Source organism: Sphingobacterium sp. SG20118 (assembly GCF_044740685.1).
Classification (GTDB): domain Bacteria; phylum Bacteroidota; class Bacteroidia; order Sphingobacteriales; family Sphingobacteriaceae; genus Sphingobacterium.
Genome location: NZ_CP172826.1, coordinates 1,095,760 through 1,153,430, shown reverse-complemented (window position 1 = coordinate 1,153,430; position 57,671 = coordinate 1,095,760). Strand labels below are relative to the sequence as shown.

Annotated in this window: 55 protein-coding genes, 1 tRNA gene and 2 pseudogenes (2 of these 58 only partly in view); 23 read left to right on the top strand and 35 right to left on the bottom strand. The window is 37.4% G+C overall.

Annotated features, from left to right (window positions below; all coding sequences use genetic code 11):
• Positions 1–45 carry the 5' end (the start) of a hypothetical protein gene (locus ACFX5U_RS05370; protein ID WP_038696856.1) on the bottom strand. 804 nt of this gene lie to the left of the window's left edge, so the window shows 45 of its 849 coding nt (coding positions 1–45); the start codon lies at positions 43–45; its stop codon lies beyond the left edge, outside the window.
• 4 nt (positions 46–49) lie between these two features.
• Positions 50–865 carry a phytanoyl-CoA dioxygenase family protein gene (locus ACFX5U_RS05365; protein WP_400262706.1) on the bottom strand — a complete coding sequence of 272 codons (816 nt, stop codon included), beginning with the start codon at positions 863–865 and terminating at the stop codon, positions 50–52.
• A gap of 137 nt (positions 866–1,002) precedes the next feature.
• Between ACFX5U_RS05365 and ACFX5U_RS05360 the strand changes: the two genes are divergently transcribed.
• Complete coding sequence (locus ACFX5U_RS05360) at positions 1,003–1,878, top strand: AraC family transcriptional regulator (protein ID WP_038696852.1); 876 nt, start codon at positions 1,003–1,005, stop codon at positions 1,876–1,878.
• A gap of 48 nt (positions 1,879–1,926) precedes the next feature.
• A complete protein-coding gene (locus ACFX5U_RS05355; RefSeq protein WP_280569615.1) occupies positions 1,927–2,169 on the top strand; it encodes a hypothetical protein in 243 nt (80 codons plus the stop codon).
• A gap of 13 nt (positions 2,170–2,182) precedes the next feature.
• Here the strand turns inward: ACFX5U_RS05355 and ACFX5U_RS05350 are convergent, their stop codons facing one another.
• A complete protein-coding gene (locus tag ACFX5U_RS05350) occupies positions 2,183–2,458 on the bottom strand; it encodes a hypothetical protein (RefSeq protein ID WP_400262705.1) in 276 nt (91 codons plus the stop codon).
• Positions 2,418–2,873: a TetR/AcrR family transcriptional regulator gene (locus tag ACFX5U_RS05345; RefSeq protein WP_400262704.1), complete on the bottom strand. Its 456-nt coding sequence runs from the start codon at positions 2,871–2,873 to the stop codon at positions 2,418–2,420. Before ACFX5U_RS05345 ends, ACFX5U_RS05350 begins: the two co-directional genes overlap by 41 nt.
• A gap of 314 nt (positions 2,874–3,187) precedes the next feature.
• Between ACFX5U_RS05345 and ACFX5U_RS05340 the strand changes: the two genes are divergently transcribed.
• The gene (locus ACFX5U_RS05340) at positions 3,188–3,862 is read left to right on the top strand and encodes a hypothetical protein (RefSeq protein WP_280569619.1); all 675 of its coding nucleotides are present in this window, start codon (positions 3,188–3,190) and stop codon (positions 3,860–3,862) included.
• Between the two features lie 71 nt (positions 3,863–3,933).
• On the opposite strand, the gene ACFX5U_RS05335 is transcribed toward ACFX5U_RS05340, so the two are convergent.
• From ACFX5U_RS05335 to ACFX5U_RS05320, 4 genes are all read right to left on the bottom strand, one after another.
• Positions 3,934–4,857 carry a carbohydrate kinase gene (locus ACFX5U_RS05335; RefSeq protein WP_038696849.1) on the bottom strand — a complete coding sequence of 308 codons (924 nt, stop codon included), beginning with the start codon at positions 4,855–4,857 and terminating at the stop codon, positions 3,934–3,936.
• Positions 4,858–5,020: 163 nt separating this feature from the next.
• Complete coding sequence (locus ACFX5U_RS05330; protein ID WP_400262703.1) at positions 5,021–5,890, bottom strand: hypothetical protein; 870 nt, start codon at positions 5,888–5,890, stop codon at positions 5,021–5,023.
• On the bottom strand, positions 5,835–6,341 hold the full coding sequence (locus ACFX5U_RS05325; protein ID WP_400262702.1) for an MFS transporter: 507 nt from the start codon (positions 6,339–6,341) through the stop codon (positions 5,835–5,837). Before ACFX5U_RS05325 ends, ACFX5U_RS05330 begins: the two co-directional genes overlap by 56 nt.
• 33 nt (positions 6,342–6,374) lie before the next feature.
• The gene (locus ACFX5U_RS05320; protein WP_400262701.1) at positions 6,375–7,811 is read right to left on the bottom strand and encodes a mannitol dehydrogenase family protein; all 1,437 of its coding nucleotides are present in this window, start codon (positions 7,809–7,811) and stop codon (positions 6,375–6,377) included.
• A 60-nt stretch (positions 7,812–7,871) separates the two neighbouring features.
• Here ACFX5U_RS05320 and ACFX5U_RS05315 point away from each other — a divergent pair, with 60 nt between their 5' ends.
• Both ACFX5U_RS05315 and ACFX5U_RS05310 read left to right on the top strand, forming a co-directional pair.
• Complete coding sequence (locus tag ACFX5U_RS05315; RefSeq protein WP_400262700.1) at positions 7,872–8,279, top strand: LacI family DNA-binding transcriptional regulator; 408 nt, start codon at positions 7,872–7,874, stop codon at positions 8,277–8,279.
• The gene (locus ACFX5U_RS05310; RefSeq protein WP_400263567.1) at positions 8,179–8,979 is read left to right on the top strand and encodes a substrate-binding domain-containing protein; all 801 of its coding nucleotides are present in this window, start codon (positions 8,179–8,181) and stop codon (positions 8,977–8,979) included. The genes ACFX5U_RS05315 and ACFX5U_RS05310 overlap by 101 nt, the downstream gene beginning before the upstream one ends.
• A 185-nt stretch (positions 8,980–9,164) precedes the next feature.
• On the opposite strand, the gene ACFX5U_RS05305 is transcribed toward ACFX5U_RS05310, so the two are convergent.
• From ACFX5U_RS05305 to ACFX5U_RS05270, 8 genes are all read right to left on the bottom strand, one after another.
• The gene (locus ACFX5U_RS05305; protein ID WP_400262699.1) at positions 9,165–10,433 is read right to left on the bottom strand and encodes an efflux RND transporter permease subunit; all 1,269 of its coding nucleotides are present in this window, start codon (positions 10,431–10,433) and stop codon (positions 9,165–9,167) included.
• A complete protein-coding gene (locus ACFX5U_RS05300) occupies positions 10,420–12,258 on the bottom strand; it encodes an efflux RND transporter permease subunit (RefSeq protein WP_400262698.1) in 1,839 nt (612 codons plus the stop codon). Before ACFX5U_RS05300 ends, ACFX5U_RS05305 begins: the two co-directional genes overlap by 14 nt.
• Positions 12,259–12,261: 3 nt before the next feature.
• Positions 12,262–12,987, bottom strand: a complete 726-nt coding sequence (locus ACFX5U_RS05295; protein ID WP_400262697.1) for an efflux RND transporter periplasmic adaptor subunit — start codon at positions 12,985–12,987, stop codon at positions 12,262–12,264.
• Entirely contained in the window at positions 12,908–13,363 is a 456-nt protein-coding gene (locus ACFX5U_RS05290; RefSeq protein WP_400262696.1) for an efflux RND transporter periplasmic adaptor subunit, read from the bottom strand. Before ACFX5U_RS05290 ends, ACFX5U_RS05295 begins: the two co-directional genes overlap by 80 nt.
• Positions 13,364–13,412: 49 nt before the next feature.
• Positions 13,413–14,666, bottom strand: coding sequence for a TolC family protein (locus ACFX5U_RS05285; protein WP_400262695.1), 1,254 nt, complete (start codon positions 14,664–14,666; stop codon positions 13,413–13,415).
• A 68-nt stretch (positions 14,667–14,734) separates the two neighbouring features.
• Positions 14,735–16,069, bottom strand: coding sequence for a HAMP domain-containing sensor histidine kinase (locus ACFX5U_RS05280; RefSeq protein WP_038696842.1), 1,335 nt, complete (start codon positions 16,067–16,069; stop codon positions 14,735–14,737).
• On the bottom strand, positions 16,066–16,746 hold the full coding sequence (locus ACFX5U_RS05275; protein ID WP_280569645.1) for a response regulator transcription factor: 681 nt from the start codon (positions 16,744–16,746) through the stop codon (positions 16,066–16,068). The genes ACFX5U_RS05280 and ACFX5U_RS05275 overlap by 4 nt, the downstream gene beginning before the upstream one ends.
• A gap of 147 nt (positions 16,747–16,893) precedes the next feature.
• A tRNA-Leu gene (locus ACFX5U_RS05270) sits at positions 16,894–16,973 on the bottom strand.
• A 229-nt stretch (positions 16,974–17,202) separates the two neighbouring features.
• On the opposite strand from ACFX5U_RS05270, the gene ACFX5U_RS05265 reads away from it, so the two are divergent.
• A complete protein-coding gene (locus ACFX5U_RS05265) occupies positions 17,203–18,156 on the top strand; it encodes an aldo/keto reductase (protein ID WP_038696829.1) in 954 nt (317 codons plus the stop codon).
• A gap of 190 nt (positions 18,157–18,346) precedes the next feature.
• On the opposite strand, the gene ACFX5U_RS05260 is transcribed toward ACFX5U_RS05265, so the two are convergent.
• The 5 genes and pseudogenes from ACFX5U_RS05260 to ACFX5U_RS05240 form a co-directional block, all read right to left on the bottom strand.
• Entirely contained in the window at positions 18,347–18,571 is a 225-nt protein-coding gene (locus ACFX5U_RS05260; protein ID WP_400262694.1) for a c-type cytochrome, read from the bottom strand.
• Positions 18,534–18,776, bottom strand: coding sequence for a hypothetical protein (locus tag ACFX5U_RS05255; protein WP_400263636.1), 243 nt, complete (start codon positions 18,774–18,776; stop codon positions 18,534–18,536). The genes ACFX5U_RS05260 and ACFX5U_RS05255 overlap by 38 nt, the downstream gene beginning before the upstream one ends.
• Positions 18,777–18,935: 159 nt before the next feature.
• Positions 18,936–21,123 (bottom strand): annotated as a pseudogene (locus ACFX5U_RS05250) (glutamine synthetase III).
• A 186-nt stretch (positions 21,124–21,309) separates the two neighbouring features.
• The gene (locus ACFX5U_RS05245) at positions 21,310–23,403 is read right to left on the bottom strand and encodes a prolyl oligopeptidase family serine peptidase (RefSeq protein ID WP_400262693.1); all 2,094 of its coding nucleotides are present in this window, start codon (positions 23,401–23,403) and stop codon (positions 21,310–21,312) included.
• Positions 23,384–24,106, bottom strand: coding sequence for a hypothetical protein (locus ACFX5U_RS05240; protein WP_400262692.1), 723 nt, complete (start codon positions 24,104–24,106; stop codon positions 23,384–23,386). The genes ACFX5U_RS05245 and ACFX5U_RS05240 overlap by 20 nt, the downstream gene beginning before the upstream one ends.
• 141 nt (positions 24,107–24,247) lie before the next feature.
• Between ACFX5U_RS05240 and ACFX5U_RS05235 the strand changes: the two genes are divergently transcribed.
• Both ACFX5U_RS05235 and ACFX5U_RS05230 read left to right on the top strand, forming a co-directional pair.
• Entirely contained in the window at positions 24,248–24,982 is a 735-nt protein-coding gene (locus tag ACFX5U_RS05235) for an SIMPL domain-containing protein (RefSeq protein ID WP_038696823.1), read from the top strand.
• A 208-nt stretch (positions 24,983–25,190) separates the two neighbouring features.
• Positions 25,191–25,697, top strand: coding sequence for an ecotin family protein (locus tag ACFX5U_RS05230; RefSeq protein ID WP_038702224.1), 507 nt, complete (start codon positions 25,191–25,193; stop codon positions 25,695–25,697).
• A gap of 119 nt (positions 25,698–25,816) precedes the next feature.
• Here ACFX5U_RS05230 and ACFX5U_RS05225 read toward each other — a convergent pair whose 3' ends face one another.
• The 5 genes from ACFX5U_RS05225 to ACFX5U_RS05205 all read right to left on the bottom strand — a co-directional run bounded on the left by ACFX5U_RS05225 (position 25,817) and on the right by ACFX5U_RS05205 (position 30,191).
• Entirely contained in the window at positions 25,817–26,650 is an 834-nt protein-coding gene (locus tag ACFX5U_RS05225; RefSeq protein WP_400262691.1) for a hypothetical protein, read from the bottom strand.
• Positions 26,647–27,030 carry a GntR family transcriptional regulator gene (locus tag ACFX5U_RS05220; RefSeq protein WP_038696819.1) on the bottom strand — a complete coding sequence of 128 codons (384 nt, stop codon included), beginning with the start codon at positions 27,028–27,030 and terminating at the stop codon, positions 26,647–26,649. Before ACFX5U_RS05220 ends, ACFX5U_RS05225 begins: the two co-directional genes overlap by 4 nt.
• A 1-nt stretch (position 27,031) precedes the next feature.
• The gene (locus ACFX5U_RS05215) at positions 27,032–27,850 is read right to left on the bottom strand and encodes a hypothetical protein (protein WP_400262690.1); all 819 of its coding nucleotides are present in this window, start codon (positions 27,848–27,850) and stop codon (positions 27,032–27,034) included.
• Positions 27,834–28,625 carry an ABC transporter ATP-binding protein gene (locus ACFX5U_RS05210; protein WP_280569664.1) on the bottom strand — a complete coding sequence of 264 codons (792 nt, stop codon included), beginning with the start codon at positions 28,623–28,625 and terminating at the stop codon, positions 27,834–27,836. Before ACFX5U_RS05210 ends, ACFX5U_RS05215 begins: the two co-directional genes overlap by 17 nt.
• Before the next feature lie 384 nt (positions 28,626–29,009).
• Complete coding sequence (locus ACFX5U_RS05205) at positions 29,010–30,191, bottom strand: thiolase family protein (RefSeq protein WP_400262689.1); 1,182 nt, start codon at positions 30,189–30,191, stop codon at positions 29,010–29,012.
• 364 nt (positions 30,192–30,555) lie between these two features.
• Here ACFX5U_RS05205 and ACFX5U_RS05200 point away from each other — a divergent pair, with 364 nt between their 5' ends.
• Both ACFX5U_RS05200 and ACFX5U_RS05195 read left to right on the top strand, forming a co-directional pair.
• Positions 30,556–31,749, top strand: coding sequence for an acyl-CoA dehydrogenase family protein (locus ACFX5U_RS05200; protein ID WP_038696808.1), 1,194 nt, complete (start codon positions 30,556–30,558; stop codon positions 31,747–31,749).
• Between the two features lie 39 nt (positions 31,750–31,788).
• Entirely contained in the window at positions 31,789–33,903 is a 2,115-nt protein-coding gene (locus tag ACFX5U_RS05195) for a 3-hydroxyacyl-CoA dehydrogenase NAD-binding domain-containing protein (protein ID WP_400262688.1), read from the top strand.
• A gap of 70 nt (positions 33,904–33,973) precedes the next feature.
• On the opposite strand, the gene ACFX5U_RS05190 is transcribed toward ACFX5U_RS05195, so the two are convergent.
• From ACFX5U_RS05190 to prpB, 3 genes are read right to left on the bottom strand one after another with little or no spacing between them, the layout of a single operon-like run.
• Positions 33,974–35,425, bottom strand: a complete 1,452-nt coding sequence (locus ACFX5U_RS05190; RefSeq protein WP_400262687.1) for a bifunctional 2-methylcitrate dehydratase/aconitate hydratase — start codon at positions 35,423–35,425, stop codon at positions 33,974–33,976.
• A gap of 58 nt (positions 35,426–35,483) precedes the next feature.
• A complete protein-coding gene (prpC, locus tag ACFX5U_RS05185; protein WP_400263566.1) occupies positions 35,484–36,635 on the bottom strand; it encodes a 2-methylcitrate synthase in 1,152 nt (383 codons plus the stop codon).
• Positions 36,619–37,515 carry a methylisocitrate lyase gene (prpB, locus tag ACFX5U_RS05180; protein ID WP_400262686.1) on the bottom strand — a complete coding sequence of 299 codons (897 nt, stop codon included), beginning with the start codon at positions 37,513–37,515 and terminating at the stop codon, positions 36,619–36,621. Before prpB ends, prpC begins: the two co-directional genes overlap by 17 nt.
• A gap of 572 nt (positions 37,516–38,087) precedes the next feature.
• On the opposite strand from prpB, the gene ACFX5U_RS05175 reads away from it, so the two are divergent.
• Both ACFX5U_RS05175 and ACFX5U_RS05170 read left to right on the top strand, forming a co-directional pair.
• The gene (locus ACFX5U_RS05175) at positions 38,088–38,837 is read left to right on the top strand and encodes a DUF1080 domain-containing protein (RefSeq protein ID WP_081918313.1); all 750 of its coding nucleotides are present in this window, start codon (positions 38,088–38,090) and stop codon (positions 38,835–38,837) included.
• A gap of 250 nt (positions 38,838–39,087) precedes the next feature.
• On the top strand, positions 39,088–39,666 hold the full coding sequence (locus tag ACFX5U_RS05170; protein WP_280569685.1) for a hypothetical protein: 579 nt from the start codon (positions 39,088–39,090) through the stop codon (positions 39,664–39,666).
• A gap of 147 nt (positions 39,667–39,813) precedes the next feature.
• Here the strand turns inward: ACFX5U_RS05170 and ACFX5U_RS05165 are convergent, their stop codons facing one another.
• A complete protein-coding gene (locus tag ACFX5U_RS05165) occupies positions 39,814–40,392 on the bottom strand; it encodes a hypothetical protein (protein ID WP_038696796.1) in 579 nt (192 codons plus the stop codon).
• Positions 40,393–41,188: 796 nt separating this feature from the next.
• On the opposite strand from ACFX5U_RS05165, the gene ACFX5U_RS05160 reads away from it, so the two are divergent.
• Positions 41,189–41,443, top strand: coding sequence for a helix-turn-helix domain-containing protein (locus ACFX5U_RS05160; RefSeq protein ID WP_038696794.1), 255 nt, complete (start codon positions 41,189–41,191; stop codon positions 41,441–41,443).
• A gap of 133 nt (positions 41,444–41,576) precedes the next feature.
• Here the strand turns inward: ACFX5U_RS05160 and ACFX5U_RS05155 are convergent, their stop codons facing one another.
• Positions 41,577–43,268 carry a sodium/sugar symporter gene (locus tag ACFX5U_RS05155; protein WP_038696792.1) on the bottom strand — a complete coding sequence of 564 codons (1,692 nt, stop codon included), beginning with the start codon at positions 43,266–43,268 and terminating at the stop codon, positions 41,577–41,579.
• Between the two features lie 181 nt (positions 43,269–43,449).
• On the opposite strand from ACFX5U_RS05155, the gene ACFX5U_RS05150 reads away from it, so the two are divergent.
• Both ACFX5U_RS05150 and ACFX5U_RS05145 read left to right on the top strand, forming a co-directional pair.
• Positions 43,450–44,019: a hypothetical protein gene (locus ACFX5U_RS05150; protein WP_038696790.1), complete on the top strand. Its 570-nt coding sequence runs from the start codon at positions 43,450–43,452 to the stop codon at positions 44,017–44,019.
• A complete protein-coding gene (locus ACFX5U_RS05145) occupies positions 44,019–44,474 on the top strand; it encodes a hypothetical protein (protein WP_038696788.1) in 456 nt (151 codons plus the stop codon). The genes ACFX5U_RS05150 and ACFX5U_RS05145 overlap by 1 nt, the downstream gene beginning before the upstream one ends.
• 130 nt (positions 44,475–44,604) lie before the next feature.
• Here the strand turns inward: ACFX5U_RS05145 and ACFX5U_RS05140 are convergent, their stop codons facing one another.
• Together ACFX5U_RS05140 and ACFX5U_RS05135 are read right to left on the bottom strand one after the other, a co-directional pair.
• Positions 44,605–45,114, bottom strand: coding sequence for a hypothetical protein (locus tag ACFX5U_RS05140; RefSeq protein ID WP_400262685.1), 510 nt, complete (start codon positions 45,112–45,114; stop codon positions 44,605–44,607).
• Positions 45,092–46,477 carry a M1 family peptidase gene (locus ACFX5U_RS05135; RefSeq protein ID WP_400262684.1) on the bottom strand — a complete coding sequence of 462 codons (1,386 nt, stop codon included), beginning with the start codon at positions 46,475–46,477 and terminating at the stop codon, positions 45,092–45,094. The genes ACFX5U_RS05140 and ACFX5U_RS05135 overlap by 23 nt, the downstream gene beginning before the upstream one ends.
• Positions 46,478–46,659: 182 nt before the next feature.
• On the opposite strand from ACFX5U_RS05135, the gene ACFX5U_RS05130 reads away from it, so the two are divergent.
• The 8 genes and pseudogenes from ACFX5U_RS05130 to ACFX5U_RS05095 all read left to right on the top strand — a co-directional run bounded on the left by ACFX5U_RS05130 (position 46,660) and on the right by ACFX5U_RS05095 (position 56,807).
• Entirely contained in the window at positions 46,660–47,988 is a 1,329-nt protein-coding gene (locus ACFX5U_RS05130; RefSeq protein WP_400262683.1) for a BamA/TamA family outer membrane protein, read from the top strand.
• A gap of 279 nt (positions 47,989–48,267) precedes the next feature.
• A pseudogene (locus tag ACFX5U_RS05125) lies at positions 48,268–49,503 on the top strand (TonB-dependent receptor); the annotation flags it as partial.
• The gene (locus tag ACFX5U_RS05120) at positions 49,394–50,131 is read left to right on the top strand and encodes a TonB-dependent receptor domain-containing protein (protein ID WP_400262682.1); all 738 of its coding nucleotides are present in this window, start codon (positions 49,394–49,396) and stop codon (positions 50,129–50,131) included. The pseudogene ACFX5U_RS05125 and the gene ACFX5U_RS05120, both read left to right, overlap by 110 nt.
• 1 nt (position 50,132) lies before the next feature.
• The gene (locus tag ACFX5U_RS05115; RefSeq protein WP_400262681.1) at positions 50,133–50,696 is read left to right on the top strand and encodes a GNAT family N-acetyltransferase; all 564 of its coding nucleotides are present in this window, start codon (positions 50,133–50,135) and stop codon (positions 50,694–50,696) included.
• Between the two features lie 86 nt (positions 50,697–50,782).
• Positions 50,783–51,382 carry a hypothetical protein gene (locus ACFX5U_RS05110; protein WP_400262680.1) on the top strand — a complete coding sequence of 200 codons (600 nt, stop codon included), beginning with the start codon at positions 50,783–50,785 and terminating at the stop codon, positions 51,380–51,382.
• A 161-nt stretch (positions 51,383–51,543) separates the two neighbouring features.
• Positions 51,544–54,897: an SNF2-related protein gene (locus tag ACFX5U_RS05105; protein WP_400262679.1), complete on the top strand. Its 3,354-nt coding sequence runs from the start codon at positions 51,544–51,546 to the stop codon at positions 54,895–54,897.
• Between the two features lie 169 nt (positions 54,898–55,066).
• Entirely contained in the window at positions 55,067–55,930 is an 864-nt protein-coding gene (locus tag ACFX5U_RS05100; RefSeq protein WP_280569727.1) for an alpha/beta hydrolase, read from the top strand.
• A gap of 100 nt (positions 55,931–56,030) precedes the next feature.
• Complete coding sequence (locus ACFX5U_RS05095; protein WP_400262678.1) at positions 56,031–56,807, top strand: Cof-type HAD-IIB family hydrolase; 777 nt, start codon at positions 56,031–56,033, stop codon at positions 56,805–56,807.
• Here ACFX5U_RS05095 and ACFX5U_RS05090 read toward each other — a convergent pair.
• Entirely contained in the window at positions 56,804–57,427 is a 624-nt protein-coding gene (locus ACFX5U_RS05090; RefSeq protein ID WP_400262677.1) for a hypothetical protein, read from the bottom strand. The genes ACFX5U_RS05095 and ACFX5U_RS05090 overlap by 4 nt on opposite strands.
• Positions 57,428–57,432: 5 nt before the next feature.
• Positions 57,433–57,671 carry the 3' portion of a DUF1801 domain-containing protein gene (locus tag ACFX5U_RS05085; protein ID WP_280569746.1) on the bottom strand. The gene runs 124 nt beyond the window's last position, so the window shows 239 of its 363 coding nt (coding positions 125–363); the start codon falls outside the window, past its right edge; it ends in the stop codon at positions 57,433–57,435.

Sequence of the window (57,671 nt, the reverse complement as noted above, 5' to 3'; positions counted from 1 at the left end):
TACGGATTCCGATCCCCAACGAGGACAAAAAAAGTCAATCTCCATCGCATCAGAATTTATAAATCAGTGGGTTTTGATTATTGTTATCCAACAAATCTCCTATCTTCAATGTCTTTTCATATTCTTCTGGCAATATATTCGGTATTCCATTATAGGTATTGCCATCCGGCATATAAGCACAGGTCATTGCTCTCCTAAATCCGGGTGTCATATTCGCATGAGCACCATGTATCGTCAATCCATTATGAAAGGAGCAAGAGCCAGCTTTCATCATTGCTGGTACAGCTGGACTTAATTTAAATTGCGGGTAGTCTTCAAATATTCCGGCCATATTTTTGCCAATTCCCGTATTTTTGAATGTTGTTTGTTTATGCGATCCGGGAATGAAAAATAAACAGCCATTTTCTAGTGTCGCATCATCTAATGCTACCCAGATAGAGAGTGCACGTCGGTCAGAGAATGACCAAAAAGGAGTATCCAAATGCCAAGAAGTTGGGTTGGCCCATGGTTTTTTAATCAATGCCTGATCATGCCATATGCGAATGCCATCTACCTGTGCCAGCTCGGCAGCCATTTTACCTATTCGCTCATCTAACATAATTCGCTTGACCCGCTCGCTCGTCTGCCAAAGGTTAAGCAATTGATCAAATACGTTGTTAAAATAGGTCGCATCTTCATTGATACCATCATCATCTCCAATGCAAATATTCTTTCCAGGTATTTTCAGTCCTTTTCTATCCGCTATTGCTCGAGTTACTGCATTTCTCCATACCTCAAGCTCTTCGCTATTCAAAAAATCCTCAATAATAAGATACCCATTAACATCATAAAAGTCCAACTGGCTTTTGCTTAAGGTTGTGTTCATAAAGGTTTAAATTCAGTTTAATAATTAATAACTAAGGTATGCCTTACAGGTAAGGAAAGAAATAAAGGAATTGACATTATCCTTGCACTTTCTGACATTTTTTATATAGTTTTGAAATAGCCAAAATATAGACATCCATGCTAGACAACTACCACAAGTACTTGAACTTAAGTGACCAAGAAAAAGATTGGGGCTTTTACATTACAACAGTAGGATATAGTAGAACACCAAAAAACATGCACTATCCGGATTTGCAACAACATCCCGATGATCATGGTTTTTCTTGGAACAAGGGCCGAATTCTTAACGCATACTACATTGTATTCATTACTAGTGGAAGCGGTATATTCGACTCGGCCGAAACTCCTAATCAAGCTATTGAAGCGGGTACCTGTTTTATCTTATCCCCAGGGATGTGGCATCGTTATAAGCCCAATGACAATATTGGCTGGGAAGAGTATTGGGTAGGATTCAATGGAAGTTATCCCGCACAGATTATGAGTAAATTTTTTGATCCCGAAAAACCAGTAATTAAGACTGGGCTCAATAAAGATTTATTATCCTTATTTTCCCACTTATTGGGTGTGGTATCTCAAGCGCAGATTGGCTACCCTCAACAAATTATTGGTATCAACCTTCAGATTTTGGGATTACTCAATGTTATAAAAGACAAGCAGGCTATCGATAACAATTCAGAAGCAGTCTGGATTTCAAAAGTTATCTTTCATCTGCAGCATCAATTAAGTGACCCTGTAAATATTGAAGAGCTAGCTAAGCATTTCCCTTACAGTTATTCTAAGTTTCGAAAGGCTTTTAAAAAACATACAGGTACTTCCCCTAGTCAATATCATCTTAACTTGCGTCTGAATAAGGCTAGTGAATTGCTTAAGAACACCAACTTATCTGTCAAGGAAGTAAGCTACCATACAGGTTTTGATTCTCCTCATTATTTTTCAAGAATATTCAAGGCGAAATTCAAATTTCCACCACAAACTTATCGTAAAGAGCTGTGATAAAATAGCATTCATCACCTATCCAAATTGCGCTATAGATGCACCTTAATGGAATTTTGCGAACGTGACAAATCCAAAAGCTTAGAGCATGGATATAAAAATGGTATAACGCGCGATAAACTGAAGGATTTGACAGGATATACTAGGGAAGTATATGAAAGAAGATACCATCCCATGAATGACCTCTGCCTAGTATGCAACCTTAAGCTGGTACATGGAGGAGGTAAACGATACTCGGAAGAAGAACTATGGGATATTTTGAAAAAACCGAAATATATAAAAATACCTTAGTTTATTCTTTGCGCTATTTCTTTTTCTCATATAACATCGCGATTAAAGATTCCATAGCTTTACTTATCCGTTCTTTCCCCTCAGGCTTACTGGTATCGATTCCACAAAAAGTACTACCATTGATATTAGCGTGCAAGGATAGATAGTATAATCCTCCAATTTGTAAAGCTAGAACAGCTTTTAAATCGATACCATTTTTAGGAAAATTGGCTTCAACGCGATCTAAAATAAGTTGGCCACTTTCTTCCCTACTGTCCGCTAGTTTCGCGAAGCGTTTTATTATTTTCACCCAGCTCCCAGTGAATCAATTTTTGAAGTATTTCACTATTATTTACGGTATCAAATTGACCTTGTAGAAGCTTAGTAATAGCAGCCTGTCCTACATCATTATCTTGTTCCAACATGGCAGTTATGTCATCCTTACCGGCATTTTCCCAGTAATCATTTTTCTTCAGGTATATTGCAATCAAATTATCAACATTGCCAAAATAAAGCGAAACCAAACGTCTATCCACACCTGCAGCTTTTGTGATACTTGCAATATTGAGCCCATAATATCCCTCCTTTTGCAATACTTGACCAACAGCGGCTACCATTTTGTCCATTGTCCTTCCCTTTTCCCGAATAGGGCCAGAATTCACTTTACGTGCTTTCTTTGGCGATGTTTCATTCATTGGTGAGGTTTCTTTTTTTGATGTAGCCATTATAGTTATTTTATTGATTCCGGTATGCTTTCCAGATATAAACTTATAAACAATTTCATGAATATCCACAAAAACTTGTATAAACACAATATATATATTTCCTTTGCGCAGGAAATAAGACTAAAATGAGTTTAATGATGACCCAATGATGTATTTTATATTTAGATCGATTATTAGAATCTAGAATTAAAATATATTCTTAGTATTAATCACTGGTTTAACACAAGTCTGTGTTAAACAAAGTGCCCGAAATACATGAACGAATGAACGTTACTTTAAAAGTAGTTAGACTTTAACAATAAAAAATCATGTGGATGGTAGCTATAGCCCTATTAATTGTTATACTTTTCTGCTTATATAGCTACCGAATACTATTTAAAATAGATGCAAAGCTCCAAGAAAAGATAAATTATACTTCAGATAATTTTGCTTTACAAATAGCAGGCAGAGAAATTGAGATAAAAAAACAATTTATTCAGGAAAGTGAACATATCAACCCCATAGTTTTACAAATTGAGGAACATGATATAATTGCAATTATATCATGTAAAGAAAAACGAGGGGCATATGTTTTCAAAGAACAGGAAGATCGCACTGAAGTTGGTGAAACTGTAAAAAAAAGAATAGAAGATCATATAAATAAGATGCTTAACATCGCGCATTATTATTTAGTACTCACGAATGATAATCTTCATTATTTACAGTATTCAAAGAAAGGTGATTGCAAAGATCATCTGTGTTTTGAAAGAAAAAAAATAGAAAACTTCAACATATACCAGACAGCAGTAACAGATGAGCCTTATACAGGAGAAACTACATATTTAAACTTTGAATACGAAAATATACCCTATAAATTCTGTTATTATGATAAATTTCACGCACATCCATCAGTAGAAAAAACCAGTCTCGAAGAACTGATCAAGATAAATTGTCTCTTTGCGATACCATTTAAAATATTTACTGAAAAATATAATAACAATGAAAATTAATTTATCCGAATTGCAACAAGACTAAAAAGTCGAAGACCTTTTATATGGGTCTTCGACTTTTTCAGTCTTATTTAGCATGAATTTTTCTTCTCCTCCACTCCATCTCGAAAGGAGCTGAATGCTGCTAAAGTATACTCCGGACAGGCACCTTCTCGTGCCGTGATAAAGGCACCTAAAGAGACCGCTTGATGCATCATTTCATTTGCCGATGACTGTCCGTCAAATCTTTTTGATAAAAATCCAGCAAGGAATGAATCCCCACTTCCTACGGTGTCTTTTACTGCAACAGGTATGGTCGGCATTAAATAGAACTCATCTTGATATGCATAAAGTGCTCCCTTACTCCCTTTGGATACAATAACCTCCTGCATCCCAAAGGTATCTTGCAGATAACGTATGCTATCTTCTTCGGTGTGGTATTCCTTACCCATAAAATCAATCATCATGCGTAATTCTGCTTTATTGAATTTTGCCAGCTGCGTTTTGTGCAATAGATCTTTAATGATATGAACATCATAATGAGGCGGACGGAGGTTAATGTCAAAAACATTATACGCACTTGCATCTAGCAATTCAAAAAGGGTATTCTTGGATTTTTCATTGCGTATAGCCAAAGTTCCAAATACCAAAGCGTCGGATGCAGCTACCATTCCCTGATTGACCGGATTCACTTCAATATAATCCCACGCAACATTTTGAACAATATCATAATGCGCATCGTTATGCTCATCAATACTTGCAATGACTGTACTGGTTGGATAGGTACCGTTGAGCTGAATACCCGCAGTAGAGATGTTCCAATCCTGAATCTGCTGCAACAACTCGCGGCCCAGCTCATCCTGACCAACACTGCTGATCATATGGGCTTCTACCCCCATTTTGGAAAGGTGATACGCAACATTAAAAGGTGCTCCACCGGCTCTTCTTTGCCCTCCAGGGAATATATCCCATAATACTTCGCCAAAACAGGCAATGTTATTTTTCTTATCTTTCATGCTATTCTTCTATCTTAAAAAAGAATTTCAAGTACGACCCATGAGTATAGACTCATAATCAAATAGTTGAAACACCCTATACTTGCTGCTGTTCCCTAATGGGCTATCCAAATTTAATAAGAAATTATGTTTAATAAGGATACCGGAGTACTCGCAGTTGAAATTAATCTATCCTATCCTTTTCCCTTATTCGAGATCCAAATAAGGCATAAGTTAACATAAAGAGTTCACAAACTACCGTAAGGCACCATGTCCATCTCCACGATCCCAGAACATCCGCCAATCCACCTTGTACCAAGGTAAATACAGCACCTCCAAATACAGCCGAAATAAACAATCCCGATGCCTTGGAAGTATACTTATTCAATCCTTTTATGGAGAGTGAAAATATACAGCTCCACATCGTGGAATGCAAAAGACCGATGACGACCAAAAACCATAGATTTTGTGTCAACATCGCTAAAACCGCCAATATAGTCGCTAATATGGTCGTCGTCACTAATTGTGTTCTTGCCGATATATTGCCAAAGAAACTGGATATAGATCGTCCAACCAAAAAACCACCCCAATATAGCGTTGACAACAACGCATGGATGCCTAAGTCAACCCCACCAATAATAATATCTGTCCGACCAAAAAAGGTCACCGGATGACCGGAGTCTTCCAGTTCGAATGCATGGAGATTGATATTTGCTCCAATAGCAACTTCCGTTCCTACATAAAAAAAGATAGCCGCCACGCCCAAAGCGAAATGTCTAAAAGACCATATACTCCGTTCTAATTTTTCACCTACCGCCGCTCTGGTATGGGCGATATCGGGCAAATGAATTCGTTGGGTAACAAAAGTTACCAATACCAAACACACGATCAAGAGCATAAATGGCATTAGCAATTGCTTGATCTCGACATTGGCTATAGATATGCCACTGAACATGACGACAGTGACAAAAAATGGAGCCGTCGTTGTACCAATTGAATTAATAGCAGTCGTGATATTTAAGCGCTGTACAGGTTGTGTCTTGCCCAGTTTCATAAGATGCCACATAGGGATTGACTACAACTTGTATAATGGCAGCGGCTGTCCCCATTAAATAAGAACCTACTACAAAAATAAGGAAGCCATAAGGTATAGTCGCTTGCTCAAAATGAAAGGCCTGATCCGGGTAACGATAACCAAACCACGAAGAACATAAATACAGGACAAGTCCCGCTATCATGAACATCAAACCGCGCACGATCGTATTTTTATATCCAACAGCATTCACCCATTTACTTGCCAATGAGCCATTAACCAAATAGCCCAGAAAGAAAAAAAATGAGATTGAAGTCGTGAGCGTATTTTTTAAATTTCCAGCTTCGGCCAGAAACGTAAATTTTAAAGGCGCCTGCAACTGTTCATTTACTGTTGTCAAAAAACCAACAATAAAGTAAATGAACGTCACAATAGCAAATGGCATCACGCTATTACGATGTTTCATATCCATAAATGAAATATTAATATTCTAAAAATAATAGCCTTATCCCACAATCGTTTTTAACACGGCCTTCGTACCTTCTTCTTTTATTTCAACAACATATTGCTGATATAAAGAAACGAATTGTCTATTCGACTTTAAGTCAATACGCTTAAATACAGACAACTCTAAGAAGTCAAGGATATCCGAGCTGGCAATCTGTTTTTCATCTTCTGATGTCATCCAGGGCTCCGCAATCTCAAAAGCTTGCCCTTGATCATCCAACTTATATTTTAAATAATGTCTATAGGATGCGATCAGAAAAGCAACACGGGTGAGGTCTCCACCATCGTGAATCATTTTCGCCAAATTGGGCATGATATATACCGGAAATTTGGAAATTCCATCAAAACATAATCTACTGACTTGATCGCTGACCGAATGATTCGAAAAACGTGCTATCAAAGTTTTCTTGTATTCTTCTAGATCTACTCCTTCTGGAGCGGGTACATAAGGCGTGATATCAATATCCATGAAGTCTCGGATATACTGCACGATATCTGAATCGAGCATCGCGTCGTCAACTTTGCGATAACCAGCAAGAAAAGAAGGATATGATAATAAAACATGAGAAGCATTCAGAAGACTTAGTTTCATGTTTTCAAATGAGGAAACATCATCTGTAAACGTAACCCCTACGCGCTCCCAGGCTGGGCGGCCCGCAATAAAATTATCTTCAATAACCCATTGAACAAAATCTTCACAATATACAGGTGCTTTATCCTGTAATCCACTTCTTGTATTCAATCTTTCTACATCTTCAGCTGTGGTACTTGGCGTAATACGATCGACCATACTATTTGGAAACGTGACATTTTCAATTACCCATGCAGCGAGTTCTTTATCTTGCGCAGCTATAAATGTCATGAAAGATTTTTTAGAAGTATGGCCATTATGTTGCAGGTTATCACAAGAAAGGATCGTAATCGGACCGTTCCCCTTTGCTCTGCGTTGACGAAGTCCTTCGGCTATAAAACCAAAAACGGTATTTGGTGCACTTGGATTTTCAAGGTCATGTTTAATTTTTTCATTATCCAACATAAAGGAATTGGTCGTCTTATCTAAATTGTAGCCGCCTTCTGTAATGGTGAGTGTAATGATTTTAATGGCGGAATCCGCAATCTTATCCAATACGGCCTGTGGGTCTTCTACTGCCCAAAGCAATTCTTGTAAAGCACCTATCTCGTATACTTCATCTTGACCATCTCGACCACATATGGTTAAAGAATATTCTAAGTTTTGTGCGCTTAGATTTTTAACGATTTTCTCGTCTGAAGGCAGCAAACACACACCACAAATACCCCATCCTTGTTGATCGTCATCCTGAAGTAATTGATCTGTATAAAACGCTTGATGTGCGCGATGAAAATTGCCCACTCCTATATGTAAAATACCCGCTTGGATAATGTTACGGTTATAACTATACTTTTTAATTATCATAATAAAAGCTCTTTATCTACCCAAACTTATAAAAATAGCCCGTCAGCTACCAATGGTACAATGGAAAAACATCTTTGGGAACGTTACCAAAGTTTGGGCACGTTCCCAGGCCCATTTTTTTTGATTACTTTTGTCAACAACAAATCGGCAAGCCCAATGAAGCGTATCACCATCAAAGACCTGTCCAAATATTTACTGCTCTCGACCTCTACGATATCAAGGGCTTTATTGAATGATAAAAATATACACGAGGACACCAAAAAAAAGGTTTTGGATGCTGCAGAAAAATTAGGTTATAAGCCCAACCCTTCCGCATTAAATTTAAAATATGGACGTACAAAGAACATCGGCTTGTTGGTTTCCAGAGATGGTGACTCCTTTTTCTTCAACGGTGCTTCGTGGTATACAGCATATTTTATATCCGCTTGGATATCGCGTAATGATCTTGCAATCGGACGAAAACCCTGAAATAGAAAGAAAAAATCTCCAACTCTTGGAAGAATTCAATGTAGATGCCATCATCATCAATCCCTGTCACGAATCGGAGAACCTCGATATTTATAAACGGATCCTAGATTCAGGAACTCCACTGGTATTTTTTGATAGAATGCCCGACCAGTCCTTTGATGCTTCGAGCGTAACGGTCAATGATAACATTAAAGCAGCTTTAATGGTTGAACACCTGATCAGCAGTGGAAAAAAAAGAATTGCACATATCATGGGACCTTCCACGATTAGAAATGCCAAAGAAAGAGCTACAGGCTATGAGCGAATACTAAATAAGCATGGTATTTTTGACCCAGGCCTAATCATAAAAGCAGAAGGGCTTGGTTTTGAACATGGCAGAGCTGCTGCACAAAAGCTATGGAGCAAGAACATTGAATTTGATAGTATCTTTGCTTTTACAGATACCTTAGCCATTGGTGCCATGAACTATCTTCTTGAAATGGGAATCAAAATACCCATGCAGGTGGCCGTTGCTAGTTTTTCAGGAACAGAGTTGGCGACTATTGTGCATCCAAAATTGACCAGTGTGGAGCAACCCTTGATTCAGATGGGCGAAGCGGCAGCTGAGTTGGTATTGGAAAAAATAAAGGATAAAGCTGCTCCCAATAGAACGATTATGCTCGACGCCGAATTAATCTATCGCGCCTCTACTCAAGGGTAATCACCACCAGTAAGCACTCCCTATCTAGGATTTAAATGCTGGATAGTAAATCCATCCATTAGGCATTCAACACCTATCATACGGGTGAAAACACCCTATATGAGTACTGAATAAAATGCAATAAGCTTGGTTTTTATGCAAGCTCATCACATTTTATATTGTTAATTTTGAAATGATAAGCGCGCTTACGCTTTCTCTTTCCGATAAGCAAGGTAGAAAACGACAGGTAAAATGGTGAATGATAACACCAAACAAATCAAAAGTCCACCTACAATCATAATGGCAAGTGGTTTCTGGATTTCAGACCCCATACCCGTTGATAAAGCTGCTGGCAACAAGCCCATGGAACCCATTAAGGCAATCATCACCACAGGTCGAATCCTGCTTCTAACCCCCTGGATAATGGAATCTTTTAACTTCATCTTATGTTTCAGGTTATCCCTAATGACGCCTATCAAAACAATTCCATCGATAGTAGCAACACCAAATAATATGATAAAACCAATACCTGCTGATATTCCAAATATCGTTCCGGTCGCCCAAAGTGAAATAAACCCACCAATAAAGGCAAAAGGTAAAGTCAATGAAGCTATTGCAGTGTCTTTTACATTCCCAAAATTGGCATATAGCAATAATAAAATGAGTACCAAGGAAATAGGAACTACTAAAGCCAGTTGTTTTGCAGCACGCTCTTTACTTTCAAACTCTCCGGCCCACTCCATATGGTTTTCCTTTGGTAAACTCACTTCGGCAGCAACAACCTGCTTCGCTTCTACGATAGTACTACCCAAATCGCGACCTTCGATACTAAATCCAACACCTATGTAGCGACTATTGCCTTCACGATAGATGAATGCTGGCCCCGTTTGATAAGCGATACTCGCTATTTCTTGTAGTGGAATATTCTGTCCATTACTTGTGGGTATCAAGATATTGCCAATTTTAGTTGGTGAATCGCGATATGCTTCTTGAAAACGAAGAATGACATCAAATTGCCTGTCGCCCTCATAAAAGGTTGTCGCCGCCTGCCCACCGATAGTCATTTCGATAACAGCTTGTACATCGCGTGTCTGAATACCATATTTTGCCATCTTGGAGTCGTGCAATTGAATTTTCAATTCGGGCAATCCAATGTTCTTATACACATTGATATCCGCGATGCCCTTAACTTTTGAAATGGATTCTGCCACTTTATTGGCATATTTTTCTAAATCGTAAAGGTCATCACCAAAAATTTTGATAACCAGAGAACTCTTCACCCCAGCAACATACTCTTCGACATTATCTTGAATAGGCTGACTGAATCCAAAGGTTATACCGGGATAATGATGCAATTTGGTGCGCATCTCTTGGATAATATCTTCTTTAGAAACTTTCCTTTTCCATTCACTGGCATCTTTCAGCTGCACATTGAATTCGATATTGAAAAATCCGGTTGGATCAGTTTCCATCATTTGGTCTACCTGTCTGCGTGAGTACAAAATCAATCTCCTCACAATCTTTCTGCATCAATTCTTTCATCTCTTCCGTCAATCGAGTTGACTCTTTTAAATTGACACTATTGGGTAAAGTTGCCCGTATGTAGATCGCTCCCTCATTGAGCTTTGGAAGAAATTCGGAGCCATAGTGCATGAATTTGAAAAGACACAAAGCTAAAATCCCCAGAAATAGACCAATGGTTGTTTTTTTGTAACGGAATGCTGTCGCATACATGCCGAAAATTGTTTTTTGAAAAAATCGCGTAATCAGATTTTCTTTCTCATCGATATTTTTTGTAAACAATAATTTACACATAGCTGGAACGTAGGTCAAACTTAAGATCAAGGATCCTAATAAAGCGTAACCCAACGTAAATGCCAAAGGAGTAAACATCTTACCTTCTACTTTTTGAAAAGAAAAGATAGGCAATAGCGCAACGATCAAAATTAGCAATGCAAAGAAGATGTAGGAAGCTACACTACCAGCACTTTTTTTAATCACGCCCAACTTACTCATTTTGGCAAATCGTTCGGCCCCTACTTGATGTGATAATGTCGCCATGGCAACAAATACGGTCTCGACTATAACGAGTGTTCCTTCCAATAATAAACCGAAATCCAAGGATCCCATGGATATTAAATTAGCAGGTAATCCCTGTATCTTTAACATGATAATGGCAAAGAGGAAAGCGAGGGGGATAACCGAAGCAACAATAAAAGTGGATTTCCAATTATAAAGGAAAATAAAAACAATAAGTGAAACCAAAAGTATACCTTCAATCAAGTTTTTAGATACCGTTTTTACCGTATTATCAACCAATTTGGTACGGTCTATGACCGTTTCGATCTTGACATTATCGGGTAGTGTACGTTCGTTAAGTTCGGTTATTTTGGCCCTTAGACCCTCGATAACTGCAGACGGATTTTCTCCACGCAACATCACGACAATTCCTTCGACCATATCATGATGTTCATTATAGCCCACTTGTCCCAGACGGGGTTTATGCGATACGACGACATCAGCGACATTCTTAATCAAGATAGGTGTTGAGCCATTTAACTTGATCGTAATGTTACCAATATCCTCTATTTTATCTAACAAACCAACTCCTCTGACGACATAGGCTTGACTCCCCTGTTCGATGACATCTCCCCCCACATTAACGTTTGATTTGGATACAGCCTCATAGACATCTAAAGGCGATAGGTCAAAATTCTTTAATTCCGTTGGATTAATCTTAATTTCATAAGTTTTCTCTTCCCCGCCAAAACTCACCACATCGGCAACTCCAGGTACCGATAACAGTTCGCGTTCGATCACCCAATCCTGAATAGCGGTAATTTCTTTTATAGGAAGATCGCTTTTGATTACATATCGAAAGATCTCACCTGTAGCTCCTGATGGTGGCTCAATCTCCGCATTTGCTCCTTCAGGTAAACTGACTCCATTTAATTTATTGGATACATATTGTTGTGCATAAAAATCATCTACACCATCTTCAAATTGGACCGTTACTACAGAAAGACCAAATAAGGATATGGAACGAATATTGGATTTATGAGGTATACTGTTCATCACCTTAGAAATAGGTAAGGTGACCAGTTTTTCCATTTCCTCAGCACTTCTACCCGGCCACTGGGTAATGATACGGCCGCGGGTACTGGTCACATCTGGAAATGCTTCAATCGCAGTATGTTTTAAAGCATAAACGCCAGCAAACAATAATGCAAGTGTAGCAAATAGAATAAATGTGGTATTTCGCAACGAAAAAGTCACGATATTTTGAACTAACTTTTGCATGCCTTATGGATTTAATTGTTCAAATAATAACAAGGCATTCTTACTGATGACCTGCTCATCGGCAGCGAATTTTTCTTGGACGAAGGTATATTGTTCATTGGAGGTTAGCGTAGTGATTCGCTTGGTAGATATGGCGCAATCATCTTTATACACAACGATATATTCTTTATTATTATGGAATACGATAGCAGCGTTAGGTATAGCATAGGCTTCTGCCCCAGCATTGGATTTATCGATAATGATATCCGCTGCTAAACCTGGCATCAATTGTAAGTTTTGGTTTTCCAATATTACTCTGGCTTTTAACACATGTTCATTATCATCAAACACATGGTATATTTTATCAATTTTTCCAGGATAAAAAGTATCCGGCTGCGCAATAGTCTTGACTTTTACAGCATCACCTTCTTTGATATATTTTAAATTATTGGCGTAGATATTGACCATCACCCACACTTGCTTCAGATTGGATATCGAAAATAGGGGATCTTGATCGGCAGAAATACTTTGACCAATACTGACTGCTTTTTGAATGATGTAGCCATTCTTTGGTGCTACAATTTCAAAAGACCCTTGTCCCTTTGCACGATACATCTTTAAAATTTGCTGTACACGGTCCCGTTCTATTTTCAAACTTGCCAATTCATGTTCACTTGTCAACACTTCCGTACCAGCGACCATACCGTCCTGCAATAACTCCTTTTTCGTTTGCAATTGTTTGGTCGCCATCACAATCTGATTCTGGTAGTTTCCGGTGCTCTTGAAACAGCTCTTGCACATGTGTTGATTTGATCGTTGCTAATAGCTGTCCAGCCTTTACATAATCCCCCAATTCAAACCCTACACTTTCCACTGTACCTTCTAGTAAGCTTCTGAATGCGACCAGATCATTTTCATTGTAATCAATCTTACCCGATAAAGACAATTGTTCGGTAATTGGCAAAAGTTCTAACGTACTAATCGTAGTAGTTTTTTTCATCTGTTCACTAAGACAAAATTTCGTATCGGCTACTGTTTCATCAGTATTCGCAGTCGTGTCACCACTGCATCCCGATAGTAATCTTATCAAAACGACCATCGGTAAATATATTATCTTGTGTTTCATCGTCATCATATTACTGCTGAGCTAACAAGCTCGGTTTGGTTATTTATATTTAGAACTTTCCTCCTGTTAAATACTGAAGCTGAGCATAAGCCACCTGATAGGCTAAGGTCATTTCAACAACCCCACATTCGGTTTCTTGATAAGCCTCGATAAAATCTATAAATTCCAATAAAGTGATCTGCTTCTTTTGTAAATGCTTTTGATAATTGGCAATCATAGCGCTGCGTTCTTTCGAATCAAGTTTTTGGGACTTCAACAAAGTTGTTTCATAGAGTTGCACTTGGTATTTTAATTCATTTAGCTGCGTTTTCAACTGATTGACAACTGTATTTTGTTGTATTTCTGCATGCTTCACCATATTTTCTGCAGCTTTAATATTCCCCTTATTCCGATTCCAAATAGGTAGGTCCATGCTAACACCTATACCCACAAAATCACGCATGATATTTCCTCCCCGGTCGTAACTGAGTTGAAAAGCCAGATCTGGCTTTTTCTCCGCTTGCTCAATCAATAACTGTTGTTGCGCTTTATCCCGTTCATTGGCCTGTTTTTGATAGCCAATATTTTGGTCCAACAATTGTTTTTCTAAATCAACGGGTATGCTTTGACTTAGATTTAACGGAATATTTATGGTTTCGATCTGTGCTTCGGTGATGGCTTCATCTTGGGTCAAAACTTTAATTTTATTTAACCAAGTGTTTTTTTCTGTATACAATTCCACCCGATCCTTTTCAAAGTTGATCAAGGCTGATTGAATGCGGAGATGATCGGATTTAGGAATGTTATTAAGATCGGACTGACGTTTATATTGACTTTCCAAACTTTGGTACAAATTCACGATGGAATCCACTAATACTTCTTTTCTCGAAACAGCAACATAGCTCCAATAGGCTTCGTCGAGCTCAAATTGTAGTTCACGCAGTAATTCTTCATAATCCAATAAAGCATCTTTCTTTTCTAAGGATTTGAGATTGACTCTCTTTTTACGTTTACCGGCAGTTTCAATTACTTGTTCCAATTCTAGACCAATCTGTTGATGTTGACCATATTTACCAAAAAGATAAGGCAAGGTCTCTGTGGTACCGTTTTTCCAAAGATTGACTTCACTGATACTTAGCGTCGGATTAGACCATAATTTCTCTTGTACGATCAGCGCATCAGCGGCTTCAATCTGATATTTTTGAGCAATAAGTTGTCCATTGTTCTGCAAAAGCATATCTTTCAATGCCTGTCTCGAATACGTTTGTGCTTGCGATTGACCAACTGTCAATAGAAAAGCTCCTATAAACCAATATATCTTCACTATTTACTATTTTTAGCAAAGCTATGGTTGATAGATTAACAGGAATTTTGAAGTAGATTAGAATTTGATTAGAATTGAAGGGATACGATTGTTCCTTGTGAACCAGAACGGATATGCATGTGAATATGATGCAGTGTAAAAATCACATTAGCCAGTGATAAACCAATTCCTTTACCATTATATTCTTGCGCATTTTCACCTCTATAAAAATTATCTGTGACACGAATAAGCTCTGCTGGAAGGATACCTATACCTTGATCCACGATTTCAACAAGCAATTTACCTCCCTGCGACTTCAGACGGATTTCAACGGGTTGATTATCGGAATATTTAACCGCATTCAACACAATATTCTGAATAGCAAGCTGTAACAGTTTATCATTTGCCTCCACTTTCAACAGGTCGGTGTCTGCAACCTGAATATCAACATTGATTTGTGCGTGGTGCACCAAAGTCACTTGCTCTATGATTTCCCATAGCACCTCGTCGATACGGATCTTCTTGGTCTCAAAATTAGTCTTTGCCCCAGATAGGATCATCATATGATCAATCGTATCACGCAGATCTTCCGTGTAGCGTTTCAACTGCAAACTGATCAACTCATGCTCAGCAACAGTTCGAGGTTTCTGTTTACTTACCTCCAAAGTTCCTAAAATTGCAGCAAGAGGTGTCCGCAACTCATGAGACACATAATCGATGAAATTCTTTTGAATGGAAAAGGTTTGGCTTAGCTTTTCAACAAAATGATTGTACGTGTCGACCAATTCTTGTACTTCTTGGTAAGATTTATTTAAAACAATGGGTTCATTAAAGTTTTGATTATCTCTTTTCTTAATTTCACTGATCATTTTGAGTATAGGATCATAAGCGATATTTCCTAAAAATTGAGAGAAGATCAATATCAAAATCAATCCAATTAACGAGACTGCTAATAGAATATGGAGCAACAGTTGCATTTGATCGTGAAACTCAGCGGTTGATGCCCGAGTTACGATGACAAAATCGCCTTCATTATCATGGTAGAAAAGTCCATTGTAAAAAAATGAATCGGTCTTGAGCTGTGCGATATTTTGTTTACGAACTAAATCAAAAAAATCGGATGACATAGGTGCCTCGTCTTCCATTAATCCATCGTAGCGTCTGTTGAGCGAATCAACAACTAATATGTTACTTTTAGAAATGTTTTTTTGAAGTTGATTTTTAATTGATTCATGCTCGATAAAGGATACTTCGTCTTTCTCCAGATAAAATAAAGCGGATAATAAGGTTTTATTTTCCAAATTCCGAAACTCCTGGCTTTCCATTTTGGTATAAAAGGAGACATAAATAATCGTCGATGCAATCAAAATGATAACCCCAAAAATAAAGGCAGCATAAACAGAAAGGCGATTCTTTAAATTCATTTCGCTAGTTTAAATAGATACCCTACCCCTTTTACCGTGAAAATATATTTTTGATGCTTTTCGATTTTATTACGCACATAAGAAATATAAACATCTACTACATTCGTTTGGTTGTCAAAATTAATGCCCCAAACTGCATTTAAGATTTGGATTCTGCTAACGGCTTTATTTTGGTTCTCCACCAGATACATCAGCAGTTTGAATTCACGTGGTGATAATTCAATTTCTTGATCGGAATCAAATACTTTGTATTGATCTTTATCAATCTTTAATGCTCCTACTTGGATAAACTGATTTTTTGGAATTTCAAAACCCTGCTGACTCCGACGTGTGAGTGCCTTGATCCGTGATAACAATTCATCAAAATGAAAGGGTTTCGTTAAATAGTCATCCGCTCCAAGGTCCAATGAATCAACTTTATCTTGCACGGTATTCAATGCACTGAGCATCAAAACGGGAGCATGACACTTCTTATATCGCAATGTACTAACCAATTGTCGCCCATCCATACCGGGAAGCATAATGTCTACAATCAATAGATCCCAAGCGATATTCAAATAGTTAGCAAGCACCTCCTCTGCAGAACGGCACAAAGTAACCAAATAGCCGTTCTCTTCCAATCCCTTAATTAGAAAATCACTGATCCGTTTATCGTCCTCTATCACTAAAATCTGCATCGTAAATTGCTTTAATCACAAAATTAAAGAAATATAGGAGTAAAATGAATAGCTTCAGGAATATCTAATGAAATTCTAATGCGGGGGATATTTACATGCACTATAAATAAAAAAGGTCTGAAGAATAAACTTCAGACCTTTTTTCCGTACCCAGTGCCGGAATCGAACCGGCACGGTTTCCCACTAGTGTTTGAGACTAGCGCGTCTACCAATTCCGCCAACTGGGCATCCCGTTTCAACAAGTATTTCGTTGTTTGGAGTGATGCAAAGGTAGATATTTATTTTACATATGCAAAATAAAAATTCATCCACAGCATAAAACAACTGATAATGAAGGAGATTATTTTATATAAATATTATCCGGCTATAAAATGTAATCTCAATTTCACTATTTATATTTCATAACAGCACCTGTCTTATTATTCGCTAATTTTATATAAACTAAAACACGGTATTATGAGTAAAGTAAAATTGGGAAATACGGACTTAACATTTGAACCTATAGTTTTTGGAGGAAATGTATTTGGTTGGACAATCGATGAGAAACAATCCTTTGCCATATTAGATGGATTTGTAGATCGAGGTTTTAGTTTAATCGATACTGCTAATCAGTATTCGTACTGGGTACCGGGAAATAGCGGTGGTGAATCTGAGCAAATTATTGGTAACTGGTTAAAAAAATCAGGGAAGCGCGACCAGGTTTTAATTGCAACAAAAGTTGGAGGTACAAAGAAAGATACCCCTACCCCCAACACCGCAAAAGACTATATCATTAAAGAAGTTGAGTTTTCACTTAAAAGGTTACAGATTGATACCATTGATTTGTATCAAACACATTTCGATAATGAATCTATTCCTGTAGAAGAAACATTGGAAGCATATCAACAATTAATAAAAGAAGGAAAAGTAAAATGGATAGGCGCCTCTAATTTAAGTCCTACTCGTTTAGAGGAATCATTGGAAAAAAGCAAACTACTTCATCTCCCTAGGTACGAGTCTCTTCAACCCGAATACAACTTATATCACAGACAAAAATATGAACAGCAGTATGAAAAAATAGTCCAAGACAATAATTTAGGAGTCATTACTTATTATTCATTGGCAAGTGGATTTTTAACGGGTAAATACCGCAATTTAGACGATTTGTCGAAATCTGTACGTGGAGGTTCTGTCAAAGAGATGCTAGACGATCGTGGTTTACGTATCTTAAAAGCATTGGATGAAGTTTCTGACCAACACCAGACTTCGGTATCAAGTATAGCGCTTGCTTGGATTATTGCACGTCCTAGTATCACTGCTCCGATTGTAAGCGTTACTAAATTACAGCAGTTGGAAGATTTTACAGCTGCGACACATATTCAATTGACCGTACAAGATATCGAAAAATTAAATGTTGCCAGCACTTTATGATGAGCATGGAATAATGTACCTCAAAGATTTGGTCCACAATTAAGTTGGATGTATTAAAAACACAATTTGAGTTTGGCAATCCGAGTTTAATTAAAGAGAGACCAGATTTTAAAAAAAAATCTGGTCTCTCTCATGCTTACTTTCCTTTATTGGAAAACCAAGAAAGACTTTTAATCCATCTTCTCGTGACTTACAAACCTGCTATTTTCATTTCCGGATGTTCATTTCCATTATGGCAAGTTTTACATGAAATTGCCTTAATCTGTCCTTCCTTATTTGTTCGATGAAAATATTTTTTATTGATCTTAGCCGTCATCTTAATCATATCTCTGGCTATATTTTTATGCTTGTTGCCATCACTTGCAAAATCCAATTCTTTAGGATTCTCTTGCGATGGCGCATGGCAGAAACCCACACTTCACTCCCAAAGAGGCATTAAACTCGCGCATAATTACCTTTAACTCATCTGGAGTGGTATTTTTTGGTAATACTTTCAGATTCGTGAATTTTTCCTCTTTTTGCTTCTCCTGATGCGGAATAAAAGCACTCATAGTCATCACCGTCGCAATAACTGCTGTGACTATAGATAGTTTCCTGTATTTAATTGCAAACATCTTCATTTCTTCTTCCTTTTAAGTACTAAATTTAAGGATTGAGGAAATAAGAAACAACGACAATATGAAATTAATATGACAATACAACATATTGTTACAATAAGCCTGTAAATACTAGAAGCTACTCAAGTTGAGTAGCTTCTAGTATGTATGCTCATGTGTCGTCTAACCCATGAATAATAATTCACGCAATTTAGGCAATGGCCATTTTTGGTCATCTACAATTTTCTCTAATTTATTAACATGGTAGCGAATATCATCAAAATATGGCTTGACTAGCTCATCATAAGCAATAGATTTTTCACGCATATCCTCAATCTGATTTGCTTTTTTACGTTCTTTACGCATCTCCTCAGCCTTTTCAAGAACGGTATTTACATGTAGTGATATACGTTCTAAGAAATTCAACTGCGAGCTATAAGCTTCTTTTCCTAAACCAAGATCCTTCAAGCCTTGTACATTTTTGATCAACTCATTTTGATAGACCAAACATGCTGGAGCAATTTGATTATTAACGATTTCTTCAATAACACGTGCTTCAATCTGAAGTTTTTTGTAAAAGTTCTCTAACAATATTTCATGACGAGCTTCACTTTCGCGTCTGGTATAGATTCCTAATTTTTCAAATAAAGCTAATGCTTCTTCTTTCACATAAACATCTAAAGCTTTAGGTGTAGATTTGATATTGGATAAGCCTCTTGCTTCCGCTTCTTTCTCCCACTCTTCACTATAGCCATTTCCTTCAAAACGGATTGCTTTAGAATCTTTGATATACTTGCGGATTACATTAAGTATTGCTAAGTCTTTCTTAATACCTTTTTTGATTTGTTTGTCAACCTCTATCTTAAATTCATTCAATTGATTGGCAACAATAACATTTAACACGGTCATTGGCAATGCAGAGTTAGCAGAAGAGCCTACTGCTCTGAACTCAAATTTATTACCTGTGAATGCAAATGGAGAGGTACGGTTACGATCTGTATTATCCAATCTCAACTCGGGAACTTTAGGTATTCCATGCCATAAATTAGCTTCAGATTTCACCTTTTTAGCAACACGAGCCGACTCTACTTCTTCTAAAAGATCATCCAGTTGCGACCCTAAGAATATCGAAATAATTGCCGGAGGAGCCTCATTAGCGCCTAAGCGATGGTCATTACTTGCACTCGCAATAGATGCACGCAAAAGGTCAGCATATTCATGAACCGCTTTAATGGTATTGACAAAGAAAGTCAAGAACATCAGGTTGTTTTTTGGAGTCTTTCCTGGAGACAATAAATTTACACCTGTGTTGGTAATCAAAGACCAGTTATTGTGCTTACCCGAACCATTTACTCCACTATAAGGTTTTTCATGTAATAATATCTTAAAGTGGTGACGCAATGCAACTTGGTCCATTAGGTTTTGCAACAATTGGTTATGATCAATCGCTAAGTTCATTTCTTCGTACATAGGTGCACATTCAAATTGAGAAGGTGCTACCTCATTGTGACGTGTCTTTAATGGAATACCTAATTTTAAAGCCTCATTTTCCAAATCAACCATAAACGCTAAAACACGCTCTGGGATAGCTCCGAAATAATGATCGTCCAACTGTTGTCCTTTTGCAGACATATGGCCAAATAACGTACGTCCTGTCAATTGTAAATCGGGACGTGCATTATATAAAGAAATGTCAACTAAGAAATATTCTTGTTCAATACCTAAAGAGACATTTACTTTCGTAATCTGTTTATCAAAATATTGTGCTACTTCTGTTGAAGCCTTATCAATAGCACTGATTGCTTTTAGCAACGGTGCTTTATAATCCAATGCTTCCCCTGTATACGATACAAAAACAGTAGGAATACATAAAGTCTTGCCTGAACCTGTTTCGTAAAGGAAAGCAGGGGATGAAGTATCCCAAGCAGTGTAACCACGAGCTTCGAATGTATTACGTATACCGCCGTTAGGAAAACTGGACGCATCCGGTTTCTTGTTGGACCAATGCATCTGCTGTAAACTTTTCAATTGCATCACCATTATCATCAGGTTCAAAGAATGCATCATGTTTCTCAGCAGTAGAACCTGTCAAAGGTTGAAACCAATGTGTATAATGCGAAGCACCGTTTGATAGTGCCCAACTTTTCATTGCCTGCGAAATATGCTCTGCCAGATCACGAGAGATAGCCGAACCTTCTTCTATAGCCTGAGCCAACTCTTTATATGAGTTTTTAGGAAGGTAATCTTTCATCTTCGCAATTGAAAAAACGTTTTTTCCGTAAATTTCGGTTGCTTTTTTAGTTTCTACTTTTAGAGAAGCATTTTGGCGAGATATCGCCGCTTCAACAGATTGAAATCTTAAGTTAGACATTATATGATTGAAATTTTAAGTTTTAAACACCCCGCTATTTGACTTTCCATCAAATTACTTTGTAAAAGTATATTGTTTTCAATAAAAATTGAAATTTTTTTTCACTTTTTATTGAAAAAGTTTAAATAATTAGAATCAACAGCATAAAAAAGAGCTTATTTGTAACAAATAAGCTCTTTTTTATAACTAATCTATGGAAAAACCCCAATCTATTCCTTTTTCTTTTGCTAAAACTCCAGATTTTAACCATTTGGGAGCAGGTGCTCCTTTTAGATAATGGTCGAAAAATTGCTGTTCCCGTATTTGGATATCTTTTCTATTCTGTCTTAATAACAAATTGTGTGCATCGCCATTATAGTTTAACATCCAAACAGGTTTCTGTAGACGACGCAATGCCGTAAACATTTCTATACCTTGATACCATGGCACTGCACCATCATTATCATTGGCCATAATGACCACTGGAGTGGTAACTTTATCTAAATGGAATAAAGGTGAGTTTGCAAGATAAGCCTCTTGCCCCTCCCACAAAGTCTTTCCAATTCTACTTTGCGTATTTTCATATTGGAACTGTCGTGACATACCTGTCTGCCAGCGAATACCTCCATAAGCTGAAGTCATATTCACAACAGGCGCACCTGCCCATGCTGCTGCATACATATCTGTTGCTGTTATCAAGTGCGCCACTTGATATCCACCCCAACTTTGACCTTGGATTCCCAACTTAGCTGCATCTACCCAAGGGTACTCTGTTAATTTTTTCATACCCGAATTGATATACTCCTCAGCAGATTTACCCGGCTCACCAGTTACATAAGATATATCCGGAGCGAAAACAATATAGCCATTACTAACAAAGTATGGAATGTTCAACCGAGATGGCGTAGGTGCTGGTGCTTGATAACTATATAAGCCCTCCGTCAATTTCTCATAGAAATAAGCAATAACCGGATATTTCTTATTAGCATCAAAATCTTCAGGTTTATACAAGATCCCTTCCGCTTGATGTCCCCCAGGGGTTGTCCATTGCATCAACTCGGCCGTGCCCCAATTATAATCTGCCTGTTGCGGATTCAATGCAGTCAGCTGCTCTTCCTTTTTAAACGTATTATTATTGAGGTATAAGTCAGGACTATTGCCATAATCTTCCTTTGTATAGATTACATTTTTCTGATCTCCCGAAGCTTGCAGATTTTTAAAAACATGAGGAGCCATTATAATTACCTTAGGATCTTTTCGCTTTCCTCTTAATTCATAAAACCCATTTTCTTTTGTCGCCTCATTAAATGCCGTCAAAATATTCTGCAAACGATTATCTAGTGTATTTGATTTTCTATAGCTGTTGTGTACATGAAGCAGATTTTTATAGCGTAACACTGTGCTTGATGCGCGACCATAACCGTTCGTAGCAATATATTTATCAGATCCGTCTAAAGCAAAATACCAAATATCGTACTTGTCATATACATATACCCCCTTATTATCGGATCCCCAAGCTGCCATACCATAGCCACTCGGCTTAGCTGGCATATCGTTATCTTCATCGACAAAGGATACTGGTAACCCTTCATTCAATAAGGTTACTTTTTTCGAAGCGATACGATACGAGTACCAATTGCCATTTTCTTGATTAAAATAAAGAACAAATTGACCATCTGGCGATAACACCGCTTGCCCAGCTAAATTCTCAACCACCATTTGACGAGCCCCTGTTACCGTGGATACCACATAGACATCTTGTTTACTTTGATAGTCCCATTGTGTCGCTATTCTTCTACCAAAGTCGGTCGTCGCCAATACATACTCTTGATCGGCTTCAATAGTTGTTCGCACCGGATTGAATTTTTCATCAACCAAAGGGATCACGCGATTCACTTGTTGTGGGTAATAAACACTTAAATAGCTTTGAGCAAGATCCTTTTTCAAATTCACCAATTGCTGTGGTTGCAAATAATCATCTTGCCAATGCCATACATCTACTTTTGCATGTTCAAAATCCACCAAGGTAGTATCCCTAACACGTGGTATTGGTGCCAATCCTAAAAATAGCTTTTGACCATTTTTACTGAATTTCAAATCTCCATCACCGCTTACAGCCCAATTAGCAGGCATGCCTGCCGTATTTTTTTGAACCACAAGCTGTGCAGAATCAAGCTGGGAGGTATAATAGTAAAGATTAAAATCCTTTAACAAAGACTTTTCCGCACTCTTATCTGCTAAATAAACCAACTGATTTCCCTGATCATCAAATGTAAAGTTCTTATAAGTTTCCTCGACCATTCGTAATCTTCTTAAGGGCTTTATTTGTTAAATCATACAAATAAACACCCGCAATAGTCGAAGTCGAATCTTTTGCTTCTGCTTTTTTAGTAAACACCAATTTGCTACCCAATCTATTGAAGGCATATTGATCCACATGTTGGAAGTTAACCGTATCCCCTGTTACGAAGTCAAAAAGATGTAATGTACTGATTTTGCTTATTTTCTTACTTTTACCAGCTGTGGTATCGGATGGGGTAGTTTTGCTATCCGTCAAAAAACTAAAATGAGCTGATCCTTCTTCTGCCATTTTATATGACTTGACATCCGCAAACTTCAAAAGATGCCCTGTAGCAATGGTATAGATGGCAAGAGAATCCTTCGGCATATCATCTGCTTTCTTCTTCTTGATCTTGGCTTGACGCGTATCGTCAAATTTTGGTTTTATTAAAGAAACAACATGTGTTTCATCATTTGTCATGCTTGCATTATACCCTCTAGGCAGTGACAATAGCGCTTTATTTATATTATCCTTTAAATAAAATACACCATCACCCTCTTGAGGCAAGATCTGATAAGAGATGTATTTTCCACTCGCACTTATTTCACTTGCATTTAAACTTTGCCAACCATCATAAACAGTGTGGTTAAGCGGTTGTTTTTGAGCAAACAACACCGTTCCCTGCAATGCAAATAATCCTATAAAAATGATCCTTTTATTCATTATTTATCAATATATCAACAATCTGATTCAAAAAAAATGCAAATTATCCATTTATATCCAAAAAAGGATTGTTTTTTGGTATCATGATTGCTACATTGTAGACTGTATTATACATTTAGATAACCTTTTTATAAAATAATCATGAAATATAATCCAATCATAATAGCCCTAATTGCTGGTTTAGTTATTATTATTTCTACAAGTCTTTTTAGTAATGCATATCGGTATAAATTTAAATCATCGCAAACGATTACTGTTAATGGAAATGCTAAAAAAGATTTTGAATCTGATTTAGTGAAGTGGAATGCGACCTACAGTCGTAAGAATTTCGATTTAAAAGGCGCCTCCGACCAGTTAGCTGAAGATCGTGAACTGGTTCGTAAGTTTTTAATTTCACAAGGTTTGAAATCGGAAGAAATTAGATTTGAAGCCGTGAATATCAACAAAGATTTTGAATACCATACCGATGAAAAAGGAAGTAGCTACAATACATTTTCAGGTTATACACTGTCACAAAGTGTAGGAGTAGAATCTCGAGACCTCAATAAAGTGGACGATGCATCTCGCGAAATCTCCACATTGATATCTCAAGGATTAGAATTAAGCTCGAGTACACCAAATTACTATTACTCCAAATTAGAAGATTTAAAGCTGGAACTCATTTCACAAGCTTCTAAAAATGCACACCAAAGAGCAGAAAACATTGCTAATGAATCAAGCTCCTCTTTGGGCCCACTGGTCAAAGCTGATTTAGGAGTTTTCCAGATTACTGGTCAAAATGATAATGAGGAATATTCTTATGGCGGCGCTTTTAATACCACTTCTAGAAAAAAAACAGCGAACATTACTGTAAAAGCGAGCTTTTTACCTAAATAATCTAAACAAATGATTGATTAAAGCTATAAAAAATAGAAACTAGAGCTTCATAATTCAACAAAAAACAAAATGCAACAGCTTATTTACCAAACCAATAACACTATTTCTAACATCAGAACCAATTTTTTAGGACAAAAAAATAGATTATTGACTAAACCTATCGCTTGAATATCGCTCTAATCATATATACATGATAAAAACAAAATATATGAAAAAGTTGATGTTACAAACAGGAATGATCGTTGCTACTTTATTATTCTCCATATCTGCCATGGCACAAACTTTACTTAAACAAGATGTAAATGTATTTCCAGCGCCAGAAAAAGGCATGGTAAAATATGTCATTGAAGTTCCTCATGCTGGAATAGCAGCTGACAACAACAAGAAAATTGAATTCTTTGCAGGTAAATATATGGAAACAGATGCCTGTAATACGTATTTCCTTTCTGGGGAATTTGAAGAGAAAAATTTAGAAGGTTGGGGCTATAATTATTATGTTTTCAAAACAAATGGAAATGTTGGAATGACCCAAATGCTATGTGAAGGTGAAAAGAAGAACACATTTGTACAAGCTAAATCTATTGTATCGGACTACAATGGCAGAATGCCTATTGTAATTTATGCTCCAGAGGGCTATGAAGTAAAATTTAAAATCTATAAAGCCGAACCAGAAACTTATCAAGCTGCGCAGGTTACAGTAAAAAAGGCTAAATAACGCGACGCTATATAAACTAAAAATCGCTCTTCAATTAAATTTGAAGAGCGATTTTTTTTAGGAATACTGTAAACCTATGTTTACAAGCATAATATATTACATATAGACTGAGTAGTCCATTATTTTATTATCTTACGTAATAGTGAAACAGGGAGATCTGTTTTCGTTTCTTGAGACAGTTGCCCTTCTATATTTTCCACTTGAAGATTACCCAAACCTATCGAAGTATTTCCGACAGTTTTCAAATTCAAAAACTTCAATTTGGCATCTGGATTTTCCCCTGAAAAATTTACCTTAGAGTCTTTGGCTTGAATGAATACGTCTTCATAATTTTGCTTGGCTATATTCACATCGCTACTATCTAGATCCAATGTCAACTGATCAAGATTAAATGATTGTTGCCGATCGCCACTGATAAGCGAATTTTTCAATCGTAAGGAAAGAGCATTTATCTGCACATTTGAATCAAAAGTAAAATCTTCAATCTTATTCCCGAATATTTCCAATTGGTCGCACTGTCCTGAAAAATTATTGACACGAACTTCAGATAGTTCTATTTGTTTAATATCTGGGGTAAATATATATATCCGTTTATAATAGGATTTCGCATTATCCGTCAGTTCAATGTTCAACTGACCGTTGCCATCAACAGCGACAAGTACTTCACGCTCACTATTTTTATCCACTTTAACCGCATATTGATCACTTTTCACAATAAACAAAGCGATTGCTCCTTTTTGGTTTCCATTAATTTTCAAATTGCGAAAGCTATTGGTATGATACGTTTTCAGATAAGTATCCTCACTTTTGGGGTCATTTCCCTCTTTGCGAAGAATCTCCTCATACACTTTTGAATCGACCCTATTATCACCTGCGATATATGAAGTCATGACTATTGGAATAACAAAGAATGTTATTCCCAAGCCTATCAGTATTTTACTACTCAATTTCATGATTCGTTATTTTTAAAATTTTGTTCGATAAAAGCTTGATAACGTTGTTTTAGTTCGTCCAAACTAATTTCTAATAAATAAATATTTCTAAAAAATGGAAAAAGATCCTCTTCAAGGAAGACGGCTTTCCGATATTCCTTTACGTTTTTCACAGAGGCTTCGGTCACAAAAAAACCTACCCCACGTTTATTGACGACAATTTCCTTCTGTTGCAGTAGGTCATAAGTTCGCATCACCGTATTTGGATTAACTTCCAATTGTACTGCAAGTTCACGTACTGAGGGAATCTTATCATCTACCTTCCATTTTCCCAATAATATATGATCACATACATATGCTGCAATCTGTAGATAAATGGCTTTATTTGCGCTAAAATCCATTTTAAACCTCCTTTTCCTTCAATCTCAAGAATGCTAATCCCCAAAAAATCAATGTTAACACTATTCCAATCACAAGGAGAATTTCCAAAACATTGTTCTTGTCATGAAAATAACCAGTGCTATTACCCAAGCCAATAGTATTATCTGTTCTTAATTTCATTACATAAGCAAATGTAAGTCCCCAAATGGCTATATATACAATCATAGTAATGGCTGTTTTAATGTATTGATAATTTTGATAAGCAATTGAACCCAATAAAAATAGGGCATTTAATAAAAACGGTAGAAAATAAAAATAAGGCAAGAATTCCGATTTCTCCAATTGAAAGAAGTAAATCCAATTGTCGTTCATCAACTTACCTCCAGAATCGTCCATAATGGTGGTAATAGAAGATCCCGTACTTCTTAGATGGGAAACGAAAGCAAGATCAACTAAGAAGAATAACAAGAAATAAGCCGACAAGCTAACAATGACGGTATAAAAAATAGAGGTAAGGAATTTTTCCAAACGGGAGGCAGGAATCATCAATTCAAAAATAGCCTTTGTTTTTTGTCCTAGATTAGAAAAATAACTACCCGAAATAACCGTAATGAAAAACAAGCCTAGAATACAAAATAAGGGTGTACGAAAACTAAAGAGATTTTCCCCTATATTGTTACCAACTTTTAATTCTACAAAATATTTATAGCAATTAAATCCATAAAATGCGATAAAAATACCAGCTAAAATAACCAAAGACATCAGGTAGATACGTCCCACAGAGACCCATTGTCGGCGAATCAATGCGCATAAGCGATTAAAATTAAATACGTTCGACATCTTCTGTAACATTTAAAAGGTTTGTAATCAATTCTTTCTTCTGCAAAACTGCATTAAACAAGATTTCTAAATCTAATTTAGAGTCTTCGCCCAATGTATTCAACTGTATCGTATTAAAGCCACCTAATGCTGGTTCAGCATAGAGTACTTGATCATCAAGTGCATGCATTTTTTTAAAGCATATGCGATCCGTTATGGTATTGACATCGGCATTTAATACCACTCTGTGCTCATCCAGTAGAATGACAGCATCGATCAGGTTATCTAAATCACGCACCTGATGTGTCGATATAACCACACAACGTTCGTCTGAAATAGCGGAAGCCATAATCTTACGGAACTGAACCTTGGAAGGGATATCGAGACCATTAGTGGGCTCATCCATAATCATGATTTTCGTATTTGAAGCCAAACCGAATGAGATGATATACTTCTTCTTTTGTCCGTAGCTCATATCCGCCAGCTTCTGTTCAATTGGAATCTCAAACTCATGAATCAATTCGCTGAAATACTGATGATCAAACTTTGGATAAAAGCTCGCATTCGATTTGACAAAAGATGCGGATTTCACCGCTGGTAAATGAAATTCCTCAGGAATAAAACTTATTTCCTGAAGCAAAGCAGGTTCGCGATTGCAAGGATCGAAATGCAACACTTCAATCGTACCACTTACAGGATAGACCAAGCCGGCCATATTCTTCAGTAAGGTTGATTTGCCTGCACCATTTTTCCCCAGTAAACCATAAATATGTCCCTCCTTTAATTCAAGGTTCATATTTTTAAATAATGGTCGCTTCTTACTGTAGCTGAAATTTAGGTTTTTAATAGTTATCATACTACTGTATTATTTAATTAACACACTAATATAGAAAGGAAAACTGAGAAAGCAAATTATTTTATATTTTTTTATTTTGAGCTTTACCTAAACAAAAGAAATTCAGGAATAGGAATGATCGCTCATACCTAAAAGAAACGACCGTATCTCAAAATATGAGTACGGCCGTTTTATCCTTATTTACAAGTAGATATTTATGCTAAAACTTCGATTAATCAATCATAAAATCCATTCGAGATACACGATTATATGTTTTATAGTTTGTCATTTGCGGTTTCCTAATAAAAAAAAACCTGACACGATATCGAAAGAAAGGATGGTTTATTAACTACATTTTTTTATAATCATCGCTGAGGCACCTCCCCCGCCATTACATATCGCTGCTAATCCATACTGCCCTGCTTCTTGTTCCAGCACACTGGTTAAAGTAACAAGAATACGAGCCCCTGAACACCCAAGTGGATGTCCTAAAGAAACGGCTCCACCATATACATTTAATTTTTCTAAGGGAATATCCAATATACGTGCATTGGCCAGGGCTACGACAGAGAATGCTTCATTAAATTCAAAAAAATCAATATCTGAAATAGAAAGGTTAGCTTTCTTCAATACTTTTTCCACCGCAATACTAGGTGTTGTTGTGAACCATTTGGGTTCCTGCTCCGCATCTGCATAAGCTACAATTTCGGCTAAAGGCTTTAGACCTAATGCTTCCATTTTTTCACCAGACATCAACAATAATGCAGCAGCCCCATCACTTAATGTAGAAGCGTTTGCGGCTGTAATGGTACCTCCTACTTGGAAGGCTGGTTTTAAACCGTATATCTTATCAAAATTTACCTGCGCAAATTCTTCATCTTGCTTGACAATTTGTTCACCTTTACGGGTCGAAATGGTTACAGCAGTCACCTCTTTATCAAACTTCCCTTGCTCCCAAGCATCACGACTTCGTGTATATGAAGACACAGCATATGCATCTTGCTCTTCGCGACTTACGCCGTACTTCGTAGCACAGAGCTCCGCAAAAACTCCCATAGCTTCCTGTGAATAGGCATCAGAGAGTCCATCTTTTTGTACACCATCCACCAAGGTCTGATGGCCATACTTCGTCCCCCAGCGTGCAGCAGGTACATAATAAGGTACATTGCTCATACTCTCCATACCGCCAGCAATGACGACCTCAGCATCGCCCAATAAGATAGCCTGAGCTGCCCATGCTACCGCTTTCATACCACTGGCACAGACCTTATTAATAGTTGTTGCCACTACATGGTCCGGTAAACCTGCAAATTTACATACCTGACGAGCAGGGGCCTGCCCAAGGTCTGCCTGCAAAACACAACCCATCAACACTTCGTCCACTTCTGCTGCATCAAAACTAACTTCTTTCAAAAGAGCAGAAACAACTTCAACGCCCAATTTCGTTGCGCTCAATGTGGACAATCCCCCACCAAAGCTTCCTATGGCGGTTCGTTGCGCCGCGACAATAAATACTTGTTTATTCATCGTTTATAATTTGGTTATTTATGCTACTAGTCCCCTTTCAACTTAAAATTAGTTACGGTATACAGAATTTAAATCTCTTTAGACTCCTGTATCCAGCATGAAGGTAATAGCGTTATCATGAATTCAGATTAAAGGTACAAAAATTAGCAAACAGTAAATCAATTGCATATGTACTTATTTTAGATTAAGTAAAAAAAAGTAGTTTTAAACGCTAAATACAGCAAACTACTTGATTTAAAAACACTTTCACATAATTTTAACCTTTAAATAGGTGAAAAAATCAGCTTTTTAATTTAATTTCGTCTCAATCCTATCCTTTCACCAAAAGCGAATAGGAAATTATAACCAATATAAATGATAGCATATGCAAGCAACACAACTTACAGTTGAGCATCACGTATTTCGCGAAAGTTTAAGAGCATTCATCCGTAGAGAAATTCTACCGAATATCGACCGTTGGGAGGAAGAAGGACAAATCGATCGTTCTATTTGGAAAAAGATGGGTGATATGGGCTTTATGGGGCTCAACTACCCTGAAACTTACGGTGGACTAGATCTGGACTTTTATTACTCCATGATCTTTTGTGAAGAACTCTCCCACTGTTTCTCTGGAGGATTTACCATTACAGCCTTGGTCATTCAGTACATGTCTGCTCCGTATCTATTGAAACATGCATCTGAAGAATTGAAACGGCATTACTTAAGCGGCGTTATTGCTGGTGATTTAATCAGTGCCGTTGCCATCACTGAACCTGGTGCCGGTTCGGATATTCAGCATATCAAAACTTCAGCGATCCGCGAAGGTGATCATTACATCGTCAATGGTTCTAAAACCTTCATTACAAATGGATATTATGGTGATTTCTTTATTACCGCAGTTAAAACTGACCCCACCAAGGGTAGTAAAGGAATCAGTCTTCTTCTGATTGACCGACATGCCATAGGCGTGAGTGCAACAAAAATCAATAAAATGGGTTGGCATGCCTCAGACACCGCAGAATTAGGCTTTGATCAGGTGAAAGTGCCCGTTTCTCATTTAATTGGTAAAGAAGGGGCTGGTTTTGCTTATTTAATGGGCGGCTTGCAGTTGGAACGATTGACCGCAGCTATACAAGGTATAGCAACGGCAGATTCGGCGCTACAATATACCATGGAGTATATCAATAAACGAGAAGCTTTTAAGCAAAAGATTCAAGATTTTCAAGTAATCCGGCATCGCGTAGCCCAAATGGTCGCTAATATCGCCACCACAAAAGCCTTTGTCTATTCCTGTTGTGATCTACAACAATGGGGGCAATATGCTGTGCAGGAATGTTCCATTGCCAAATTACAAGCAAGTGAGCTGGCCATAAGCGTGGTCCATCAATGTTTCCAACTCTTTGGCGGTTATGGTTTTACAGAGGACTTTAAAATTGCGCGTTTATACCGTGATGTTCGAGTAGGCACCATAATTGGAGGTACATCAGAAATTATGTTGGAAATAATTGCCAAAATGACCATTGATAAGGTCAATTATCAACCAAAATCCGACACCACTATTCCTTCAAAGGAAATATGATAAATATTTAATGCTCAACTTTTTTATAAAATAGTTACAATGGATATAGCAAAAAATGCAAATTTAACTCATTTCCTACACGAGCAGGATGAAAGAGGCATTGTATTGATTAGCCCTAAGCCCGATAACGAAAACAGCGATTGTCTTGACCATTTAGAGGAATTTGTGGCGCTAGTTAAAGAACAAATTGCACAGTCCGAGGTCATAGGAATAATATTCAAAAGCCCTTTTACTAAACAAACAATTGAATACAAAACATTTCTTTATCAAGCAAAGCAGGAAAAGAGATTCAAACAACGTCTTACAGCCATACTCCGTCAATTCCAGTCATTACAACAACAACAAAAGCAAATCGTAGGCCTTATAGACGACGATTGTTTCAGTATATCACTTTCTATGATGCTCTGGGCACATTATCGTGTTGGGTTAAATCAAGTGAAATTGGGATTCCCAGAGTCCAAATACGGAATTTTCCCAGGATTTGGAGCAACGACACAAATAGCAACATCACTTAAATTAGAAGACGCCCTTCCCTTACTCATACAGGGGAAACTAATTTCCGCTGAAAAGGCAAAAGCCCTAGGTCTTATTCATCAGCTCGCTCCGAATACAAACGACGCCATCTTTCTAGCGAAAGAATGGATCGTAAAAAACCGCAATAATACAGCATCCAGACAAGCTGTTACTTGGGATGAAAACACGTGGAAAAAGGAATCTGAAACAGTTAGAAAGCGATACGGTGGACTCACACCAGGAATCAACGCATGTCTTGATTTAATTTATGAAAGTGCGAGACATTCAAAAATGGAAATCTTGGAAAGGGAGGTGGAATACTATGTGGAGATTCTTAATAACCCAAAAACTTGGAGTATGGTACGTACACAGTTTTATGGTATACAAGAAGCAAGTAACCCATCGCAAGTTCAAGATGAAAACACATACCAACTAAATCGATTAGCGGTATTAGGGGCCGGCATGATGGGTGCTGGAATTGCTTTTGAAGCAGCGCGGTCGGGAGTAGATGTTATCTTAAAAGATGTGACGATACAACAAGCAGAACAAGGAAAAGCATATGCAGAAAAGGTCAGCTCAAAATTGGTGGAACAGGGAAAAATGAACGAAAAAAAAAGACAAATACTCCTTTCCCATATTCACCCGACAGATCAACTGAACGATATTGGCGCAGTAGACCTCATTATTGAGGCGGTTTTTGAAGATAAGAAGCTAAAAGAAATAGTCAGTACCGAAACGTTACCTTTTCTTACAAAGGAAGGCTTTTTCGCTTCCAATACTACTTCCCTACCTATAAGCGAACTTGCAGAAGTAAGTGCTAAACCCGAGAACTTCATCGGTATGCATTTTTTTTCACCAGTAGATAGGATGGCATTGGTAGAAATAATCAGAGGGAAGCAAACCAGCGAACTAACCTTATCCAAAGCGCTACAAGTCACCAGACAACTGGGTAAAATTCCTATTGTTGTTCACGATGGTCCCGCATTTTTCACTTCCCGCATATTCTTTAATTATTTATTGGAAGCAGTAACGATGTTATTGGAAGGTATTCCTGCTTCAGTAATAGATGAACAGGCACGACATATTGGATTTGCTGTGGGACCATTGACTGTACTTGATGAAATTTCTCTTCCTCTTATGCTACATGTCTACGACCAATTGCCCAGTCAGCACAGTAGTCAACAACGTTGTTACAGATATATAAAGAAGCTGGTAGATGCGGGTCGCCAGGGACGAAAGTCGGGTCGAGGTTTTTATGATTACGACACCTTATCTAGGAATAAAACGGTTTGGCAAGATGGAAGTTTAGGAACTTTATCGACCATACCCGATAAAGAACATATTCAAAACAGACTATTACATGTGATGGCATTGGACAGCTACCGCTGTCTAGCTGAGGGCGTGTTAGACCGTCCCATCGATGGCGATATAGGAGCTACTTTAGGTATCGGGTACCCGATACATACCGGTGGTGTATTTGCACACATGGATCAAGTTGGACTTCAAAAATTTGTACAAGAATGCGAGTCCTTTGCTAATTTCGGAGAACAATGGATCATTCCAGCATCACTATCTCAACGTGCACAAGAGCACTTTACTTTTTACAATGGATTCGAGTCGAATTGGCCATCCGTAACTTAAAGGAAATTAACTAGGCTGCTCTATGGTTTAATATAGAGCAGCCTAGTTATCCCTCAATTACGAATTCACGCTATAAGGTCATCAGATCAACCAATTTATTGACATCCATAGCAACAAATGTATCGTAATCCAATGTCGCATTTAGAATTTGTTTTTGTTGGCTTTCGGTAAATATTCGAGCCAGATTTATCCGATATTTTTCAATTAATTTAGGAATTCCCTCTTCCCGACGACGAGGATGACCGATAGGGTATTCCACCAATACTTCTGCCAATATGGTTCCATCATTAAGTGTTACCGTCAGCCCATTTGCAATAGCTCTCTTTTCTGGATTATGGTAATCTTCGGTAAATTTTAGATCCTCAACACATTTAATTTTATTGCGCAATACATCAATACGCGGATCTTTTGCGACCTGATCTTCATAATCTTCAGCGGTCAACCTTCCGAATAATAGGGGAACAGCAACCATGTATTGGAGACAATGATCACGATCTGCAGGATTATGCAAAGGTCCCCGCTTATCGATGATTCGTATAGCAGCGTCATGGGTACGAATGTAAATATGTGCAATATCTTCAGCTGTTTTACCAATTGCAAGAAGTTGTTCATGGAGCTGCATGGCAGCCTCTACGGCAGTTTGTGCGTGAAATTCTGCTGGAAATGAAATTTTGAACAATACATTTTCCATCACGTACGAACCATATGGTCGCTGAAATTTGAATGTTTGTCCTTTAAAGGACACATCATAAAAACCCCATACAGGTGCAGACAATACAGATGGGTATCCCATCTCACCTGTTTGCGCTATCAAAGCTAAACGGACCGCACGTGAGGTTGCATCTCCGGCCGCCCAGGATTTTCGGCTTCCTGTATTTGGTGCATGACGGTATGTCCTAAGTGCCTGCCCATCTACGAAAGCTAATGAAATAGCATTGATCAATTCATCCCGGCTAAGTCCTAGCAATTTACCAACAACTGCTGTTGAAGCAACTTTCACTAAGATAACATGGTCCAAACCTACTTTATTAAAAGAATTTTCCAATGCCAATATCCCTTGTATTTCATGAGCCATGACCATCGCTTCCAATACTTCTTTCGCTTTCAATGGTTTTTCGCCATTAGCACTTCGGGTCCTACTCAACCAATCGGCAGTTGCTAAGATTCCGCCCAAATTATCTGAAGGGTGCCCCCACTCCGCGGCCAACCAAGTATCATTAAAGTCCAACCATCTAATGATTGTCCCAATATTAAATGCAGCTTGAATGGGATCTAATTGGTAAGCAGTACCGGGTATTTTAGCACCGTTAGGCACCATAGTACCCGCAACAACTGGACCTAGGAGTTTTGTACAAGCTGGATAGGTCAATGCTTCAAAACCACAGCCTAGCGTATCCAAAAAACAATAAAATGCCGTCTTCCAGGCAACTGTACTCTCCACTTTGTAATGGAGTACATAATCGGCGATATCCGTTAGTACCCGATCTGCTTGTGGTCTCTCATTCGAAATTAGTGATGCCATATTGATTTCCTAAAACTATAAGTATATATTATCGTGATTAATCGATTGTTGTCCCCTATTACCGCTCGGAAATTGGAACATAAGGTCGGTTATCCGGACCTATATAATGGGCACTGGGACGAATAATTTTTCCATCTTGTCGCTGTTCAAATACATGTGCAGACCATCCTGTAATCCGCGATAAAACAAATAAAGGGGTAAACATTTCAGTAGGAATTCCCATCAGATGATAAGAAACAGCCGAATACCAATCCAGATTAGGAAACATTTTCTTTTCTTCCCACATGACCGACTCCAATCGTTCAGCTATGGAATAGAGCGTCATATCGCCCGCTTCTTCTGAAAGCTCTTTAGCAATTCGCTTGATCACCTGATTCCGTGGATCTGAAATCGTATATACAGGATGTCCAAAACCGATGATGACCTCTTTGTTCACCAATCTTTTACGAATATCAGCTTCCGCCTCATCCGCATCTGCATATCTGCTCTGAATCTCAAAAGCGACCTCATTAGCTCCGCCATGTTTTGGTCCACGCAATGCACCAATAGCACCTGCAATGCAAGAATACAAATCAGAGCCCGTACCTGCAATAACCCGTGCAGCAAACGTAGAAGCGTTGAACTCATGCTCTGCATATAAGTTAAGTGATACCTGCATTGCTCTTACCCAAGAAGGTGGTGGTTCAGTACCATGTAAAAGATGCAAAAAATGGGCTCCTAAAGTTCCGTCATTGGTCTCTACCTTAATTTCACGACCATGCTGACTGAAGTGGTACCAGTATAATAAAGCCGACGCCATGGACGCCATCAGCCGATTAGCAATATCACGAGCTCCAGCACTCGGATGACTTTCCTTTTCTGGTTGGATGCTTCCAAACACAGAAACATAGGTCCGAAGGACATCCATGGCATGAGCCGTAGTCGGTAATTGTTTTAAGACCTTTTGTATCGCAATCGGTAATCCACGTTGACTGATCAATTGCGCTTGATAGGTTGTGAGTTGCGCTTTGGTTGGTAAGCTCCCATAAATCAATAAATAGGCTACTTCCTCAAAACAAGCTTGCTCGGCAAGCTCCAAGATATCATACCCTCGATAGTGCAAGTCATTTCCACTTTTCCCTACTGTACTTAAAGCTGTATTGCCAGCGGTAACACCAGATAGCGCTACGCTTTTCTTGGGTTTAAAACCCGTTTCATTGGTTTCTGTCATCATGCTTGGTATTGAACAATTGATCTAATCTATTTTCATATGCGTAATAATCTATGCTGCGATACAGTTCTTCTCGAGTCTGCATACTGTCTATTACCGCAGATTGTGTACCGTCTTTTCTTATGTGTTGATATACATTTTCAGCCGCTTTATTTGCAGCTCTAAAAGCAGACAATGGGTACAAGATAATGGAGACATCAGCTTGAGACAGTTCTTCTCGAGTAAACAAAGGGGTTTCACCAAATTCAGTGATATTTGCTAAAATTGGCAATTGAGTGGCCTCACTGAAACTTTTGTATTGTTCCAGTTTATGTACGGCCTCTGCAAAAATAAAATCTGCGCCAGCTTCTTTGTAAGCAACCGCTCGCTCTAGTGCTGCATCCAAACCTTCAGAAGCAAGGGCATCTGTACGTGCACCGATAACAAAAGTATGATCAGTCCGCGCATCTACAGCAGCTTTTATACGGTCGACCATCTCTGCTTTTGATACTAATTCTTTACCCGGTCGATGACCACAACGTTTCGCTCCAACCTGATCTTCCATATGCACCGCAGCAGCTCCAGCTTTTATCAAAGACTTAATCGTACGTGCGACATTAAAAGCTGATGGACCAAATCCAGTATCAATATCAACCAATAGCGGAACCGAACAGACATTGGTGATACGTTGTACATCCACCAATACATCCTCAAGCGTTGTAATACCTAAATCTGGTATTCCCAAAGAACCTGCTGCAACACCTCCCCCAGATAAATAAATGGCTTGAAAACCTGCCTGTTGAGCCAATAATGCATGATTGGCGTGGATAGCCCCTACTACCTGCAATGGTTTTTCATTCTTGATTGCTTCTCTAAACAGAAGACCTGCGGTTTTTATCATATAATTGGATATTAGAAATTAGCATGATGGCCGAGCTTTGCGGTATCAAACCTCTAAAGGATAATTTTTCAGTGTAATTTTCAACTCACTTACTCCAATCGCCCTCGTGCACCTTACTGTTAAAGATAAGAAAAAAAAATAGCCCAATTACAAAATCAGAACGTGATTCCGTATAAATCGCGCACATATAACTGCTCTAATGCATCATCAGCAATACCTTGATTTACAAGAACTCCAATTAAAAAAAAAATGTAAAAAGGAAAATAACACCTTCTAGGTCGCAACAGTTGCACAAGTATAATTGTGTATGCTATTTTATAAAAAAATAAGCAGCAAACAAAATAAATTTAATCCGATGAATTGTTTTCTCTATTTCCGTTATTAAAGTGATTCTTAACGGAATTCAATAATTGCGTAGTAAACCTGTATCCCAAATAAAACAACTCGAACGAATAAATTTGTTTTATATAATGATGCAATAATAATTGTAAACAAATTTATCTAAGTTTGTTTATAGACATTAGTCTACAACGTTTATTTAAATCCAGTTATAACCATTTTTTCAAAGCAATATGAATACTAAAGCAATTGGTTTATTTTTCATCATATTCTTTTTATGTAAAAGCAGCTTTTCACAACAAGTGACTTTATCCTTTGGAGAGGAAGTACAACTCGATGATCTGCTTCTCGAAGCTAAACCTACTAAAAACCCGATCAATTGGATCAACGTCAATACTGCATCCGATACGTGGCGATTAAAGGAAGAATCATTGATCTGCACTGGACTTCCAATTGGCGTTATGCGTTCCGAAAAACAATATGAAAATTTCATCATTCATGTAGAATGGAATCATATCAATGCTGGAGGTAATTCAGGCATCTTCGTATGGTCTGATGCTATTCCCGATTCCATAGGTCGTCTTCCAGGAGGCGTTGAAGTCCAAATGTTAGAATTGGATTGGGTAAATCAAAATGAGAAAGATGGCATCAAACCTCCAATAGCCTATGTTCACGGTGAATTATTTGGTGTAGGCGGAGTAGAAACGATACCCGATAATCCACGTGGTACGCGCAGTAAGTCTATTGAAAATCGTGCTAAAGGTAAAGGAGAATGGAATAAGTACACGGTTATTTGTGTTGATGGAACAATAAAATTGGCGGTAAATGGCAAATTTGTCAATGGAATTCGTCAATCTACAATCAAAAAAGGATATTTATGTTTAGAGTCCGAAGGTTCGGAGATCCACTTCCGAAATTTTAAGTTAATAGCATTAGAACCAGGTGTTACGGGCTCAGCTCAAATTGTAAAAAACTTGGAATAATAGGTTTACTTTCAACATTAAAGCGACTCGTTTACTGTTGAAAATTCGCATAAGAATAATAATTAAGCTATTCTGATAATATCGAAATAATCGGCTCTTAACAACCAAACAAACAAGATTATAAACCTACAAATAGGCAATTGATTAGAAAATATGTAAGTTATAATTAAAGAAAATAAAAACTATTGCTTTCGTTTACTGTTATATAATAAAACAACATATCGTTAAATATATAGAAAACTTAAGACACATGAAAAAACTAGCATTACTACTTACAATCATGGGTGGAATCGCTTTCAGTGCGAACGCACAAAGAATAGAAACTACACCACAGAGCACCGCAGATGTTGGCAGTGCTCCAATAAAACAGGGGAATTGGATGGTCGGAGGTTCTTTAGCCAATCTAGGTTATAGTTTCGAGGGCAAAGCGTTCAATGTCAATCTGCAGCCAAGAGCTGGATATTTTGTTTCTGATGGTATAGCCATTGGTGCTCAAGCGAACTTAGGTTTAACCGCTGCTAAAGGTCATGATAATGAATGGAACTATGGTATCGCCCCATTTGTGAGATACTATTTTCCAGAAGGGTCATCTTCATCAGGTCGCTTTTTTGGACAAGGTGATATTGGGATAGCAGGAAGTTCTATCGGTAAGGGTGCATCATTAGCTTTAGGAGCAAATCTTGGTTATGCGCACTTCATTACAAGAACAGTCGCACTTGAAGCAACCGTGGGATACAACTACACCAAATCAAATGTTAATTTGGGAGACAAAGCATCGGGATTAGGCGTAGGACTTGGGTTCCAAATTTACTTACCTGGTCAAAGATAAGAACCTCATGTCAAACAAATAAAAAAGGCAGATGCGAAAACACCTGCCTTTTTTATTAAGTTCAATCAAACCAATAGCAGTTTCTCCCTACTATTGATTATTAACGAGCTATTTTTGGAGCATAAAACGCAAATAATACAAAACTGTTTAGTAACATACACCTGGCCGAGGTCTAATGGTCATCACGGTCTGTTCATGCCAACTCGTTGGTTCTAAGCAACCCAGTTGTTCATTAAAATAGATATCCGAGACAACCTGCTCTTTTTCTAAATGTACATCCAATTTAAACATCTCTTCCAAATCATTTAATATTCGCTGTTGATACTCCTCTCTTTCGGTAGCAGCAGGCAACGTTATTTCATAGCAATACAAATGAGTTTCCTTCCACAACTCAACATCTCCACATTCTATACTATGTACATAATGACAACGATCACCATTATAAACATATATACGAGAAGCAGAAAAGTTAGCTGATAAGCCATAGGCGAACAAATAAAATTCGTAAATCGCCATATTCACTAGCGAGATCCTTAATATATCTGCATTTTCGTCGCGCACGACACAACTATAAGAATCAAACTCTTCCATTAGTAAGGTAAATCGCGCATAATATCGTTCTTTAGGTTTTGTTTTTAAAATACTCTTAAGCGGCTGTTCACGATTATGGTATTGAAATTCTTTCATGGGACGAATTTTAAAGCGGTCCTGTAATACTATTTTCATCAATTTTTGTTTTATTAATTGCTTGTCATGTTTATATTACGATTTGACTGAACAAACCAAGTATTCTGATTCGTTGAGCGTTGTTACAAAAAAACCGACCCACCTTCCATTGCATTGAACAAAATGAAAAAGTCCTAATGTCATCATTTGCTTACTAAGAAAAAATCACTATATTTATTGTATCAAGAATAAAGAAGTTAATTTTCCTATCATCGCAGATTTTGAAAGAAAAGCAGGTCGGAAAAAATCACAAGGCATTACCATCCTCCCTAAAATTTTATTAAGAGGGTGCAATATGAAGGCGAAAACATACCACAAGGATGGTCTAAACCCGTATTGTTTTTTTTAAAGACAATCCAATTTTACTCTCGATAAAACTGAATGTTCTTTATAAATAGTGCATGGAAAAATAAATGAATCCGATCTTTAGTGTGGGACTGCTGCTTACTGTTGGTTATAAATATCATCGTTTAGAAATTGGTTTTTGAACTTAATTATGCGATAACTGGATGTTCAATTGTATTGTCAACTCGTTAATATAGCACCTTTGGTCAATCAGATAGTTCCTATTTGCACTTACTACTATTATAGTAGTAATATCATATTGCTAATAAACACTACATGTATGCCTATCTATGATGTTGAGCCTTATAGGGCTCGCATTATCGACATAGATTTCAGTATACATTTTATGATCACCAAACCATTAACAAAGCTCACAGTATACTTAGCTAAAGCTAAGTTAAAACAAATATAAAAACTTAGTATTAACTAAGCAACTATTTTTTAAAATATTATGCCTAAATCACTTATAGAATTTGAAATAGTCAATCTCGTACGTAAAAAAAGAAAAGATCTCCACGTGAGTCAAGCTAAAATTGCGCATCTTTTTAATGTATCGGCGGGCTACATCGGTCAAATAGAAATGAAAAATTCTGCCAGCATGTATTCTTATGACCAGCTGAATAAACTAGCTTCATTTTTTAACTGTAGCCCAAAAGAATTTATCCCTGAAAATCCAATTGAAGAAAACAGTGATTCAAATTGCTGAACCAATAACAACAGTTTGTCAAAGAGAGGCTATCAGTAAGTTTCAAGGAAACATGGGTAATCTTCCCATTTTTAAATAAGAAAAGGCATCCAATTGGATGCCTTTTCTTATTTAAAATGCTTCATTTCATCTATTACCAATAAATTGAATACAAAGCGATAACTATTAAAAATACAATGAGTGATCCAACGAGGAATCCATTATGCACCTTGAACATTTTCGCATCGATTTCCAATCCTTTCGGGACAATACCACGCTTATTATCAATTAAACTAATGATGACCATGAAAATAACACAGATGATAAAGACGAATCCCATACGATCAATAAATGGAATTTCATAAAGTCCAGAAGATGGGTTTAAAACAGAGAAACCTGTACTTGATAAAAAAGATAAATCCATCAAATCAGGTAGTTTTTTGAAGACAACGGATAAGATAAATCCACCGATCGTTGCAAACATCGCGGCATTTGAAGTCGTTTTCTTCCAGAAGAAACCTAAAATAAACATCGCAAAAATTCCTGGTGAAACAAATCCGGTATATTCTTGAATATATTGGAATCCTTGTTTACCTTCTCCCATCAACGACTCACCCAAAATAAGTGCCAATCCAGTTCCCATAAGCATGGATACCACTACTGCAATTTTACCGACATTTACCAATCTTGTATCTGAAGCATCTTTATTAAATGCTTTTTGATAGATATCTAATGTAAAAATAGTGGCAATACTATTTGCCTTACCCGCTAAAGAAGCCACAATAGCTGCCGTTAATGCCGCAAATGATAAACCTTTCAATCCTACTGGAAGCAGTGTTAACAATGCTGGATAAGCTTTATTCGGATCCTGAGCTCCTGTAGAGGTCAATAAGCTCGATGCATCAATAGCGCCCAAATCTTTATTGACAATATAATAAACTGCAATACCAGGAATAACCACAATTACGGGCATTAACATTTTCAAGAACGCAGCAAACAAAAGACCGTTTCTAGCTGTAGGCAAAGATGCTCCTAAAGCGCGTTGCGTGATGTACTGATTACATCCCCAGTAACTTAAGTTTGCGATCCACATCCCTCCAATCAATACACTGATACCCGGAAGGTCCATATAGTTAGGATTATCGGTCTTAAATATCATATCAAAATGCTCGGGAGCATCGTTATGTAAAGTTGTGAAACCTGCTAGCACACCATTACCATCGGATATGATATTAAGCGCAATATAAGTAGCTACTAAACCACCTAAAATCAAGAAGAATACTTGAATAACATCGGTATAGCCGATTACCTTCATCCCTCCTAAGGTAATAATGATAGCAAAAACAGCCAATAACATAATACACAAGGTCAGATCTAAACCTGAAATCCCACTAATGGCAACTGCTCCTAAATAGAGAATAGACATCAAATTGACCACGATATAAAGCATCAGCCAAAAAACGGCCATGATCATGGCTACTGTACCATTATAACGCTGATTCAAGAATTGGGGCATCGTGAATATCTTATTTTTAAGATAAACAGGCATAAAAAATACAGCCACTACGATTAGTGTTATGGAAGCCATCCACTCATAGGCTGCAATTGCAAGTCCCATTTTAAAGCCTGACCCACTCATCCCGATAAATTGTTCTGCCGAGATATTTGAAGCGATCAACGAGGCTCCAATAGCCCACCATGTCAATGACCCTTCAGCAAGAAAATAATCCTTCGCTCCCTCGGAAGCAGACTTCTTTTTGTAGTATATCCACAAACCATAAGAAGCAACAATTATAAAGTATACAAAAAATACAATATAATCCTTCGTACTTAAAATAGTATTCATTTAGATAAGATTAATAGATTTAGTTTTGAAATTTTTCAAATATGAGGCTAAATATAGAAATATTTATTTCAGAATATGCTAAAATTTGACACAAAATAGACTTGAGACCAATTCTCATAAAGTATAAAAAATTGATATACGATTGTTTCAATGTCAATTAACTTCGTACTTTTGCAAAATAATGTCAAAAACATCCCAAAATAGAGTCATTCGCTATACTTCCCTATTACTGCTTTTTGTAATACAATTATTGTTCTTATTAGCAATATTCAAGGAAAACAACTCCACCATCGGTTTATCATTTTTTATTGTTATTATTTCCTTTCTATTACTGTATTCATTTTTCAGATCGCCCATTCATCATAACAAGTTAACATTTGAAAAAATTTACATCGCTGTATGGGTGCCTATAGGTGCTGTTGGTTGCTATTTCCTCCACAATCATTTTGGATTAGGTTCTGTTTTCGCTGCAAGTATCGTTGGATTAGCAGGTGCATTAATCCCCTATTTAAATAAGAAGTCCAATTATCTATCGCATATACCTCCAGCTATTTATTGTGGTTCATTTGTCGGTATGTCGGGCCCGAAGGTCGCAGGAGATATTTATTTTATTCTTGCTGCCAGTATATGTACAGCTGTATTATTGATTATTTCTAAAAGTCTCTTAAATGGCATAGGGGGAAAATTAGGAACATTAGCGTTTGCAGGTGTAGCCATCACCTACCTGATTTTATTTTTATTCTCTAGATAATGATTCATACAGTTATTCTCATATTCACGGGTGTATTTGGAAGTTTACTCACGTATTATTTCAACAATAAGTTGAAACTAGGTGGTGTTTTATCTTCTTCCTTACTAACATGTATTGTTGCTGGATTTATTCATTTTTTCCCAACATACATACCCGAACAATTGGCCAATCATATCCCATTAATCTTTATTGGTTCCTCTTTTGTCGGTATGGTTTCGAGCCATCAATTGTCTACATTTATAGGCGTATCCCTTTCTGGTCTAGTGTATAGTCTGATCTACATCAATACCAGCCAATTTTTTGATGGATTTGGAGGAGCTTTAGGCACGTCGGCTTGTATCTCGCTACTCGTAATTATGAGTATCCCCTACCTCCGTTCAAATCAAAAACTAACACTTGGTTATTTTCAACTTCGAAAAATGATGTTTAAAAACATCAAAAAAAGTAAAAAATAAGGATTGCATCCTTCATCTTGTAAGATCTTAATCAAAAAAAAATGCCTTCAAGCTGTATATGCCCTATCACATGGCACATACAGCTTGAAGGCATAGTCCTAATACAAGAAATTAGTATCTCCATACAATTTTATAATATCATCCGATTATCATCGCTTGTATAATCCATAAAAATATCATTATCTAGAAACACTTCTTTTACCTGAGCTTTACTTTTTAATTTCAGTACTGTTGAAGCTTCATTCTTTTCCCAAATTTGAGGTGTAAAATGGATTTTTTCTTTTTTACCATCCACATAAGTCAATATCACATCAAAAGGAATAGCAAATCCACCTATATTTTCAATTTCCAGCGTAATTGTTTTATTTTTCTGTTCTACTTTTGCCAATTTCAAATCGATATAATGATTGCTGAAATACCAATTATTCCAAAACCAATTCAGGTTTAGCCCAGTACCGGCATTAAAAGAATAAAAATAATCCCAAGGCATTGGGTGTTTACCATGCCAATTATCCATGTAATGATGCAGCGCTTTTTTGAATGGCACATCGCCGAGATAATCTTTTAGGGCCAGATAGGATAATGCTGACTTGATATAGGCATTGTTTCCATAACCTTTACCACTCAATTGCGAAGACAATGAAATTAAAGGTTGGTCCTGTTTCTGTCGAGGGTTCTTTAATCCACCCTTCTACTCTAAACTCTTTGAATAGCTTCTTTGCGGCTTCCTCACCATTTTCATCCATACCAATGAGCAATTCAAAGGCCGTTGCCCATCCTTCATCCATAAATGCATAGCGCGTTTCATTAGTGCCCATATAAAAAGGAAAATAAGTATGTGCTATCTCATGATCTACTGTTTGCCTTGCATCCATAAAATTATCAGGTACGCTGCTATCATTGACCATCATCGGGTATTCCATATCCGCAAAACCTTGTACTGCTGTCATCGTTGGGAATGGATATTCTACTCCTGGCCAATTTTTAGAAAACCAATCAATACAATAGCGTTCCCAGCCAACATACTGTTCAAAATCTTTGGTCCCACTCAAATAGGCGGCTTGAACACTTACGCGCTTCGTAGCCAGCTGTACACTAGAGGCATCCCAGACGTAATGGTTACTCAATGCAAAACAAAAATCGGTAATATGCCCAGCATTAAAGCTCCAGGTATTCCATTCCTGTTGTTTGGTGACTTTATGTTCTTGCATATCGTGTAAAGTAGCCACTGGTATCACCTCATCCGAAATCAATGATTTGTTAAAACGACCCAATACTTCAGTTTGCAAAACTTCTTCTGGATTGAGTAATTTCCCAGTACCCCATACCACATAATTTTTAGGGACACAAATATCAACTTGATAATCATTAAAGTCATGATAAAACTCTTGACGTCCATTATGCTCTAACATATCCCAGCCATTATAATCGTCATAAACAGCAATCCGCGGATATGCATAAGCGCAATAATATGTTCCAGAATCGATCTGCCCTTCACGGTCACTCGCTAGAGACAATGGGTATTCCCACTCCATTTCAACTGTTGCGACAGCCAGCGAGCTGATGTCCTCTTTAAGCTTTACTCGGTTTACCGTTGTCCAGTCCTGACTATCTATTTCGTATATTTTATCGTTTACTTTCAAGGATCTCAACTTCAGTCCAGACGTAATAAAATCTGCACTTACCCCCAAAGCCCTTGCTGCCGTTGGCTTGTGAACATTGTTAACAAAACTTATGACAAGTTCATTTAATCTATTAGGGCTATTATTCTCATATAGAATACGCTCTTTACCCGATACGACTTTTGTTACAGGATCAACCGTGATCTGCATATCATAGCGACCTTTATTTTGCCAGTATTTTGCTCCAGGTGCCCCTGTTAAACTACGTGTTTCATTTTGGTAAGCTTGTTTGATATGTCGAGGTGTATAAAGTTCCTGTGCATGTACCAACATGCTAAAGGTGAGAACATATACCAGACTGAATAGAACCTTTAATTTCATATTATCTATTTTTTTGATAAAGATAGGTAGTTACAAAACGAGGTACAAACCATCAAACGATATTAATTAAAAATTAGTCTCAAGAAATATCTTAAGTCTTTCTTTTAACTATATTTGTAAGTATACAAGCGTACACAAACAACGCTATAAACGATTAAAAATTTGCAGTTTAAACTTGATAAATGAAAAAACCGCTACCTAATTTAAATGCATACCCCTTAACTTTAGCCTGTATATCGCTTCTGTTTATAACTTTTATTTCGAGTACTCAAGCCCAGGTCAATATCGTATCAGATTCATCAAGAATTGAATCTAAATCAACCTTTAATCAGCACAAAATCGATTCAAATGCGATTTATCAGTATGATATCTCCGATTTGTTTCGCAACATATTACATCCCAAAAGGGAAAGAAACCCCTATAAAAAACGTTCGGGAATTACGCTGATGCCGGGTGTCGCCCTAAACCCCACTATCGGTGCACAAATCGGTATCAAAGGTGTCGCGGGGATTGTGCTTGGTGATAAATCAAATACAACGATGTCCACCGCCGCTTCGACAGCATCGGTAACAACTAAAGGCATTATGGTCTTCTATGTCAGCCATAATATCTATACAAAAGAGAATAAATGGAATATACAGGGTGGGTGGTCCATTGTCAAAATGGTCAATCCAGATGCCGGATTAGGCATGACCAAAACATTTACGGGAAAACACGAAGATGATATCTTAACCGACCCTGATAAAAATATGTATATCTATAAATATACATCCTTCAGCATCAATGAAAAACTGTACAAAAGAGTTTCTGACAATCTCTTTTTAGGAGCCGGGTTTGCCTTTGATATTCGTCGGAATATCAAAGCTTCGACAGATAATAATGACAACCCCAATTACGTCTATAGCAAGCGTTATGGCTTTGACCCTGAGAAATTCAATTCGAATGGACTTTTGTTCAATGTCCAATACATGACCCGTGATAATCCAAACCGTGCTTATAAAGGGATTTATTCGGACATCGGCATCCGGATGAACCAAGAGTGGATGGGGAGTAGTAAAAATGCGATACAACTCACTACAGATTTTAGAAAGTATTTCAGTTTATCGGAAGAGAATCCAGAACATGTACTGGCATTTTGGAATTATGGTTCTTACAGAATCTCCGGAAGACTTCCCTATTTGGATCTTCCTGGAACAGCAAAAGATGCTTCTGTAAGATCAGGACGTGGCTATACCATGGGTTTTTTCAAAGGCCTTTCTTACTTTTATAATGAGGCAGAATATCGATTCCCCATATTCCGAAACAAATTCATTAGCGGGGCAACATTTTTTAATATCCAATCGACCAATAATGATATGGACAGCAAGTTGTTTGAATCTTGGCGAGCAGCAGGCGGAGCAGGCATTCGTATTTTATTCAACAAGGCGACACGTACCAACCTATGTATAGACTATGCGATCGGAGGCTACCATCAACGTGGATTATTCTTAGGACTCAATGAAACATTTTAAAAGATGGCATAATTAGAGTTTTTCGTTATTTTAGGGCAAAATATTTTGACCCACTATACGATATGTCTGTTATTAAGTCACCATTATACTGTTTATTATTCATTACATCATCCCTATATGCTCAAGAAGCAAAAAAGGATTCCCTTACTGCTTATCAATTAGAAACTGCTCAAGTATCGGGCTATCTTACAAAGCAGGCCTTATTGACAACGGCGGGTTTCTGCCTCCGTAGTAGGACAAAACACCTTACTCAGTCAACATAGCGCCAGCCTTTTACCGGGCCTAAATACAGTCCCTGGTTTACGAATGGAAGAACGCTCACCAGGAAGCTACCGTTTGGCTCTTCGTGGAAGTTTAATTCGCTCACCTTTTGGTATTCGAAATGTTAAGGTCTATATCGATGAATTTCCGATGACAGATGCGGGAGGAAACACTTACCTGAACCTCATCGATCCAGCTTCCATCGCTCAAATCGAAGTGCTAAAAGGACCTGATGGTTCTATTTTCGGACCAAACTCTGGAGGAGTTTTAGTGATAAAACCCAATGGTTTTCAACGAGAAATTGAATCTAAAACCTCCCTCAATCTAGCTGGTGGCTCATTTGGTTTTGCACAACAACAGTTTTCTACCCAACATCAGGTAAATGCAAAATATCGCTTCTCCTTCGATCAAAGTTTTACAAGATCAGATGGTTATCGCGAAAATTCTGCTTTGAATAAAAAGACTTTCCAAACGGCGCATGAATGGAATTATAAACCTAAAGCAAGTTTAAAACTTTTCGCGCTCTATAGCGACCTGAACTATCAGACTCCTGGAGGACTTACGCTTGCTCAATATCAAGAAAATCCAAGAGCTGCTCGCCCTGCTACAGCAACCACACCATCCGCAAAACAACAAAAAGCGGCTATAGATAATAAAACTTTCTACGGTGGTATATCACATCAGATACAGATCAGCAATAAGATCAGCAACACCACTACCGTCTTTGGTTCTTCGTCAAAAATAGAAAATCCCTTTATCACGAACTATGAATTTAGAGATGAGCAGAACCTAGGTTATCGCAGCTACTTCTCTTACGAATCAAAAAATAGTATAGACTGGCAAATACAAATCGGTACAGAAGGACAAAAGGGTTGGTATGATATCGCTAACTACGATAATAATGGAGGAATAGCTGCTGACAAACAGGCATCGGATAAATTGGAAAACTGGCAGAATTTCTATTTTGCAAGAACAAAAATGACGCTAGCTAACAGATGGACCCTAGAAGGTGCCATAGGATTAAATCAGAATCAAATTGCCTATAAACAATTATATCCAACCGCATCGTCGCAAAAGGAACAGATCAACTTTGGAACAAATTGGATGCCCAAGATTGCGACATCTTATCTGTTAGCACCAAACCTTGCGCTCCGAGGTTTCCATCTCTTCGGGATTCTCCACGCCCACCATTGCAGAAGTACGTTCTTCGGACAACCTGATCAACACGGAATTGAAACCAGAATCTGGTTATAACCATGAGGTTGGATTACGATGGGAATGGATGAATCGACGCTTCATCACGGACTTTTCTTATTACCAATATCAAATGGATAATGCCATTATTCGTCAATTAAATACAGATGGAATAGAATATTATCAGAATGCTGGAAAGGTGAAGCAAAAAGGATTTGAAAGTTCCATCATGGGGTACATCATCACACCCAATACGGAAAATTTTATACAGGGATTATATATCAATTCTAGCGTAACCTATAATCACTATCGTTTTGGAAATTATCAAGTGGAGGATGAAAATTACGACAACAACAAACTCACTGCAGTGCCTGACTGGGTCATTGTCCATGCGGCAAACTTAGATCTCGCCCATCGCATCGGTTTTAATATACAGCATAACTATACCTCCAAAATTCCCTTGAACGATGCAAATACAGCATTTTCAGAAGCCTATCATCTGGTTCAAGCAAAACTGCACTGGGGATTCAAATTTTCAACTCAACTACAGGCGCAAGTCTATCTAGGTGTTGACAATCTACTGAATGAAAAATACAGCTTGGGTAATGATATCAATGCGTTTGGAGGAAGGTACTATAATGCAGCTCCTACTCGAAACTTTTTCGGCGGATTAAAATTAAGCTATTAGTATGAAACAACATGATAACATAGTGCCATTAGCAGATGATGCTCCCATACCTTATGATTTATTATTGCTCGCGGACGAAACTAAAGAGATAATTGATAGCTATATTTATGATTGCTCGATCTTTATGCTAACAAAAGAAACCAACATATCCTTAGATCCACTCAAAAATCAAGTTGGATGTTTGGATCATAATAGCTCCATCACCGATAAAAACAAATCATCTCTTGATGAAAAATCCATTGTAGCAATTGGTGTTATGGCTATTATGAAGTTGGATACCGATACGCTCGAACTTAAAAATATGGCTATTGCTCCCCATGAACAATCACAAGGGTTTGGGTCGGACATGCTTTCCTATTTAAAAAGCTATGCAAGAGATCATCATTTTCAAAAAATATGGGTTGGGACTGCCGATGTGGGCTATCGCCAGCATCAATTCTATATGCGAAATGAATTTGAAATGGACCATATCCGCAAAAATTTCTTTCTAAACAATTATCCTGTACCACTCATAGAGAATGGATTACAAATGAAACACATGTTGGTATTTCAATATCAATTGTAAAGAACAAAAAATAAATCAGACCTTTCAGTCCAAACAATTTTATCTAACTTTAAAATTAATATGCTTTAATATAAGCATGAAAAAATATGAGTAATTTCAATTTTCCGTTATACTTTCAATTCAAGATTTCGACCTTCCACAACGATTTCACCATCAAGGATAGTGAAAACCGCACGCTTTTTTATGTCCGTCAGAAGCTCTTTAAACTGAAAGAAGAAATCATGATATTTGCGAACGAAAGTCGTTCAGAACAACTGTACGGCATAAAGGCTGATCGTTGGTTAGATTTCAATGCAAACTATACCATTACAGATGCAAGGACCAACGAAACCATCGGAAAAATAGGCCGAAAAGGAATGAAATCACTATGGAAAGCGAACTATAACGCTTTTGATAGTGCTGGTATGGAAGATTATCTCATCAAAGAAGATAATGCTTGGATAAAGGTTGGTGATAATCTCCTAGGTGAAATCCCCATTCTGAACATACTCACCGGGTATATATTCAATCCTTCTTATAGTTTGTATGACAAACGTGAGAATGTGCTATTACAGCTCCTCAAAAAGCCATCTTTCTTCGGTCGCAAATTTACATTGGAAAAATTAGCTAATATCAATCCCGAAGATGAAACAAGGCTTATCCTCTGTTTCATGATGATGATCTTGCTCGAACGCGAAAGAGGATAAAAAAACAAATGGAGCATATACTGGATATACGCTCCATTTCCCCTTACAATCCTTTAATCAAACGGTTCAACTGATATAATTTCACCAACCGCTCTATAAAAAACAAGATCATGACGGAATTAAAATTGTAAATAAAACAATTTTTTTTAAGTTTGACTAGCATGCACACAAAATCCGTTTCTTTAGAAAATTTAGACGATTTTCACCAATACAGATTGACCGATATCATCTTCGATGAAACCATCCGTTACCGTTATTTTTCGTGGATGTCCGGTTTGGCAGAAATCAACTATCCTACACAAGTATATGCTATTCAAAAAAATGAAGCCCAATTTTTCATCCAATCTTTAGGAATCACCTATACGGTTATCGTTGTCTTTGATCATCCGACACTTTCCTTATGCTGTAATTGTTCAGAAACAGAAGCATTTTGTGTACATCAAAAAATTGCTTTAAATCAGCTCATCAAAAACGAACAATTACACTTGTTTTTCTCTGTAGTTGCCTATCAGTCCTATTTGACTAAAATAGCCGTAAAATATGGCCTAGAGGATGAACAGCAATTGGAAGATTATTTCGAGATCCAATGGGTCAATGACCAAGTACACATACATAAAAAGGACGATAATCTACTGGAGCTATCGCGCGCAGTTCTCCCTCAGGAAATGGTTTTCCCTAAAGAGAACAATGCAGTAGAACAGCAAACGAACATATTAGTACTCAAAGAACATAAATACTACAAACACCCCCAAGTATTACTCTATCGATCAGATCGAACAAAAAATGGTACGTTAAAAAATCCCTTGCAAGAGATTTCCTGCGAAGAGATGATCTGGAAAAGCAAAGATATTACCGAAAGTCAGTTTTTCACTGCCCTACATTTTCTAGGACAAAATACGATTGCGGAAGATAATCAACAAGTCGTAGCATTTAAAATGTTGATCAAAAACCCGCTCGGATTAGAAATTTATAGGCATGATAAAACGCTATCACAAAATATTGGAGCGAATAGTTTAATCCAAATCACGCTGAGACCATTGCCAAAAACAATTCGTATCGATGTTGATCAGGAAGCACCATTTTTCACCATACGAAGTTATATTGAAATTGCAGGACAAGAGCATACCCTGCAAAACTTACCCCTTGTGTTCGATCATTTCATACAGGTGCAACAGCATTTTTATTTTATCGAGATTCCCCAAATTCTAACACTTTTCCAAGTATTCGCCACGACAGCGGATCATCTCAAAGTACATCAATCCAAATTTGAGGATTTTAAAAAGGATTTTCTAATGGCTATGGAAGAAGTTGTAGAAGTAAATTATCATCACATTCCCAAAGCCAGCTCCAAACAGATCAAGGAACAACAATTCTATACCGATACAGAAGCCATTATATACCTGGAAGAATCGGGAGATTATATCAATCTAATCCCAACCATGCGCTATGCAGATGTGGAAGTTCCGGTAAGAAGTAGAAGATCTATTTTCGGATTTGATCATCATGGACAGAAATTCTTAGTAAAACGGGATGCTGAGGCAGAACTTCGAATCGTGAGTTTAATTGTGAAACAACATCCTTATTTTAAGGAACAACTCGAAGAGGATTTTCAGCACTTCTATTTACATCGTAAACATTTCCTTGAACAAGACTGGTTTTTAAATGTTTTTGAAGATTGGCGCAACCATCAGATTTCCATCATCGGCTTTAATGAAATAAAAACCAATAAATTCAATTCCTTTAAAGGTAAAATAACGATTCATGTACTCAGTGGACAGAATTGGTTCAATGTAAACGTGAATATACAGTTTGGTAAAAATAAAGGTTCTCTTAAAAACCTACAAAAGGCCATTCGCAATAAATCAAAATTCATCACCTTAGATGATGGAACTGTAGGTATACTACCCGAAGAATGGATAAATAAGTTTGAGCAGTTTTTTCTAGCAGGCGAAATTATCGATGATACCCTTCTACAGATAGCAGAAACCAACTACACAGCCCTAGACCGGTACTTTGAAGAACAATGGCTATCCCAAGCTGCAAAAGAGCGGTTGAACGAAATAAAAAATAAAATCCAACAGATCGATCAAGTACAACCTGTCGTCCTGTCCAAAGATTTTAAGGGAACACTCCGAAGTTATCAGCAGGATGGCCTAAATTGGCTCAATTTTTTAGACGAATTTAATTTTGGAGGGTGTTTAGCTGATGATATGGGCCTCGGAAAAACCATACAGATCATTGCTTTTATCTTAGATCAACGAAATAAAGTAGAACACAACTGTAATTTATTGGTACTTCCGACAACGCTGATTTTCAACTGGAAAAATGAATTGAAAAAATTCGCTCCATCCATCCGAATATTGGAGCTACAGGGACCTGACCGTCAAAAGGATTGTCTAAATTTTGAGCAATACGAATTGATATTGATATCCTATCACAACTTATTGACCGATATCAATCATTTAAAAAAACAGTCCTTCAACTATATCTTCTTAGATGAGTCTCAGCAAATAAAAAACCCAAACTCGCAACGGTATCAAGCTGTCACTAAACTAAAATCACGTAATCGTATCGTGATAACGGGGACTCCTATTGAGAATAGTACCCTCGATTTATTTTCACAATTATCGTTTGTCAATCCAGGGTTATTAGGTTCAAAAAAATACTTTAAAGATGTATACACGACCCCTATTGATGGATTTAGCAATAAAAAAAGACTCGAGGAACTCCAGCGCAAAGTGAAACCCTTTATCCTACGTCGCACAAAAGCTGAGGTCGCAAAAGAGTTACCGCTTAAAAATGAACTGATACTTTACTGCGAAATGAAACCTGCACAACGACATATTTACGATACTTACGAGAAAGAGTTTCGTGAATTTATCTCTGCGAAAGATGGTGATGAAATCCGCAAAAGTCCCATGCACGTACTGAAAGGGCTCACTAAATTGCGTCAAATATGTAATTCGACAAAATTATTAAAAACAGAAGACCTTACTGTAGAGCAAGACTCCTGTAAAATTGAAATGCTTGTGGAGCAGGTACGCGATAAGTGCCCTTATCAAAAAATCATTATTTTCTCACAATTTGTCAGTATGCTGAATCTCATTGAAGTTGCATTGGCCAAACACGAAATATCGGCACTAAAGTTGACAGGACAATCGAGAGATAGGCAACATATTGTGACGCAATTTCAAGAAAACGACGCAGAAAGGGTTATTTTGATTAGCTTAAAAGCAGGAGGTACAGGTTTAAATCTAACCGCGGCAAGCTTAGTCTATCTGGTCGATCCGTGGTGGAATCCAGCAGTGGAAACTCAAGCCATCGATCGTGCTTTCCGGATCGGGCAATCTAAAGATGTTACAGCGATACGCTTGATCTGCCCGGATACTGTGGAAGATAAAATCATGAAATTGCAGGCAAATAAAACAGCTATAGCAGAGAACATCTTTGCCGACACGCATAATCCTATAGCAGATTTCATGAATAAAGAACGCTTACTGGCCCTGTTCAATTAACTATCGAGACCCTATCTAAACGGATAGGATCACAAACAATAGGGTTCAAAAGGAATCTCAAATGGAAAACAATAGCTTCTGCTCCATGAGGTTCAACACCATTAAAACTGCCAAAAGCAGTTTGTAAGCCTATAAAAAACGAATCGGTCATGCATAATCGTATATTCCAATGAAAAAATTAAGACAAAGTATTGAACAGTTGAAATCTCCAGAACAGCTTTCTGCAGCAGCATATATGGATCAGATTTGGTCCTATATCTGCTACTCTCCAAAGATGCCATTGAGACATAACCAAGAACAATTATTACAACTAGCTTCTAAAAGTCAACATGCTGTGAAAGACGAGTTTTTCACAGGAGAATTGTTGTCGTTCCCAGTTTACACTTGGGGATCTGGAGATAAAATTATCCTGCTAACGCATGGCTGGGGATCCAAGGCAGCAGATTTTGCCTTCTACATTGAAAAACTTTTAAATAACGGTGATTTCAAGATAATTGCCTTTGATGCACCTGGTAATGGGGAGGCAGCGGGAGAACTCTCTAATCTAATTTTGTATATCGAAGCTGTAAAAGCTATTATCACGACATATGGAGCACCTTACATAGCAATTGGGCATTCCCTTGGAGCTATGGCCAACATCGCTGCGCTATCCAACCTCAAGCTATCACCTGCTCGTATCATTAGTCTCACGCCTTTGGTAGATCTAAAAGCGAACTTTGCGGCAAGTATGGATTTTGTTAACATTCCACATACAATACAACAGCATTTTTTTGAGGGTTTTGAAAAAAGATTCAACATGAAAACGACCTACTTCCATTTAAATAGTTTGTACCATTTTCCTGAAGACCAACATCATCTTGTTCTTTACGATCAGGAAGACAAGATTGCTCCTTTCCCCTATTTGCAATCATTTTTCGAAAACCATCCCTTAACTGATGCCATTGATTTTAATGGTGTTGGTCATGAAAGGATATTAAAATCAGAAGAAGCAGTACAAGTTATATTGGAAAAGATTCAAACGATACAGGATTAAAAACTGGCTCTATAGCACCGTTATTTTGATTATGACAGCAATAGGTCACAAAACATTTTTCTAATTATTACCTTTGTAATACACACATTTATATTAAAGCATGATTAAAGCAGTATTTTTTGATATCGACGGTACCCTACTTAGTTTCGATACACATCAAGTTCCAGCCTCAACTGAAAAAGCCATTCAAGAATTAAAATCAAAAGGAATAAAAGTAATTGTTTCCACAGGAAGATCTATCAATAGTTTAGATCATATCAAATACTTAGACTTTGACGGATTTATTACATTTAACGGAGGCTATTGCATAACCAAAGAAGGAGATGTACTTTTTAGAAAAGGTATTGATGCTGCAGATATTTTATCTTTGATCGACCATGCTGCAGAAAATGATATTAGTTTTTCGTTGATGTCTGAAGAGGAAATTTCGATATTTCAGGTCACTCCCGAAATCGCTTCTATGTATGCACTTTTAAACTTACCGGTTCCACCTCAAAGATCTTATGCAGACTTTGATATGTCATCTGTACTCCAAACCAATATCTTTATTCAACCTGAAGTACAAGAGGTTTTTATGGACACCGTCATGCCGAATTCTATTGCATCACGTTGGACACCCCTATTTGCAGATGTCAATCCCTTAGGACAAAGTAAACAAGTAGGAATCGATATCTTTATCAAACATTTTGATATCGACTTGAAAGAAACAATGTCTTTTGGTGATGGTGGAAATGATATCACGATGTTAAAACATACCGCATATGGTATCGCCATGGGCAATGCTAACCCTGAAGTAAAAGCAATAGCAGACTACATAACAGATGATGTCGATAATGATGGTATATACAATGCTTTAGCACACTTTGGGGTTATCTAAAACCGCAACGTTAAATTTGAGCGAAATGTATGTGCATTACTATTCATAATAAGTGTATGTTGATCGCCAAATTCATACTGTAAACGTGCCTGATAGTTATCCATAGCATCACTGATCTTTTGATCGACAATATGATGATTGACATGATTTGTAATATCCAATGAAATGATTTTTTCAAATACTGAAATCTTGATTTTCATTGGATATCTTTCCGCTTCATGGTACCCTTGCCATAATGCATTTTGAACCAATGGCAGTAAAATAAATCGAGGTACTGACAAATGCGGATTTTCTACTTTTTTAGTCCATCCTATGGATATATCTACAGCAGAAACTTGACTAAATAAAGACACATACCTTTCCATGAAGTCGATCTCTAGACTAGCAGAAACTATTTTAGTTGGTTGCAAAGCAATATGCTGAAAATCTAGAAAAGCTTGTAAAAAAGTATCATCCTTTGAATCACCCTTAACTTTATCCAGACAAAGACGCATGAGCTCAACATCCATCTGGCTGTTTATATAAGATAGCGCTGCTTTATCCTTCCACTGTTCCTGTAAGTTTTCAGGAACCTTACTACTCCACAAACGATTCCATAATCGATCCATCCCTATTTTCATGATAGCTATTTAAATTTCTCCAAAGTCTCTGAAACCCTAAAATCAACAATTCTTCCAATCAATTCATAAGGTATCGGTTGCTTTAGTGGAAATTGAACCGAACCTTTACCTTGCTTATAAGAAGCAAGTTCGGCTTCAAATTTCGAATGACCGGTTGGAGTTGCATAAAAGCCAATATGTTTCTGAAATCCACCGAAGTAAACAAGCGGTTTTCCTTTTAATTTGTAAGCAGGCATACCATAGG

Excerpts from the sequence above, each read along its gene's own strand:
- ACFX5U_RS05365 (WP_400262706.1), bottom strand. The coding sequence starts at position 865 with ATGAACACAACCTTAAGCAAAAGCCAGTTGGACTTTTATGATGTTAAT.
- ACFX5U_RS05360 (WP_038696852.1), top strand. The coding sequence starts at position 1,003 with ATGCTAGACAACTACCACAAGTACTTGAACTTAAGTGACCAAGAAAAA.
- ACFX5U_RS05355 (WP_280569615.1), top strand. The coding sequence starts at position 1,927 with ATGGAATTTTGCGAACGTGACAAATCCAAAAGCTTAGAGCATGGATAT.
- ACFX5U_RS05345 (WP_400262704.1), bottom strand. The coding sequence starts at position 2,873 with ATGGCTACATCAAAAAAAGAAACCTCACCAATGAATGAAACATCGCCA.
- ACFX5U_RS05340 (WP_280569619.1), top strand. The coding sequence starts at position 3,188 with ATGGTAGCTATAGCCCTATTAATTGTTATACTTTTCTGCTTATATAGC.
- ACFX5U_RS05335 (WP_038696849.1), bottom strand. The coding sequence starts at position 4,857 with ATGAAAGATAAGAAAAATAACATTGCCTGTTTTGGCGAAGTATTATGG.
- ACFX5U_RS05330 (WP_400262703.1), bottom strand. The coding sequence starts at position 5,890 with ATGAAACTGGGCAAGACACAACCTGTACAGCGCTTAAATATCACGACT.
- ACFX5U_RS05325 (WP_400262702.1), bottom strand. The coding sequence starts at position 6,341 with ATGGATATGAAACATCGTAATAGCGTGATGCCATTTGCTATTGTGACG.
- ACFX5U_RS05320 (WP_400262701.1), bottom strand. The coding sequence starts at position 7,811 with ATGATAATTAAAAAGTATAGTTATAACCGTAACATTATCCAAGCGGGT.
- ACFX5U_RS05315 (WP_400262700.1), top strand. The coding sequence starts at position 7,872 with ATGGAAAAACATCTTTGGGAACGTTACCAAAGTTTGGGCACGTTCCCA.
- ACFX5U_RS05310 (WP_400263567.1), top strand. The coding sequence starts at position 8,179 with ATGGTGACTCCTTTTTCTTCAACGGTGCTTCGTGGTATACAGCATATT.
- ACFX5U_RS05305 (WP_400262699.1), bottom strand. The coding sequence starts at position 10,433 with ATGATGGAAACTGATCCAACCGGATTTTTCAATATCGAATTCAATGTG.
- ACFX5U_RS05300 (WP_400262698.1), bottom strand. The coding sequence starts at position 12,258 with ATGCAAAAGTTAGTTCAAAATATCGTGACTTTTTCGTTGCGAAATACC.
- ACFX5U_RS05295 (WP_400262697.1), bottom strand. The coding sequence starts at position 12,987 with ATGGCGACCAAACAATTGCAAACGAAAAAGGAGTTATTGCAGGACGGT.
- ACFX5U_RS05290 (WP_400262696.1), bottom strand. The coding sequence starts at position 13,363 with ATGAAACACAAGATAATATATTTACCGATGGTCGTTTTGATAAGATTA.
- ACFX5U_RS05280 (WP_038696842.1), bottom strand. The coding sequence starts at position 16,069 with ATGAATTTAAAGAATCGCCTTTCTGTTTATGCTGCCTTTATTTTTGGG.
- ACFX5U_RS05275 (WP_280569645.1), bottom strand. The coding sequence starts at position 16,746 with ATGCAGATTTTAGTGATAGAGGACGATAAACGGATCAGTGATTTTCTA.
- ACFX5U_RS05265 (WP_038696829.1), top strand. The coding sequence starts at position 17,203 with ATGAGTAAAGTAAAATTGGGAAATACGGACTTAACATTTGAACCTATA.
- ACFX5U_RS05255 (WP_400263636.1), bottom strand. The coding sequence starts at position 18,776 with ATGAAGATGTTTGCAATTAAATACAGGAAACTATCTATAGTCACAGCA.
- ACFX5U_RS05245 (WP_400262693.1), bottom strand. The coding sequence starts at position 23,403 with ATGGTCGAGGAAACTTATAAGAACTTTACATTTGATGATCAGGGAAAT.
- ACFX5U_RS05240 (WP_400262692.1), bottom strand. The coding sequence starts at position 24,106 with ATGAATAAAAGGATCATTTTTATAGGATTATTTGCATTGCAGGGAACG.
- ACFX5U_RS05235 (WP_038696823.1), top strand. The coding sequence starts at position 24,248 with ATGAAATATAATCCAATCATAATAGCCCTAATTGCTGGTTTAGTTATT.
- ACFX5U_RS05230 (WP_038702224.1), top strand. The coding sequence starts at position 25,191 with ATGAAAAAGTTGATGTTACAAACAGGAATGATCGTTGCTACTTTATTA.
- ACFX5U_RS05225 (WP_400262691.1), bottom strand. The coding sequence starts at position 26,650 with ATGAAATTGAGTAGTAAAATACTGATAGGCTTGGGAATAACATTCTTT.
- ACFX5U_RS05220 (WP_038696819.1), bottom strand. The coding sequence starts at position 27,030 with ATGGATTTTAGCGCAAATAAAGCCATTTATCTACAGATTGCAGCATAT.
- ACFX5U_RS05215 (WP_400262690.1), bottom strand. The coding sequence starts at position 27,850 with ATGTCGAACGTATTTAATTTTAATCGCTTATGCGCATTGATTCGCCGA.
- ACFX5U_RS05210 (WP_280569664.1), bottom strand. The coding sequence starts at position 28,625 with ATGAACCTTGAATTAAAGGAGGGACATATTTATGGTTTACTGGGGAAA.
- ACFX5U_RS05205 (WP_400262689.1), bottom strand. The coding sequence starts at position 30,191 with ATGAATAAACAAGTATTTATTGTCGCGGCGCAACGAACCGCCATAGGA.
- ACFX5U_RS05200 (WP_038696808.1), top strand. The coding sequence starts at position 30,556 with ATGCAAGCAACACAACTTACAGTTGAGCATCACGTATTTCGCGAAAGT.
- ACFX5U_RS05195 (WP_400262688.1), top strand. The coding sequence starts at position 31,789 with ATGGATATAGCAAAAAATGCAAATTTAACTCATTTCCTACACGAGCAG.
- ACFX5U_RS05190 (WP_400262687.1), bottom strand. The coding sequence starts at position 35,425 with ATGGCATCACTAATTTCGAATGAGAGACCACAAGCAGATCGGGTACTA.
- prpC (WP_400263566.1), bottom strand. The coding sequence starts at position 36,635 with ATGACAGAAACCAATGAAACGGGTTTTAAACCCAAGAAAAGCGTAGCG.
- prpB (WP_400262686.1), bottom strand. The coding sequence starts at position 37,515 with ATGATAAAAACCGCAGGTCTTCTGTTTAGAGAAGCAATCAAGAATGAA.
- ACFX5U_RS05175 (WP_081918313.1), top strand. The coding sequence starts at position 38,088 with ATGAATACTAAAGCAATTGGTTTATTTTTCATCATATTCTTTTTATGT.
- ACFX5U_RS05170 (WP_280569685.1), top strand. The coding sequence starts at position 39,088 with ATGAAAAAACTAGCATTACTACTTACAATCATGGGTGGAATCGCTTTC.
- ACFX5U_RS05165 (WP_038696796.1), bottom strand. The coding sequence starts at position 40,392 with ATGAAAATAGTATTACAGGACCGCTTTAAAATTCGTCCCATGAAAGAA.
- ACFX5U_RS05160 (WP_038696794.1), top strand. The coding sequence starts at position 41,189 with ATGCCTAAATCACTTATAGAATTTGAAATAGTCAATCTCGTACGTAAA.
- ACFX5U_RS05155 (WP_038696792.1), bottom strand. The coding sequence starts at position 43,268 with ATGAATACTATTTTAAGTACGAAGGATTATATTGTATTTTTTGTATAC.
- ACFX5U_RS05150 (WP_038696790.1), top strand. The coding sequence starts at position 43,450 with ATGTCAAAAACATCCCAAAATAGAGTCATTCGCTATACTTCCCTATTA.
- ACFX5U_RS05145 (WP_038696788.1), top strand. The coding sequence starts at position 44,019 with ATGATTCATACAGTTATTCTCATATTCACGGGTGTATTTGGAAGTTTA.
- ACFX5U_RS05135 (WP_400262684.1), bottom strand. The coding sequence starts at position 46,477 with ATGAAATTAAAGGTTCTATTCAGTCTGGTATATGTTCTCACCTTTAGC.
- ACFX5U_RS05130 (WP_400262683.1), top strand. The coding sequence starts at position 46,660 with ATGAAAAAACCGCTACCTAATTTAAATGCATACCCCTTAACTTTAGCC.
- ACFX5U_RS05115 (WP_400262681.1), top strand. The coding sequence starts at position 50,133 with ATGAAACAACATGATAACATAGTGCCATTAGCAGATGATGCTCCCATA.
- ACFX5U_RS05110 (WP_400262680.1), top strand. The coding sequence starts at position 50,783 with ATGAGTAATTTCAATTTTCCGTTATACTTTCAATTCAAGATTTCGACC.
- ACFX5U_RS05105 (WP_400262679.1), top strand. The coding sequence starts at position 51,544 with ATGCACACAAAATCCGTTTCTTTAGAAAATTTAGACGATTTTCACCAA.
- ACFX5U_RS05100 (WP_280569727.1), top strand. The coding sequence starts at position 55,067 with ATGAAAAAATTAAGACAAAGTATTGAACAGTTGAAATCTCCAGAACAG.
- ACFX5U_RS05095 (WP_400262678.1), top strand. The coding sequence starts at position 56,031 with ATGATTAAAGCAGTATTTTTTGATATCGACGGTACCCTACTTAGTTTC.
- ACFX5U_RS05090 (WP_400262677.1), bottom strand. The coding sequence starts at position 57,427 with ATGAAAATAGGGATGGATCGATTATGGAATCGTTTGTGGAGTAGTAAG.